The following is a 57,671-nucleotide window of genomic DNA, read 5'->3' as shown; positions in this document are numbered from 1 at the left end:
GCCTTCCTCCATTTGACAATACTTTATATAGTCTTTCACACCTTGAAGAAAATGGATATAGTTTCCTTCGTTCACCGAATAAATCTTACCGGTATCAGGAAATCTCATGTCGGGATGCGATAGGTAAAAGGTACCGATGGCCGGGTTTAAGGTAAATCCGTTTACACCGTCCCCTGTGGTATAAACCAGCATAGTGGAAGTTCCATAAACAATATATCCCGCAGCGACCTGGTTCTTGCCCGGTTGTAGAAAATCTTCAAGCTGTACAGGGGTGCCTACAGGTGTTATCCTTCTGTAGATTGAAAATATTGTTCCTACGGAAACATTGACATCGATATTGGATGAGCCATCCAGAGGATCGATCAATACGACATATTTGTTTTGATGTTGTTCATCATTGCTATTGATACTGATGAAATCGTCTTCTTCTTCCGAGGCAATTCCACAGACAATCTCGCGATTTTTCAAGGTTTGTATAAATCTGTCATTCGCGAGGACATCCAACTTCTGTTGATCCTCTCCCTGGATATTGGTGTCACCAGCTGCACCAAGAATATCGATCAGACCTGCTTTATTCACTTCGTGGTTTACTACTTTTGCCGCAAGGCGAATTGCATTGATCAGTTTTGAAAGTTCCCCAGAAGAATATTGAAATGAAGATTGATTTTCAATTATGAACTCTCCTAATGTTTTATGTTTTTTACCTACCATGGTTGAATTGTGTGATTTAATTACAAATATCGGGTAATTTGTGAAACTATAACGGTTTCGAAATAATTTGATAATGTAAATTTATAACTTTGTGTTTTATTTGTAACAATAATGGACTATACGATTCGAGATGCCGTAGTGGAAGACATGCCTTATGTCCTTGATCTTATCAAGGAGTTGGCACGTTTTGAAAAAGAGGCCGATGCTGTTGAGGTCACCGTCGAAGATTTGGTACGCGATGGTTATGGGGAAAATGTAATGTTCCATTGTTTTGTTGCGGAATCAAGTGGCGAGATTGTTGGTATGGCCTTGGTTTACAATCGATATTCCACTTGGAAAGGCCCAATCATCCATTTAGAGGATTTGGTGGTTTCCGAAGCAATGCGGGGTAGTGGCTTGGGTACGGCCCTATTGGATGCGGTTGTTGCCTATGGGGCGAAAATTGGGGTTAAGCGTATAAATTGGGAAGTGTTGGATTGGAATGAACAGGCCATAGCATTTTATGAAAAAAAAGGGGCAAAGGTACTGCGGGATTGGGATGTAGTGCAATTGGATGAAAAAGGAATTCAGAATTATATAAATAAGATATGAGAATATTCAAATTTGGCGGGGCATCGGTGAAGGATGCCGACGGAGTACAGAACCTTGTAAAGGTTTTAAAGCAGGTAGGTCATGAGAATACGTTGTTGGTAGTTTCGGCCATGGGTAAGACCACCAATGCTATGGAGAAAGTGGTTAATTCTTATTTTGAGGATAAAAATGCGCTGAGCTCTGCCGTTCAAGAAGTTATTGAGTATCATAATACTATTTTGTTGGATTTGTTCCAAACCAATAAACATCCGGTCTTTGAAAAGGTAAAAGTACTGTTCGATGAAGTACAAGGGTTCTTGGTGTGGAATAAATCACCGAACTATAATTTTGTATATGATCAAGTAGTAGGTTACGGCGAATTGGTATCTACCACAATTTTAAGTGCCTATTTGAATAAAGAAGGAATTAAGAATTCTTGGCTCGATGTGCGCGACTTTATCAAGACCGATAACAATTATCGGGATGCCATCGTCAATTGGGAGAAAACACAGGAACGTATATCCCAAGGCGTGGATAAAAGCAAGTTTTATATTTCCCAAGGTTTTTTGGGAAGCGACGATAACAACTTTACCACTACTTTGGGACGTGAAGGATCGGATTATACAGCCGCTATTTTCGCCTATTGTCTCAATGCCAATTCGGTAACCATTTGGAAAGATGTACCAGGGGTCTTGAATGCGGATCCCCGTTATTTCAACGAAGCCCAGCTGTTGAATAAAATATCGTATAGAGAGGCTATTGAACTAGCCTTTTATGGAGCTTCGGTAATCCATCCCAAAACCTTACAACCCCTACAAAGAAAAGAAATTCCATTAATGGTAAAATCGTTTATAAATCCTGAGGGAGCAGGTACAACCGTTGGGAAAGGCACAACCTTGGAGCCCCAGGTTCCTTGTTATATTATGAAAAAGGACCAAGTTCTGATGCGGCTTTCATCCTTGGATTTTTCATTTATCGTAGAAAATAGTATTAGCGAACTGTTTAAAATGCTACATGACCATAAGATGAAAGTGGATCTAATACAAAACTCGGCCATAAGTTTTTCGGTTTGTGTGGATAACAAATTTGGGCGGTTGCAAGATTTATTGAATCTTTTGAAAAGTAGGTTCAATGTGGATTGTTATGAAGGTGTGTCACTTTATACCATCCGGCATTTCAATAACGACGCGATTACTTCTTTACAAAAAGGGAAGGAAATATTATTGGAGCAACGGGCCAATGAAACCGTACAATTGGTCGTTAAGTAGTGATTTTATGAGTTGTTCAAGACTGTTAAAATAAGGCTTCCAATAGGGATTTTACTATATTTATGCTTCCTAAATGAAATAGAGCATGGGTTTAGTGACCGCTAAAGAGGTAGCCAAGGCAATCAATCTACATAAATACGGTTTTTTGGGCACCTTTATGGGTTGGATACTCATGAAGATCACCCGCATTTCAGGCATCAATGAATTTTATACCAAGCATAGACATCTCGAGGGGATGGAATTTTTGGATGCCATTTTAAAACATTATCAAATTGATTTTGAGGTGCCGGAGGAGGATTTTAAAAGATTGCCCAAAGAGGGTGCCTACATCACCATATCCAATCACCCTTTAGGCGGTATTGACGGGGTTTTATTGTTAAAGTTGTTGGTTACCCACAGGTCCGATTTTAAGATTATCGCAAACTTCCTGCTCAATAGAATAGAACCCCTGTCCCCTTATATACTGCCGGTCAATCCTTTCGAAAACCATAAGGATGCAAAAAGTAGTATTTCGGGGTTCAAGAGTGCCATGTCGCATTTGGACGAAGGTCATCCCTTGGGTATTTTTCCTGCAGGGGAGGTCTCTACGTATAAAGACGGGCGATTAATAGTTGACAGACCTTGGGAAGAAGCCGCCCTTAAACTCATACGCAGGGCAAAGGTGCCTGTGGTTCCCATTTATTTTCATGCACGGAACAGTACTTTTTTTTATCGATTGTCCAAAATAAGTGATGTATTCAGGACGGCTAAATTACCATCGGAGGTCTACTCCCAAAGAAACCGCCCCATCAAGGTTAGGATCGGGCAACCGATATCCGTGGAAATGCAAAATGAACAAGAGACCTTGGAAGAATTTACCGAATTATTGCGTAAAAAGACCTATATACTTTCCAATGCCTACGAAAAAGAACGGTTGATCGATCAGTTACCGACTTCCTTAAAGATACCTAAAGCACCTAAAAAAATCGCCACGGCCGTTAGAACGGAAGTAATTCAAGGCGAGATTGAAAAACTTCGGGAGAAAGAGTGCAGATTATTACAAAGTAAAAATTACGAGGTCTTTTTGGCCAAGGCTAAGGACATGCCTTTTATCCTTAAGGAGATCGGTAGGCAACGCGAAGTTACTTTCAGGGCCATCGGGGAGGGCACCAACAACTCCATAGATTTGGATGAGTTTGATGAGTACTACCACCACTTGTTTCTTTGGGATGATAATGATAAGGAAATTGTTGGGGCATACCGTATGGGAATGGGATCCGAAATATTTAAAAAATATGGGATCGATGGGTTTTATCTGCAAGACTTATTTCGGTTTGAGCCAGAATTGTTTGGGATGATGAGGCAATCCATTGAAATGGGTAGGGCCTATATCATAAAAAAATACCAACAAAAACCTATGCCCTTATTTTTATTGTGGAAAGGGATTGTTCACACCACCTTAAGGCATCCGGAACATAAATACCTGATCGGAGGGGTGAGCATTAGCAATCAATTCTCGAATTTTTCCAAGTCCTTGATGATCGAGTTTATGAAAAGTAATTATTGGGATCCCTATGTGGCACAATATATTAGTCCGAAAAAGGAATTCAAGGTGAAGTTAAAGGATGCGGATAAAGATTTTATTTTCGATGAAACTGAAGCTGATCTCAACAAATTTGACCGTATGATCAATGAGGTAGAGCCCGGAAACCTGCGATTGCCCGTGCTGATTAAAAAATACATTAAGCAGAATGCTAAAGTTGTGGCTTTTAATGTAGATCCACTTTTTAATAATTCGGTAGATGGATTGATGTATATACGGATCGCAGACTTACCCGAAAGTACCGTAAAACCTGTCATGGAAGAGTTTCAGGCCGAATTGGAAAGAAAATTTGCTGAGAATCTTCAAAATGGTGATGATTAGTCGTGCAATTCGCGCAATATGAATTTTTGACAATATTCCTTGATATCGTTCCTTACCTTTAAGAAAACATCATGCTTTTCTTCGGCTGTACCTTCAAACTTTGAAGGATCAAGAAAATTATGATGGAATCTTTTGGCATTTTTCGAGGGAATGTAGGGACAGTTTTCATCGGCATGATCACAGACCGTGATAATAAAATCAAAATCCACATCGATATATTCATTAACGTGGTTTGAGCCGTGCTTTGAAATATCAATACCATCTTCAGCCATTATAGCCACTGCATTAGGGTTTAATCCATGGGTTTCTATTCCGGCACTATAGATGTTGGCCAGCCCATTTTGTAATTTTTCCAAATAGCCATGTGCCATTTGACTTCTACAGGAATTGCCTGTACACAATACCAAAATGTTCTTCATGTATTGATAGCTTCTCTTGTTCCTTATGGTAGAATACCGTCATTCCTTATAAGTGTTATATCCCAACTATTTTGCTTCTACGTTCAAATAGGAGATTATCCTTCCAAATACCATCTAGTTGGCCCACTCGTTCCCGAGTACCAATATAACGAAAACCAACCTTTTTATGCAAGGCAATACTACCCACATTTTCAGGAAAAACACCAGATTGCAAGGTCCAAAACCCATTTTTTTCACTTTGTGATATTAATTCTTTCATGAGTACTTTTCCCACACCTTTGCGGTTATACGCTTGGCCAACATAAACACTTACTTCAGCTACGCCCCCATAAACACATCTACCGGAAACAGGGGATAAAGCCGCCCAACCCAAAATGATGTTCTTATCGACCGCAACAATTCTACACCATTTAAGATGGGCCTTGTCCCAGACCTCAAAGGTAGGAACCTGCTTTTCAAAAGTTGCTAAACCTGTAGCTATACCTTCGGCATAGATAGAGGCAACGGCTTCCCAATCTTCCGATATCATTGGCCTGGTCATAATATGTAATGTATTACTCATTTTTAACAGCAGGTTATCTTAGCACGAAGGTTGTTCCACCTGGCTCGGGGTGTATCCAACAGTAATATAAAATGCAATATGGCCAATATTATAGCACCGGGAATTACATTGATACTGACAAAAGCAAACAACCCTTGGGCCGAAGAAGCGACAATTTCGCTGACAAACGTTAAACTGCTGCCGGTTATTTCGATTTTTAGTGCAAGAACAAGAACAATGGCAGAGAAATGGAACGCATTTGAAAAGAGATGAATGATGTATTCCCATTTTGGGAGGCCTCCCATAAAATTGCGACTTTCCTTTTCAGAATATGCATCGATTCCTAGTATTACCAAATCGAATACTACTAGGGAGATTCCGAATAGGAATAGGTCAGAATTCGATTCATTGATGAATAGGGACCAAATAATGAACGGAAACAATATAGCCCGTATCGTATGGGTCTTATGCTCGAAAATACTCTCTTTATGATTAAATAGTCCGTATTTGAATATGTGTAAATAGAACCCGTCATAGGCAGCCAAGATCATAAAGAAAATTAGACAGGCAGTAGCAAGATAAAAGATGATTTCCATAATAGGGTAATTAAATGGGCTAGCAACATCCATTTCCGGGTGAATAACATGCTTCTACTTGACTATTAGCCTCGACGGACACTCCGCAAGATTCCTTTGCCTTGCAATCGGTTGTTTGGACACCTAATTTCATGATTAACTTGTTTTCATCAAGTAGAAAATCGTTCACAAAGAGTTGTGCCGTATGGAAACTGGGATTACCATATTCGAATTTTACTTCGGCTTCTTTTCGCATAGGCTTAATGAGATCTACTTTATTTAGAATCCCCATGGCCTTGAAAGCGGTCATGAATTCCCTTTTGTCTTTCTCTGTCGGACTTTCCAAAAGTTGAATAACGGTCTCTTTCCAAAAGTCGGTATGAGCACCGCAATCAACGGAATCAATCGTAATGTTCTTAACTTCTGTAATATGGTAATTGGTGCCGACATAATAACCGTCTTTGTATTCAAAAAGGAGGCTTTTATTTTGATTTTGTTCCAATAGCGATAAGAATTCATTCGTTAGCATAATGATGGGTTTTTAACAACAATTAAATTTGGTTTTATCAAAGAAGGCATTCGATTCAGTTTGTATTTCCTTCCATTTCTTTAGGTTGATACAGTAACATATTCTTTTACCGCTGATGTCCCCTTTGATCAGGTCAATACTTTTCAGTTCCTTCAAGTGTTGCGAAATCGTCGGTTGTGCCAAGCCTATTTCGGCAACAATATCATTGCAGATACATGCTTTTTGATTACTGATATACTGAAGTATCGCTATCCTTGCCGGATGGGCGAGTACCTTGAATATCGTTGCCAGTTTATTCTGTTTTTTGTTAAAGATCTGTGTTTTGGTGATTCCCATAATGTATTTATATATTGCAATATTACGATAATAAATCGATTAAAAAAAGCCAGACCCTATTAATCTGGCTTCTGTTATTTAGAACCAAGGTTTTTTACCAACCTGGTATGTATTGTAAAACTCCTCATCGGATTTGGTCAAATATAATATACCCTCAACCAAGCCTACCAATGATACTACGGCAGTGGGAATCCCACATAAGAACCAACCAACTACGCCTATCACGGCCATGATAACACCTTCTTTGGTATAACCCAATATAAATTTATGCACCCCCAGCCAACCTAAGACAATGGCTAATATACCAGCTAGTAACTTTTTGTTTTCACCCCCAGCACCGCCAAATGCCTCTTTGGCACTTTCGGTGAACTCCTTCGCCGTATCCTTGGCATCTTCGGCGAAATCACTTGCCTTTTCCTTTGCATCTTCAGCAAATTCCTTGGTTGACTCTTTGGCGTCATCGAATTTTTCGCTTGCTTTTTCGCCTAGATCTTTGGCTTTTTTCTTGGCTTTGCCCATGGCATCTTCCGCCTTATCCCCTAAATCCTTATTTTCTTTTGACATTTTTGATTGTTTTTGGTGGTTAATACTTAGGTTAAATGTAACAAATATTTATACACAAAGGAAATATGCTTTAACATTCCTGATTAGGAAACCGATGACTTTTAAAGTAGCATTTTGTATGATTGAAAATCGTTTGTAACTCCTAGGGGAGGAATGCCTTATCGATGGGTTCCCAGAGTTCCAATTTATTCCCTTCCGGATCTAGGATCCATCCGAATTTACCGTATTCATATTCTTCGATTTCACCTACAACAGTAACTCCTTCCGCTTTTAAGGTTTTCAATAATTCCACCAAATTATCGACCCTGAAATTCATCATGAACTGTTTTTTACTGGGTTCAAAATATTTGGTGTCCTCATTCATCGGGCTCCATTGGGTAGAACACTTATTGCCCTTTTCGTCTTTCCACCAAAAGGTACATCCGTATTGATCGGTGTTAAGCCCCAAATGATTTTTATACCATGCTTTAATTTTATCGGGATTTTTGGTCTTAAAGAAAAAACCCCCCAAACCTGTCACTCTTTTGTCCATAATGGTCAAGTTTTTTTTATGTTTTTCTCATATAGGGTTATCCAATCGGCCACACTCATTTTAGTGCAAAGTTCGCCGATGAGGCCATAAGGTATGGTTTCCATCTTTTTGAACCGGACACAACTCTTGCCCATATCCAACTTTGTTTTTACATACTTGGGATATTCGCCAACGAACCAATCATACATTTCCTCACTTGCATAAATACCGGAATGGTACAAGGCAACAAAGTTCTTTTGAGAAGCCAAACTCATAAAAGGTAAAGGAAGTTCAGGAGTGCAATGGTATCCGTCAGGATATATGCTGTGTGGCACTACATAACCCAACATGCCATAGGTCATTTGTTCCTCGAAACCTTCAGGAAGGTTTTCTTTGATTATCTTTCTAAGTTTTTTGATAACTTCTTGTCTCTCAGAAGGAAGCTGTTCTATATATTCTTCAGGGGAATTTGCCTTGTATTGCATAATATCTAGTTTTTACGTTGAAGTATTAAAGCCGAAACTAATGAAATGACCAAACCAATGATCATTACAGTTAAGAACATAATCAAAGCCATAAATCCGCTACCATAATCTGGAATTTCGCCTTTATACCCCTGGGCTCTCATTACCTCGGTATATTCCTCAAAAAAGTCAGGGTTTATGACAGTAGTGTAAATAAAATCTGCAATGGCAATACCGAATGCAGTGAATGCGGATATCAGCAAGCCAATGAGCACGGCTTCCCTAAAAGTTAGTTTTCCATTATTTTCTTTATCCCTAAAATGTTTTATTCCAAAGAACACAAAAACCAATGAGGCAATCATAGTAATATACCCAAAAACTTCTTGGGTTGAAAAATCCATATCTTGCCCAAGATAGAGTCCGCCTAGAAAGAAAACCAAAGCCAATATGAGGCCATAGGTTCCAAACTTGATTATCGTGTTTTTCATGATTACGAGTTTTAAGAATTAGTAACCAAAGCTAACTAGGGGGAAGGTTTTGGAGTTCATACTAAAGTACTAAATTGTTAATAATTTGGTATTTACACCATTTTTTTAGATGATATGCATCTCTTTTGCAATTTGAATTGCTTGTGTTCTTCGTTTAGCGTTTAATTTAACCAAAAGATTAGATACATGTGTTTTGATGGTACTTTCCGATAGGAATAATTTATCACCTATTTCCTTGTTTGATAATCCCTTGGCGATTTCAGTTAATACCTCATATTCCCTGGAACTTAATTCGAGAGCTTCTATCTTTTGAAAGTTTATTTCACTTTCTGGAAAAGGTTCAGAATTAAGACTTTTTTTATTGATATAAATTCCAACAATAAAAAATACCACGGCGACAACGGCTATGATAATTTCTACATCCATATTTCCGGATACCAGCGAATACTTACTTAGCTGAAAAAGGAGTAAAAGGGCAAAAATCAATAAGCCAAAAACGAGGATTGTTTTTTTCACCTGAATGATTTTATTGTTTTATATGGGTCAGGCTTGCCTGTCGGTAGACAGGAGTAATTCGCGATTAGACTTTATAGCTATATAGAAATCTAATATTGCCCATTTCACAAACCTAAAGTTAGCAAAATCTTTTTTTAATCTTATCGACAATGGTTTGGGCAAGCTTTTCTTTGCTTTCCACGGTCCATCCTGCCACATGTGGGGTGAATAGCACGTTAGGGGCTTTAATAAGATACTGGAAGGCTTCGGGAAGGTTTTGGTCATCGAACATATTCTCAAAAGATGATTTTTCATACTCCAGGACATCCAATCCTGCTCCGAATATTTTGCCCGATTTTAAATTCTTGACCAAATCCTTTGTAATCACACATTTGCCCCTAGCGGTATTCATAAACCAAAAAGGTTTTTGAAAGGCATTGATAAACCCATCATTGATCATCCCAAGTGTTTCAGAGGTCTGAGGTACATGCAGACTAAGGATGTCGGTTTTTTGATGCAATTCCATAATACCTACTTGGCGGGCGTTTTCATCACCAACACCACCTATGATATCATAACAGATGGTTTCAACATCAAATCCCTTCAATTTTTTAGCGAAAGCCTTTCCCATATTACCATAACCGATAATTCCCACGGTTTTGCCATCGAGTTCAATGCCACGGTTACCCTCTCGATCCCATTTGCCATTCCTGACTTCATGGTCTGCCTTATTGAGTTTATTAAAGAGTGAAAGTACCATTCCCAAAGTATGCTCTCCAACGGCATTTCTATTGCCTTCTGGTGCTGCGGCCAGGAACACCCCTTTCATTTTGGCATAATCGATATCGATATTTTCCAGACCTGCCCCTACGCGCCCAATAAATTTAAGCTTAGTGGCCTTTTCTAGGAATATACTGTCTATCGTAAACCTACTACGGATAATAATGCCATCATAGGAATGTATTTTCTTTTCAATTTCTTTTTTGGAGGAGGTATAATCTTCATGGTTCTTGAACCCCAATTGTGAAAATTGCTCGATAAGCAAGGGGTGGTTGGTATCTAGGTGAAGTATTTTCATTTTTTCTTCCATATTTTCTGTAGCCATTCCCCGGCATTTTTAAGATCATTACTATATGCACATCCCTGAAAGTGCGAAAGTTGTTCGTTGATTATAAAAGTGATATCACTCCCTTCGCTTTTCGACTTTTCTACCCATTGTTTGGTCTTGCTTACTACGAAGAGTTCATCCTTTGCCCCGTGAATGACATAAAGGGGCAAATCTATTTTCTTGTTTATCGCATAAGAACTTGCCATGGGGATCGCAGCTGAGAACAATTTGGGATAGTTTTCGGCAAAGAACCAACTTCCGTTACCCCCGTTACTGTAGCCCATGATTGCTATTTTCTCTGGATCAACGTTCCAGTACTTTTGCGAATTGGTAACTATTGCCAGTATTTTATCGATATTGTTCCCGGTATTCCAAAGTTGATTTTCGCCTTCTGGTGATACTATTATGGCGTTAACGTCTTGAAGACCTGGGAGTACCAGGCAATCATGGAACTCTTTGTAGGTATCCCCGCCACCTGCCCAATGCAAAGCAATAATAAGGGATTTCTTTTCACTTGGGTTTTCGGGGAATTCAACCCGCATCTTCCATCGTTTTCCGTAATCATTCATTAACGAAATGTTTCGAACACCCGCCTTGTTCGATATTTTCGAAAAAGAAATTTCGGATTTTTTTAGCGCTTTTTGGGCATTCAAATGAAAGGAATAACCCGCTAAGCCAAAAAAAAGTATGATCAGTCCTATCTTACTCATATTTTGGGGTACTGGTTTTTAGTCATTTCATGCTGTACTTTCCCTGTATGTGCAGTGGAGCATTTTTCAAAGAGCAGCACTTGGACTTCTTCCCCGTTTTTAGTCATCGGATTATGTTCCACACCTTTAGGGACCACAATGATTTCACCTTCCTTGACCAAGACGGTCTTATCCCTGAACTGCATGTATAGCGTACCCTTGAGCACTTGAAAAAGTTCGTCCTCATTTTCATGGGAATGCCAAACAAACTCCCCTTTGACCTTGGCCAGGAGTACTTGCATACCGTCTACCACGGCAATCTGATGTGGGTGCCAGTGGGACTTGAATTCGGCATATTTTTCTTTAAGGTTGATGGCCTTCATTCCAATGAGTCTAAATACAATTCAGTTTAAGCGCCACTAAATAGTGGAATACCAATCAAATCCCCAAGACTATTTTGGCAATGGAGAAGTAAATCAAGATACCAAAAATATCGTTACTCGTGGTAATAAAAGGTCCAGTGGCAATGGCTGGGTCAATGCCTCTTTTATCCAAAAATAGCGGTATAAATGTGCCTATGAGTCCGGCCACTACAATCACTACGATCAGGGATATTGAAATCGCCAAAGCCGTTAAAAAATCACCTTTATAGGCCCAAGTGAACAACAGCAGGACTGCTGCTAAAATTACACCGTTCAATGCGGCCAAAAGCATTTCCTTTATCAAACGGTTGCCTACGCCTCCTTTTAAATCGTCATTGGCAAGCCCTTGAACGATTATTGCACTCGATTGTACACCTACATTACCTGCCATGGCGGCAATAAGTGGGGTGAAGAAAAACAGGATCGCATGCTTACTGATCATATCCTCAAAACCACCCATGATTGCAGCTGCCCCAACACCTCCGACAAGGCCTAAAAACAACCAGGGTAGACGAGCCCGGGTAAGATCCCATATGCTGTCATCGGCCTCAACATCCTGGGAGATACCAGCGGCGAGTTGGTAATCTTTCTCGGCTTCTTCACGGATGACATCCACGATGTCGTCAATCGTGATTCGACCTACCAATCGACCCATTTCATCGACTACGGGAATTGCCTCCAGATCATATTTAGACATGATTTTAGCCACTTCCTCCGGCTTCTCGTTTACGTTGACCGAATCTACCTTTGGAATATAAATATCACTGATATGGCTTTTTGTTGAGGTGGTCAATAAATCTTTAAGGGATAATCGCCCTTTTAATTTATCGTCGTCATCCACCACATATATAGAATGGACCCTAGTCACATTTTCGGCCTGGGCGCGCATTTCCTTAACGCATGTAAGTACATTCCAGCTTTCACGTACCTTAACCAATTCCTTGGCCATGAGTCCACCCGCCGAATTCTCATCATAACGTAAAAGTTCAACGATATCCTTGGCGTGTTCCCTATCCTCGATTTCGGAGATTACCTCTTGAATGATTTCTTTCGGAAGTTCCCCAACAATATCTGCCGCATCATCGGTATCCAGTTCATCGAGCTCTTCGGCAATTTCCTTGGCGGAGAGGTTCCTTAGTATTACTTCACGGATATCCTCATCAATTTCGGTGAGCACATCGGAGGTTTTGTCACTATCAAGAAGTTTGATAAGATAAGTGGCATGGTCCTCGTTTAGCTCATTGATGATTTCGGCAACATCGGCATAATGCACCTCTTCCAAGAGCTTTTCCAATTTGGAATTCTCTTGGCCCTCGATCAGTTGTCCGATCTTTTCTAAAAGCTCCTCAGTGAGTTTAAACGGTGTCATTCCCTATTTTCTTTGTCAACCCAATAAAATCGGCTACGGCCAATTGCTCGGGGCGTTGGTCAAAGATAGTATCTTCTTTGAGAATATCGGAAAGGTCAAAGAGTTTTAAACTATTTCTGAGCGTTTTTCTTCGCTGGTTAAAAGCGGTCTTCACTACTCTATGGAATAACTTTTCATCGCAGTCGAGTGTAAAGTTTTCTTTTCTTTTTAGCCGTAGCACGCCGGATTGTACTTTTGGAGGTGGGTCAAAAACTTCCGGTTTTACCGTAAAGAGATATTCAGCACTATAATAAGCTTGCGTGAGTACAGAAAGGATTCCATAGGTTTTGTTGCCTTCCTGGGCACAGATTCGCTCAGCGACCTCTTTCTGGAACATTCCCGAAAATTCAGGAATCCGATGACGGTACTCCAACATCCTAAAAACGATTTGGGTCGAAATGTTATACGGAAAGTTGCCGATAATCGCGAAGGGCTCGGAACCAAAAAGGGTAGTTAGGTCAAATTTAAGAAAATCGGCCTCAATAACTTTAAAGCTATTATTGTTCCCTAGAATTTCAGGATGTTCCAATGAAAAATTCTGGTTTAGGTAAGTGATGGATTCCGAATCCAAGTCCATCGCAACCAAGTCAATTTCATTTTGTAAAAGATATTTTGTCAAAACGCCGGTACCTGGACCTATTTCCAGAACATTGTGATATCCTTCGAAGGTGAGGGTATCCGAAATTTGTTTGGCTACGGCCTCATCTTTTAAAAAATGTTGGCCCAAATATTTTTTCGCCTTAACCGGTCCTTTGTCATTCTGATAATTCCTTTTCTTTCCGAATGATTTAGAGTGCTTTTTCTTCCTTTCCCCCATAATTTTAATGCTCGCTTACCACTTTCAATTCTGTTCGGAACGAAACAAATTTATTGGAAAACAATTTATGGGCTTCCTCTCTTAATGCAGATGCATGGTCGTCATAATACGATTGAAGGGTTTCTTTATCGATTGTGGTGAACTGTACCGCATAAGTGATGCCTCCCAATTCCTCTTCCAACATTACCTTGCAAATTTTGGCAGAAAGAAATTTACCGGTAGCCAATATATCGGGAATATGGACTTCCTTCATCCATGTAAGCCATTCGTCATGCACTGATTCATCTATATTCGTTGTAACGTTATATATGTACATTGGTCCCTCGCTTATCTCCCCAAAGAGGAGGAGTTAAATTCTTGTTTTATACTTTTATCGAAACCCATCTGCGTATTTTTCAATGATTATGGTTTAGGGTAGGTACTAATTGATACTATCACCACGGAGCATTCTAAAATTTTTACGTGCCTGGGGGAAATAGTAACTGTCTTGGTAATTGTAAATGATTTTTTCGTATTGCTCCTTTGCTTTTTGGGGTTCGTTCAGTACATTTCTATACAATTCCCCTAGAGCGAAATAGGCATCATCCGCTAAAATATCATTGGCATAGAATTCCGTTATTTTTTGGTAATTGAATATTGCTGCTTCATAATCCTTTATCAGAGTTAGTAGCTCCCCTTGTTTTAGGAGTGCTTCATCCTCTATCTTTTCTCCTTTATGGTTTTGAAGAATGTCATCAAGGACATCAATCGCATCCTGCGTCTTTTTTTGATAGGCAAGCAGGTCGGCCCTGGCATATTTTTTAAGGGCAGTTTGTGTGGAATCCTCCAAAGAATTGTCTGCGATGAGCAAGCTCAGTTGCATTGCATCATTGGCGATTAATTGTGAAGTAGAGCTGCGAAGCACTTTTAACTGGGTAAGTGCCCAATCAAAATCGCCTTTATAAAAGCTCGTTTGTGCCACTTTGAACCTGGCATTTTGACCAAGTACGTCATTTTTCAGACTTTTTTGTACTTGGGAAAAATAGATAAGTGCTTGATTGAACTTTTTATCGAAAACAAGAATATCGCCCAAAGCCAATTTTACATAGGCTTTTCCACGTGCATTTAAAGGTAGGTCTAAACATCTCTTAAGAATTTCGATGGCGGGTTCGGGCCTGTCCATTTTGAATGTCAAGAAATTGGCATAGGCAATTTGAAGTTGTAATGTTTGGCTTTTATAGCCATGGGTTTCAATCAAGGATTTAAACAGGGCATCTATTTCGGACACTGTTTTTTTATTTTCGTCCAGTAATTGGATGTCGATTAAATTCAATTGGGCGTTAAGCCGAGTTACCTCATCCAAGGATTTCTCGGAAATATATTCGAAAATAGACTTGGCAATTTCATTTTCGTTATCGTTCAATGCTAATTCCCCTAGGTTGACCAGGCGTTGAATAGTCCCACCTTCCATACGTTTGAAAATGGCCTTCTCTTGTCTAAAGGCACTATTGTATTCCTTTTGTTGTACGAACAACCAACTTAAAAGATCGTTCCAAAGCAAATCAGGATCTTGTTGTGCATGTTTTAGGAGTATTTTTTTCAGTTTGATGTTGTTTTCGTTTTCTGGATCGGAGGAAACAAAATCATCGAGGCTTCGAAGTACATTCGATTTTGAGGTTTTACCATTGATAAGGAGATTTAAATAGGAGTTGTACATCTTATCTATATCGCCTTGTTCACCGTAAATACGGGCCATTTGGTAATTATAGTCCAGCTTTGGGTTTAATTCCATTGCCTTTGAGTATGCTTTTAAGGCATAATCCAAAAGTGAATATTTTTGAAACCGAAGGGCTATGCTATAACCGAGGTTAGGATTGTCACCAATACGCATTAATGCTTGTTCGTAGTATTCCGAAGCTTTTTCAGGTGCATTTTGTAGCGCATGGTTATACCCCAATTCAATGAGCAATATGGGGTAGGTATTCCCTTGTTTGATTTTTTCAAGTAAGAATTCTTCGGCATCCTTATAGCGTTCCAACTGCTGGTAACAAGCGATCAACCCTTCGGAATAATCGGTCCGCCTTGGATTTTTATCCACCAACTTTTCATAGAAAACCACGGCTTTGTCAAAATCACCATCATTGAAATACTGTTTGGCCAAAAAATCATCCTGGGCCGAAACTATATGGGAGTAGCATAAAACAAAGAAAATCAAGAATACCCTCAAAAGAACAATTTTTCCAAAGATACGTAGAATGCAATAAGCCGATGTTAAGGTTTACAAAAAACCTATCTAACTTATGATATTAAAACCGCAGTAAGGGACCAATACATCGGGAATCTTTATACCCTTAGGGGTTTGGCAGTTTTCCAAGATGCCGGCCAAAACCCGTGGCAAGGCCAAGGAACTACCATTCAGGGTATGTGCCAATTGGGTCTTCCCGTTTTCGTCCCTGTACCTAAGCTTCAATCGATTGGCCTGAAAGGCTTCAAAATTGGAAACCGAACTGATTTCCAGCCAACGGTCTTGGGCGGTTGAGAAAACTTCAAAATCATAGGTTAGGGCCGCCGTAAAACCCAGATCGCCCCCACAGAGCCGTAAAATTCGGTAGGGCAATTGCAGCTCCCTTAAAATACTTTTTACATGTTCTACCATTCCATCCAAGGCTTTGTATGAATTGGCGGGATGCTCAACCCGTACGATTTCCACCTTATCAAATTGATGTAAACGGTTCAACCCGCGTACATGTGCTCCATAGCTCCCGGCTTCCCTTCTAAAGCAAGGGGTATAGCCCGTATACTGAATGGGAAATTCGTTTTCGTTCAGGATAACATCGCGAAAGATATTGGTCACCGGCACCTCTGCCGTCGGTATCAGGTATAGGTCATCTGCACCTATATGGTACATTTGCCCTTCTTTGTCCGGTAATTGTCCAGTACCATATCCAGAAGCCTCATTTACTAGCAGGGGTACTTGCATTTCAGTATAACCGGCTGCTGTATTTTTATCCAAGAAATAGGCGATTAATGCACGTTGTAACTTGGCACCCTTGCCTTTGTATACGGGAAAACCTGCGCCCGTGATCTTCACACCAAGTTCAAAATCGATGATGTCGTATTTTTTGGCGAGTTCCCAATGGGGTAGGGCATTGGTATCTAATGTAGGAATGTCACCTTCCCTAAAAACCTCTTCATTATCTTCCTCGGAGGTACCCGCTGGGACCAATGCATTGGGGATATTCGGTATTTGATAAAGCAAGTCCTGAAGTTCCCCAGCAACTGCACTGAGTTCGTCTCCCAAGCTTTTGGATTCTTCTTTTAACCCTCCGGTTTTTTCCTTTAATACATTCGCTTCTTGGGCTTTTCCACTTTTGAACAACATACCGATCTCTTTGGATAGTTTATTCGATTCTGCCAAGGTATTGTCTAACCGGGTTTGTAGGGTACGTCGCTTTTCGTCCAATAGCACTACTTTTTCCAATAAGGGAGCAGCATCTAAATTACGCTTTTGCAAGGCGGCGATGATGTTATCCTTTTCTTCTCTTACGACCTGTAACTGTAGCATGGGATTTTTATTAAGCGCCAAATTTAAGGTTAATTGATCAATGTATCAATTAGGGGTTTAACTATTTTGGCCTTTCCTTTTGGCCATAGTTCGAAGGCAAGATCCACTCATGATGTCCAAAATGGTCCCAATCCTCATTGGCAAGATCCACTTTTGGATCAATAAATGGTTTATAGGGTTTCCCGTTGATGCTTACCTTTGAATTCAAGGCATACACAGAAATATTTTCACCTTTGATTTCATGTTGCTTCTTCAGATATTGGGAAAATTGCCAAATAAAATCTGGGTAAGCGGCAATTTTTCTTTGTTGTTTTTCGGTCAAATGGTCTTTCAAACTCACCATATAGGCCCCACCATTATCTTTGTTTAGAACCTTGAACTTTATTTGTCCCTGGCGACTTCGTAACATCATACGCCAACTTAGTCGATGGCCTTCCTCGGTCCAAAGCACATCATCCTTGATCAAATGGTGTCGGAGGGGCAGGAATAGCTGTATCAAAAAATAGAGGGTACAACCCAGCAGCAACCATTTTCTATACGACGGAATGACAATCCTATTATCGCTATAAACCTTTTTATCTTTAAAGAAAATATTACGGATCGATTTTGGGTCAAAAAAGAAAACGGTGAATGCCAAGGCCAGGTACGGGAAAATACCAATTTGAAAAATCAACGAATTAGAAAGGTGAAAGATAATGCTGAATATGAAGGCGATTTTGCGTGATGGTTTCCAAAGTAGGGCAGGTATGATCAATGCATCGAATAGAATGCCTATTATGCCAATGGTCTTATGCGTCCAAAGTTGTTGCAAGATCGGTCCTATGACGGGTATGTCTTTTTTTTGTTGCATTAAGATCTCGATGGTACTGAAATCGAGCCAATCGCCATACAATTTCGCTATTGAAGCAAAAGTATAAACCAAAAACAACTGGGCTATGACAATCCATTTTACATAAGAAAACATAGTATTGGATCGAAGCGATGGATTTTGTCGTGCATCAATCGACAAGCCAGCGTTGGCCGGAAAAAAACACATCAAGAATGAAATGAGGGCCAAAAGATAATAATGGTTGTTGTACGAGGACTTTTGCATTAGATATACCGCAAGCCATAAAATGGTGAAGCTAATGATACTAAATCGGTATTTATAGCCAATGGCTATCAAGATGCCCAAGACACCCATTAGTATAAAATAGTAGTACATACCATTTCCGGGTAAGGGTTGCAGCCATTCAAAACCAATAAAGGTAAACGTGAATTTTGGGATTATCAAGGTTTCCCTGACCCACCCTGTGGCAATGGCCCCGAAACTTTCCAAGGCGATCAAAATCCCGAAGAATACCCTGAAAACAAGTAAAGGGGAGTTGTCAACTTTAGTAAGAAGCAAACGATTTAACATTATTTGTTGAGTATCGAGAGCGATGTCTCCTTATCTTTTTCCAATTGATTTTTCAATGCCGTAATCGATTCGAATTTATGCTCATCGCGAATTCGCGCCAATATATCGACCTGTAATCTTTGGTCGTATAGATCACTCTTAAAATCAAAAAAGTGGATTTCAATACTCTTTGCAGTACCGGAAACAGTAGGGTTATAACCAATATTCATCATACCGAATACCTTTTCGCCTTCTATCTTGGCCTGCACTATATAAACGCCGTTTTTAGGTACTAATTTGTAGGTTTCCTTTATAAATAGGTTCGCCGTGGCAAAACCGATCGTACGCCCCAAACCTTTGCCTTTCTTTACTTCACCTGTCAACATATAAGGGTAGCCCAGATAGGTGTTGGCAATTTCAACATTACCCTCTTGCAAGGCTTTGCGGATCTTGGTGGAACTTACCGATACTTCATCGACTTCTTGCGCCGGAATTTCGACTACTTCGAAATCGAAAACACTACCAAAAGCAATCAGATCATTGATATTGGCATCCCTGTTTCTGCCAAATCGATGGTCATAACCGATGATTATTTTTTTGGCCCGTAACGAATTCACCAAAATATCACGGACGAACCCCGTAGCCGATAAACGGGAAAACGCTTTGGTAAAAGGATGTATAATGAGGAAATCAAGTCCAAGATCCTCCAAAATCATCTTTTTTTCATCAATGGTGTTCAATAATTTGATCTCGGCGTCTTTTTGCAATACCATTCTTGGATGGGGAAAGAAAGTGAGTACGGTCGATTTTAAATTCTGGGACTTGGCATTTTCAATAAGTTTTCCAAGGATTTTTCTATGCCCGATATGAACCCCATCAAAAGTACCTATCGTAATAGCCGTGGGGTGTTCTTTGTCATATTTATCGATGCTTTGGACAGTTATCACGTAGAATAAAAAATAAAAAGACTTATATTTGATTTGATATAAAAAACCCTGAATGGTTTCAAAATTACGTCTAGTTTTTTCAATATCCATATTATTTCTTTCCTTTTACGGATATGCGCAACGTAACTATTGGAAGCAGGAATCTGGACGGATAGACCTTAACGCGTCAATATCAAATCGATTCGAGGTTCAAAAAGGAAGGGTTTATTCCTTTGATGAGGCTACATTCAAGAATGAAATCAGTCAAGGGCAAATAAGCGACAAATCCCCGATTACCGTACGTTTTCCTAATGATAAAGGAGAGTATATCGATTTTAGGGTAATTGAGACCCCCGTTTTTTCACAAAAACTGGCCGACAAATATCCCGATATAAAATCGTATTCCGGATACGGTTTGAAAAACAAAGATGATAAGATCCGTTTTAGTGTTTCCCATAAGGGAATACAGGCGATGATTGTCCATGGCAATAAAAAAGGCAATACGTACTTGCAAAAAACAGACGATGATAGTTATATCATCTATGCCCGTGATGGGGATAACAACATCGACAAAGCTTTTATTTGTGAAACCGAAAGCGTCATTGCCCAAGGAATGACTTCTTTGACCTCCAAACAGGTAGATGATAAGCAGTTACGAAAATTCAGATTGGCCGTTTCCGCCACAGGGGAATACACCACTTTTCATGGCGGTACGATCGCCGATGCCTTAGCGGCTATCAATGCCACGGTAACCCGGGTCAACCAAGTCTTCGAATCGGATCTAGGGGTTACCTTGGAAATCGTTCCCGATAATGATAAGATTGTTTATACGGATGGTGTGTCAGACCCCTACAATACCGATCTGAATTCGGAAGTGCAGGGCGTTATCACGGATAGTATAGGAGCCACAAACTATGATATAGGCCATTTGTTCCATAGGGTTGACAGTAGCGACAAAAATGGAGGAAATGCTGGTTTTATTGGAGCGGTATGCGCAGACAATAAAAAGGGCAGTGCCTATTCTTCCAAGGTAGTTCCGGAAGGTGATACCTATGATTTGGATTATGTGGCCCACGAAATGGGGCATCAATTTGGAGCAAACCACACGTGGTCTTTTGAATCTGAAGGCACCCAAGTTCAGGCGGAACCAGGAAGTGGAACCACCATCATGGGCTATGCGGGTATTACCGGGGTGAATAACGTCGCGATGAATGGCGATGATTATTTTCATTATTATAGTATATTTCAAATATCCGAGTATTTAACCACAGTGGATTGCGCTGAAATTGTAAATCTGACCAATTCCCCACCCGTAATCGTTCCCATCGGGGATTTTGTCATTCCAAAATCCACAGCTTTTGCCCTATCGGGAAATGCATCCGATGCCGATATGGACGATGTTTTAACCTATGCCTGGGAGCAAATAGATGATGGTATAGTCACCCAAGCTACATTTGGTCCTACAAATCCAAGTGGGGCCAACTTTAGGTCGCAAAAGCCTTCAACCGATTCAACCCGCTATTTCCCCAAGTTATCCAGTGTGTTAACGGGCAACTTAACGGAATCGAACCCTACTGTGGATTCTTCTTGGGAGACATTGTCAGATATAGAACGGGAAATGAATTTCGCATTAACGGTTAGGGATAATGCTCTAGGTGGTGGTCAGGTTGTATTCGACTTGATGAAGGTTTCCGTAGTAAGTAATGCAGGCCCTTTTAAAATGGTTTCACAGGCATCAACTCAAACGTATACGGCAGGCACGGTCCAAAATATTATTTGGAATGTTGCAGATACCGATAAGGCCCCAGTAAACGTGCAGGCGGTTGACATACTATTGTCTATCGATGGGGGATTAACCTTTCCTATTTCTTTGGCGGAGAATGTGCCTAATGATGGTAAACATAAGGTGGTGCTGCCCGGGACGCCAACAACGACGGCACGGATTATGATAAAAGCCAGGGATAACATTTTTTTTACTGTAAACGCCGTCAATTTTACCATAGAAGAGGCACAAATCGTTTTGAACTTTACGAATCTCGAATATGAGGTATGTCAACCCAATGATTTGATCACCACCTTTGATTATGAAACGTATTTGGGATTCAATGAGGAGGTAACTTTTAGCGTTCCAAATCCACCCTTAGGGCTGGATATCGCTTTTTCTCCGGTAACAGCAGTCAATGATACGACCGTTACTGTTACTTTTTCAAACACGGGTAGTGTGCCGGAAGCCTTGTATGCCATAGAGATTGAAGCCACTTCAGCCAGTATTACAAAAAATATCGTATTGGATTTAAGGGTGTACGATGATGTGTTTCCCGATGCAATACTCCTTGCTCCGGCAGATGGCGCGGTAGATATTTCGGCAAAGACATTTTTGGAATGGGAGGATACGGCTTCCTACACTTCGTACGAGGTCGAAATTGCGACAGATTCATTGTTTAATGATATTATTGAGGTCAATACCGTTTCCACCAATACCTATTCACCGTTGAATTTAAATTATGAAACGAGCTACTTTTGGAGGGTCAAGCCCATAAATGGCTGTGGTGAGGGTGAACCTTCGCAACCATTTGACTTCACTACGATTGAGTATAACTGTGATAGCAATGATGCGCTTGACCTACCTATTGAGATATCACCGATTGATACGCCAACAATTTCTTCAAAAATCGCTTTTTATGATGACATCCCTTTGGCAGATATCAATGTACATATAGAATTAGATCACACCTATTTGGCCGATTTGGTAGTTAAACTGATTTCACCGGCCGGGACCACAGTGGTATTATTATCAAGTTCGTGTGGGGATTTGCAAAATATTAATGCAACATTCGATGATGACGCCCAGAATTTTATTTGTAATGGGGATCCCGCTATCAGTGGAACAATAAAGCCAATAGGTTCTTTAAGTTCTTTTAATGGAGAATCCCTTTTTGGGGAGTGGACCTTAGAAATCAATGATAATGCAGCTTCGGACGGAGGGTCATTAAAGGCTTTTACGATGGAGGTCTGTATAGAAGGGGCATTTCGACCCGATGAAGATCAAGATGGTGTTTTCGATGATGGCGATGATCTATGTCTTGGAACCCCTATAGGTACCGAGGTAGATATTTCCGGATGTCCCGTATATCGATTTGCAAATGATAATTTTAACGTTTCCTTACAGAGTGAAGCGTGCCGCGATAGTAATGATGGGGCTATCAATATTTCAACGTTGGAAACGCTAAATTATGAAATAACCATAGGAGGTAATGGGGTAAACATCAATGATGATTTTACCAATACCTATACTTTAAGCAATTTAATGGCGGGTACCTACAACATTTGTATTGGTGGGACAGATGGGCAAGTGGATTATGAGGAATATTGTTTTGAAGTGGTCATTACCCAACCAGAGGCCCTGTTCGTAAGCTCCAAAACTTCCTATAATGATGAGATGACGATTGTGAGTCTACAAGGTTCGGATGCATATTTCATTGAATTGAACGGGGAAGTCATTCAGACCACGGCATCTGAAATTTCCCTTGACTTGAATAAAGGCAATAATACCCTTAAGGTATATACCAACCTACCTTGTCAAGGGGTATATGAAGAATCCATATTTTTAGGTGAAGAACCCATTATTTATCCAAATCCGTTCGTTTCTACAGTCACTGTTTATTTTAATACGAATGTAGAAAAAGTAAGGGTAGGGATTTTTACCACCGAGGGTAGATTGGTGCTAAACGAAACATTTGAAGTCTATGGGATGGAATTACCCTTAGATCTGTCCATTTTGTCTTCCGGCTTATATATTATTAAGTTTGAGAGTGAGCATATGAAAGGAACAACTAAAATCATAAAACAATGAGGATCATCTTAGTATTGTTATTTGGTGTTCTTTTGATTGGATGCAGTAAAAAGAGTGACCCCAAACCCCCTGTCGCAGCCACCTTGGTTTTCCCAAATAAAGACTCCGAATGCACCACAGGGCGGGATTTGAGCGAGACGACAAGTGAAATTGAGTTTAAGTGGATGGCCTCAGACCATACGGAGAGTTATGAACTTAGGGTCACTAATTTGAATACCGGTATTACCCAAACGATGAACACCAATGCCATTTCAGCCAAATTGCCCATTGCCAAAGGCGAACCCTTTTCCTGGTTGGTACGGTCAAAAAACACCAAAGTTTCGGATGTGGCCACTAGTAGCACTTGGCATTTCTATAATGCAGGTTACCTTACTACCCATGCTCCTTTTCCGGCCCAGTTGGTCAACCCCCAGAATGGAGCTTCACTTTTTAAGGATATAAACAATGAGGTTACTCTGGAGTGGTCTGCGGCCGACGTTGACAATGATATCATCGGATTTGAGTTGTATTTTTCTACCGAGAATCCGCCTTTGGACTTAATTGCTTTTACGACATCAACTAAAAGGAGTCAAGTGGTAGGCGTCAGCTCTAATACGACCTATTACTGGAGGGTGATTACAAAAGATGCGGAAGGCAATAGTTCCAATTCCGGTGTTTTTACCTTTAAGGCCCTTTAGTTTACGAGTTATTGAACTGGTTCATGGTTATCTTGATTCCGGAAAGAATAAAGGAATATATGAGTTGCGCGGATCTTTCCAATCGTTCTGGCAAGGCTGTTTTTTCCTCTTCGTTCCACTCCCCCAAAACATAATCTATCTGCCTTCCTTTACTAAAGTCGGCCCCTACGCCAAAACGAAATCGGTTATAGGTAATTGTGTTCAGGATTTCCTGAATATCCTTGAGTCCGTTATGGCCCCCATCGCTTCCTTTGGCTTTCAGACGTAAAGTGCCAAATTGTAGGTTGAGGTCATCGGTTACCACCAACACATTTTCAAATGGTATATTCTCCTTCTCCATCCAATACTTTAGGGCTTTTCCGCTTCTGTTCATATAGGTTGAAGGTTTAAGACAAAGCACACTTCGACCTTTTATACGAAAGGTACCCAAATCACCTAGTTTCGCCGTTTCGAAGGTGAATTCTTTTTCCTTTGCCAATTGATCTAGAATCTTGAATCCGATGTTGTGTCTGGTTTCGGCATATTCACTACCGATATTTCCGAGGCCTACAATTAAGTACTTTTTCATAAGATCTTTTTCTTTCAAAAATAGTTTTGTGTTACCAAAAAAGGCCTTTAAGAAGTGTAACATAATAAACGGTGTATTCTATAAAAATACAAAAGCATCCTAAAATTTTCAGGATGCTTTTGTCGTAAGGGTAAATCCCGTTTATTCTTTACTTTCCGCAGCAGCTTCTTCAGCCGGGGCTTCTGCTCCTTCAGCACCTTCTGCTTCTGCGCCTTCAACGCCTTCTTCTCCTTCTGCTTCTTCTTCTTCGACAACAATAGCTGCACGGGCAGTTTTAACCTGTACGACTACTGTGCTCTCAGGATGTAATATCGTAAAATCATCATTTAACAATGATTCAACATTAATATTATCACCGATTTTTAATTTGGAAATGTCCACATTAAAGAAATCGGGGAGGTGATCCGGTAAGGCCTTGATAGTAAGTGTTCTTTTTCTGAACAACAAACGACCACCATTTCTAACCCCAGGTGAGTTTCCTTCCAGGCGAACTGGTATTTCCATGGTCACTTCTTTGTCTTTGAAAAGTTGATAGAAATCTATATGTATGATTCTATCCGTTACAGGATGAAACTGAATGTCTTGCATAACAGCATCAATTTTGTCCCCATTTTCCAAATCAATCACAACAGTGTGCGCGTTTGGAGTGTAAACCAAGTTTTTGAATACTAATTCATCCGCTGAAAAGTGTAATGGTTTCTCCCCTCCGTAGACTACGCAAGGAACCTTTCCAGCATTACGTAGGGCCTTCGTTGCCTTTTTGCCCACGCTTTCTCTTTCTGATCCTTTAATTGTAATTGACTTCATTGTTATATTTAAGATTAATAATATATTCTATTGTTTACATCAAGAATTTTGAACTTATCGATGTATTGTGGTGTACCCTATGCATGACATCGGCAAACAAATCGGCACAACTTAGTACTTTGACCTTTTTGCTCTTGATCTCAATTGGAATTGAATCGGTTATGATCAATTCTTTCAATTGGGATTTTTCTATTTTCTCATAAGCATTGCCCGATAAAAGTCCGTGGGTAGTTATCGCCCTAACACTGATGGCACCTCTTTCCACCATCAAATCGGCTGCTTTGGCCAAAGTACCGGCGGTATCTACCATATCATCTACCAAAACAACGTTCTTCCCTTGTACGTCACCGATAAGTTCCATATGTGAAATAATATTGGCTTTTGCCCTTTGCTTATAGCAGATGACAACATCGCAACTTAAAGCCTTTGAATAGGCATAGGCCCTTTTTGAACCTCCCATATCAGGTGAGGCAATGGTCAAATCAGGAAGGTTTAATTTTTTCAAGTAAGGCAAGAACAGGGTCGAGGCGAATAAATGATCAACGGGTTTTTCAAAAAACCCTTGAATTTGGTCTGCATGCAGGTCCATAGTGATAATTCGTGTTGCTCCTGCCGCTTCCAGCATTTTGGCGATCAATTTAGCTGCGATGGGAACCCTTGGCTTATCTTTTCTGTCTTGTCGTGCCCATCCGAAATAAGGCATTACTGCAGTTATATGGCGAGCTGAGGCACGCTTGGCCGCATCTAGCATTAATAACATTTCCATAAGATTTTCAGAGCTCGGATTGGTTGAACCAATAATAAAAATACGTGCTCCTCGAACCGACTCTTCGAAGGAGGGTTGAAATTCCCCATCACTATATCTTGAAAAATGCACTTTGCCCAATTGGGTACCATAGGATTTTGCGATTTTTTTCGCAAGTTCGGTACTCTGGGTACAGGCAAAAATCTTCGGTTCAGGTACTTGATAAGGCATGTTTAATGTATTGTTTATCAAATTATTAAACTCCATTTGGACAAAGGAGGTGCAAATTTAGAAATTTATTTGGGTTGCTAAAGGATAAATCTTGTTATTTTTAGTTCCTGAAATGAAAATATTTTATAGTTTTGCAGTCCTATTTTACATCCTCGAGTGGCGGAACTGGTAGACCTGTCTGCCGACAGGCAGGCGCGCTAGTTGAAATATTGTAATAATGGTTTGGGTTTATGCTATTTCTAGTTTAGATTTCAATTACATTTATGTCAGGATGTCCGTCAATGTAAGTGAACGATTGAAAAGACATAATAATCGTAGAGAAAGAACTACCAGACCATATGCTCCTTATAAATTGATCTATAAGGAAGAGTGTGAAAATAGAATTGAAGCTCGCAAAAGGGAAAAGTATTGGAAATCTGGTATTGGAAAAGAAAAACTCAGAGAGCTAAGAAATGAAGAATAGGTATATTTATTGAATTTTGCTCGAGTGGCGGAACTGGTAGACGCGCTGGATTCAAAATCCAGTTCTTTCGGGAGTGTGGGTTCGATTCCCACCTCGAGTACAAAAAAAACCAAGACGAAAGTCTTGGTTTTTTTGTTAAAGACCTCATGGGAAACATCATTTTCAGGTAATAACTATTGTGCTGTTATTTTTGATGTGGACCCTATTATTGAAGCTCCTTCTTAAAAAAAGCAATTGTCCTTTCCCAGGCCAATTCTGCCGCCTCCCTGTCGTACCTAGGGGTAGTATCGTTATGAAAACCGTGGTTCGCCTTTTCATAGATATAGGCCTGGTATTGTTTTCCATGTTTCTTTAAGGCAGCCTCATACGCAGGCCACCCCTCGTTCACGCGCTTGTCCAGTTCCCCGAAATGAAGCAACAGGGGCGCATTTATCTTGTCGATATCTTCAGTGGGTTGGCCTCCATAAAATGGGACTGCGGCCCCTAGATCGGAAACTTTAACGGCCATCATATTGGAAATCCAACCTCCAAAACAAAAACCGACAACACCTACATGACCATTGCAGTCAGGATGTGATTTTAAATGGTCGAAGGCAGCGATGAAATCTTCCAGCATTTCATTCCTGTCGCGTTTGCGCTGAAGTTCACGGCCATCGTCGTCGTTGCCGGGATAGCCACCTAAGGGCGTAAGGGCATCGGGGGCCAAGGAGACGAATCCCGCCAAAGCGGCACGTCGACCAACGTCCTCAATATGTGGATTCAATCCACGATTTTCATGTACCACAACGATTCCGGGAAGTTTACCGGTGGCATCGGCAGGCTTGGAAAGCAATCCTTTTATAGAACCTCCGCCTTTGGGCGAATCGTAATGTATATACTCTGATACTAAACGTGGGTCATCCTGTTTTATCTGCTTTTTTTTTACATAGTCGGGAGAGATAAAGCTAAGTAGGGAAGGTAGGGTTAACCCACCAACGGCATAGGTCGATAGTTTATCCAAAAACAGCCTTCTGCTTACCCTATTATGGGCGTAATCGTCATATAGGTCGAACACCTCTTGTTTAATGTCTTCTTTTTTTAATTCTTTCATAATCGTCCGATTTTTATTTTAATACGTGTTTCATAAAATGTTCTTTGTAGGCCCTTCCTATGGGTAAGGCCGTCTTTTTGTCCAAGTAAACTCGATTACCGATAATTTTTTCAATTTTTAGGGTATTAATAATATAGGATTTATGAATCCTGATAAATCGATTAGGATCTAGAAAACCTTCCCAGAACCGAAGTGGTTCTTGAGATAAGTGTTTGTATAATCCGGTATATACTTCGGTATAATCAGCATCGGAATGTATGAAAATAATATCGGAAACATCGATTTTGATATGTTCATAACCCGATTTGATAAAGATAATTTCAGGGGATGTTTCCCTTGTTATCGAATTTTTGATCTGTAGTTGCTCCGATTTTGGTGGGGGTACTTTTGAAACGGCCTGTACAAAACGTTCAAAGGAAAAAGGTTTTAAAAGATAATCGATTACGTCGTATTCATAACTTTCCAAGGCATAGTCAGAAAATGCGGTCGTAAGAATAACTTTGGGGTTTAGACTCGTATTTTTTAAAAAATCAATACCGGAGATTTTTGGTAGATGAATATCCAAGAAAATAAGATCAATAGATTCGGTCTTTAAAAAAGCCATGGCCTGTAATGCATCGGCAAAAGTGCCTTTAAGATCCATATTCCCCATATCGGCAATATACTTTTTAAGTACCCGTTGTGCCGGTGGTTGATCTTCGATAATAATACAACGTATCATGCCTTGGCTGTTTTTAACTGAATTTTCAATGCTACCGAAAATAGTCCCTCATTATCGTCTATTGTTAATGTATGTGAGTTGGGGTATAAGAGCTGTAATCTTTTTTTAACGTTCTGAAGACCTATACCTTTCGCTAGACTTTCGGTGTTTCCCTTTGACCTAAACGAATTTTTACATTCGAATTCCATCATGCCATTGTCGTTTACCTTGATGGTGATATCGATAAAAATATTATCCGACTGGCTTGCTGTACTGTGCTTAAAGGCATTTTCGATAAAAACGGTCAGGATTAAAGGTGCGATTTGGTATTCAGCGGTAATATTTTTGGTTTTAAAACTAACCTTACCCCGTTCTTCTATTTGGAGTTCGTTCAACTTTGTAAAATTTTCAAGGTGTTCGATTTCTTTGGGAAGCGATACGAATTTTTCTTTGCAGTCATATAACATATAACGAAGTACCGAGGAAAGCTCCAGAATGATCGATGGCGTTTTTGGTGATTGGGCAATAGCATAAGAATAAAGATTGTTCAGGTTGTTGAACAAAAAATGGGGATTGATCTGCGATTTAAGGAATTGCAATTCACTTTCTTGAATGGAAGAACGCAATTCTTCGACTTCCAATTGTTTTTTTGAAGCATCCCAGGCAAATTTGAAACCTGCTAAAATGGTAATGATGGGCATTACATCCATAAGGCCGTAAATCACTCCTTGAAATCGAGACCCCTTGGTATCTGGATAGTATATTTTTTCGAGGACCATTTCTTCGATCAACATTATGGCGGTGACGACTACGATGGCCGAAATAATGAAACTTATATAGTGTTTTTTATAGAAGAAGCGAGGTAATAAACCATAATTGATAACAAAAGCGCCCAAGGCATAATTGATAAAGGCAAATATTTTAAACTGTTCTATATGGGGTTCTTCCCGGTCGAAGGTAAAGAACAAAAACAGTAAGACATGCAATAAGAATTGAAAAATGATTTCCTTGGAAGTAGCGTTTAATTTGTGCGGTAAGGTTGCCATACCTTAAAAATAAGGATTGTAGTTAAGTAATACTTCCAAAAACCGCCATCGACAGATTTGATAGGGTCAACGTCATTGCTCAAGTCTTGTGTCGTTCACTGTAAAACTGCTGTCGTTCACGGAATATAGGTTGACTATTACCTATAAAAATATAACTTTTAACCTATCAATTAAAAAATGAAGACCTATGAAACGCTACATACTCTATTCTCTTTTATTTGGATTTCAAATCTTGAATATTACGGGTATCGTTGCCCAGACCACCACCCTGATTACCGGTAAAGTGGTTGATGTCAATGAACGACCTATAGAGTTCGCAACGGTTTTGGTAGCCGATTCTGAAACCCAAAAACCTTTGAGTGGTACCACTACATTGGAAGATGGTAGTTTTGAGCTGGAGACGAAAGCCTCCAATTTCTATATTGAGGTTAGTTTTATCGGTTTCGAGACTAAGACTTTTGGTCAACCTGTGACCAAGGGTGAAACAATAACGTTGGGAACCATTACATTGTCGGAAGATGCCGAGAAATTACAAGAAGTAGTGGTTCGTGGAGAAATATCCCGAACCGAATTTAAGTTGGATAAACGGGTATTTAACGTGGGTAAGGATTTGAGCACTACTGGCGCAAGTGCCTTGGATGTATTGAACAATGTTCCCTCGGTCAATGTGGATATCGAAGGGCAAATAAGCCTCCGGGGCAGCCGAGGCGTCCAAATTTTGATTAATGGTAAACCATCGGTTATCGCTAGCGAAGAGGGTAATACCTTGGGAACTATTACGGCGGATATGATCGATAGGATTGAGGTAATCACAAATCCCTCTGCAAAATACGATGCCGAGGGTACATCGGGCATAATAAACATTGTCATTAAAAAAGACCAAAGAAAAGGTTTAAATGGTTCAGTATCGGTGAATACGGGAGCGCCAGATTCGCATAGTATTGGTATAAGTCTTAACCGAAGAAGTGAAAAATTCAACCTATTCAGTCAATTGGGCTATGGTATTCGGGAACTACCGGATGATAGGATAAATCGAAATGTGGATTTGGTGAACAATACTACTGTACTCTCGACCGGTACGGAGTATAGAAACGAGACGTACTACAATTTTGTGTTGGGTACCGATTACTACATTGATGAAAACAACGTTTTGACACTTTCCGGGAATTTTGCAATGGAGTTGGAAGATCAACCCTCAACAACCAGTTTCACTTCCTTGGATGCCTCCGATAACGTTGTCTCTGAGTGGCAACGTACAGAGGTAACTGAAGCCGAGAATCCTAAACTTCAATTTGAGTTGCAGTATAAAAAGGATTTTAACGGGGATGAGGACCATACCCTGGTATTTAGCTCTTTAGGAAATTTTTTCGGGAAGGATCAATCATCGGACTTTATCAATACAACGCTTAGTGGTACTGATAACGATGCCGAACAAAAAACCCGAACAGATTTTAAGGAATCAGTGTTTACCTTTAAATTGGATTACACCAGGCCATTTTCTGAAAAATGGAAGATAGAGACAGGTGCGCAATATGTATTAAATGATGTGAAGAACGACTACGAGGTCAGTGATTTTGAAAATGGAAGTTTCGTTGTGGACCCTGGTTTGACCAATATTTTCGATTTCGACCAAAATGTATTGGGCGTATATGGTACCGGCTCCTATGAGGGTTCAAAATGGGGCATTAAAGCTGGCCTGCGATTAGAACAAACCAATTTGAATACCTTATTGGAGAACACTGACCAGGCCAACGAACAGAACTATACCAACCTTTTTCCTAGTGTTCATTCCTCTTATAAATTCACGGACAAAATTTCGGTGCAGGCAGGCTATTCAAAGCGTGTCTATAGACCAAGAATGTGGGACCTTAACCCATTTTTCAATATCCGAAACAATTTTAGTATCCGACAGGGAAATCCCGATTTACAACCAGAGTTTACCGATTCGTATGAGATTACCAGTATCTATATTTTAGGTAAGGCATCCATAAATTTCGGGGCCTATTATCGCTATACGACCGATGTCATTGAACGGGTCTCTTTTTTTGCGAACAATGTGAACACAGTGAGACCTGAGAATATTGGAGAGAACAAGGTTACAGGTATTGAATTCAACGCCAAGTACGCCCCCTTTAAATGGATGACACTTAATGCGGATTTCAATTATAGCGAGTTTAAGCGGGAAGGTATTTTTGAAAGTACCGTCTTTGATTTTGATGGAGATCAATGGTCATCTAAAGTTATGGCAAAACTAAAGCTCCCAGCTGATTTTGAATTGGAGACCACGGGCAATTATAACTCGAGAGTGAGAACGGTGCAAGGGGTTCGTAGCGATAATCTTTTTATGGATCTTGGGTTACGAAAGAATATCCTAAAGGGTAAGGCGGTATTGAACTTAAGTGTACGGGACCTGTTCGCTTCAAGAATCAATGAAGATGAAATTGTCCAGAACGATTTCGAGGTCTACAGTCGTCGCCAACGCGGTCGTTTTATTGCCTTGGGCTTTAGCTATGGCTTTGGGAAGGGAGAAGCTATGCAATACTCAGGTCAGCGTAGAAGGTTCTAAAATTGCATCGGGAATAGAAGCATGCAATGAACTGAATTTCAAAAAGTAAAGTTGGTGCTTGATGAAAGTTTGGGCATTACAGGATTTCCTCTGATAAAACTATAGGCTTCAATGCATATTGAAGTCTTTTTTTTTTAGTTATAATGTGTTTTTGGTATTTAAGCGTATTTTTAATACAAATCAAAATACTATGGGTTCACGAAGGGATTTTCTTGAAAAATTATCGATTTCGGCAGTAAGCCTGCCTATTTTATATAGCCCTGCAAGTGTTTTTGCCGCTTGCGACACACCATATGAGGGCCGCATACTTAGAGTGGCCATAATGGGGTTGGGCAATTATGGTACCCGGGTAGCCAATGCGATGCAGGATTGCAAACGGGCCCAATTGGTCGGCGTGATCAGCGGTACCCCTTCAAAAATCACGAAATGGCAGGCTGAATATAACATTCCCGAAAAAAATTGCTACAATTATGAAGATTTTGATGCCATTAAGCATAATCCTGATATCGATGCGGTATATATCATTACACCAAACGGACTCCATTGCGAGCAGGCTATTCGTGTCGCAAAGGCCGGTAAGCATGTGATTTGTGAAAAACCTATGGCCATCAATGCTGAGGAAGGGGAACGCATGGTAATGGCTTGCAAAGCCGCGAATGTAAAATTGTTAGTGGGTTACCGTATGCATTTTGAACCTAAAACCGTAGAGGTCATACGAATGCGAAAGACTGGGGAATTTGGGCAGCCCAGGTTTTTTCAAGGACAAACGGGCTTTGTTATAGGGAATCCTGACCAATGGCGTTTAAACAAGGAATTATCGGGAGGTGGGGCCATGATAGATATTGGCATCTATGCCGTAAATGGGGCCCGGTATATGCTGGGGGAGGAACCTATTTGGGTCACTGCCCAGGAAACAAAAACAGATCCCGTGAAGTTCAAGGCAGGTATTGATGAAACCATAACCTTTCAAATGGGCTTTCCCAGTGGGGCAGTGGCATCATGTCTATCAACCTACGCCATGAGGCATTTAGATCGTTTCTTTATGACGGGGGATGATGGTTGGGTAGAAATGCAGCCTTCCATAGGTTATGGGCCTATCAAAGGGAGAACCCATAATGGGGAACTGAACCAACCGCATATTACCCATCAAACCTTACAAATGGATGGAATGGCCCAACTTATTTTTGAGGGTATTCAACCCTTGGTTCCCGTTGATGGGGAAGAGGGATTGAAGGATCTTAAAATCATGGATGCGATTTACATGGCCGCCAAAACGGGTGGGAAAGTTAGCTTGTAATTGAAAAAATTATTTATTCACACTGATTAAAACGGCCTCACAACTTTTAAGGTCTGAATTCAGGATGATGTTTTCCAAGGTCGTTCCATCGGTGATTTCAACGGAAACAGTATTCGGCGCATATTTTCCTAGGTTATGGGCATATACGAACAGGTCGTTTTTCTTTTTGGGATCCAATGTAATTTCGATGGATTTTTTATGATAGGTCAGCAAGTGTTTTGAAACCACTGTAAAGCCGTTAAGATAAATGGAGACAATATCACCATCTTGCCTACCATGGTCCCAAATGTGTATTTTAATTTTTTCTTTGGTAAAAGCCAATTCCTTAACATAGGTAATATTCCGACCATCGAATTCCATCCTTTTTGGTGCTGCAACAGGCAGTGCTGCTTCAACAGGTTGGGATGCTTCAACTTTTTTTTGTACCGCAGGGGTCTGTGTGGTATTTGCAAGTCTAGCCCGTTCCTTTCTGGCATCCGATTCCTTATTTCGGATAGAAAAATATGGGGTAGAAAATTTTGCGATATGGAATCTATCATCCGGGAACATCTCAATGCCTACTACCTGATAATTATCCCCAGAGCCGATGTTCTTGGCTAAAACGATATCCTTGGCCATTCCTGTATTTTTAAACGTACCCAATTCCTGCACCACCATATCATCCTTGGCAAGGAAAAAGCGTATCGATTTCGCCGTGCCGATATTTTGGGTGGTCCATTCCAGTTCTGCCGGTCCAGGTATGGTCCAAATCGAATGACTATTTGGAGAGGTGATGTTGATTGAAGATTTCAAGCTGCCAAGTTCTCCTCCCCCCCCTAAGTTTTTTAGACCCTCTGATGCATTGAGAGAATTAAAGGAATCGATAAAGTCATTATGGGTCAATGAAAAATCATAGCTATTGGCATGCCCCTGCATCCAATGAAACAGCATAAAAACACTAAGTATAAAAATTGTTCGCATAACAAAATACCAATACTATACGATTGGCAAGTTTTATGAATCAAAGTTTATGCCAATCCCTATAGTAACGAAAATTCGACGTAAATATTTGGTTGTCCGTTCAATTGTTACATGATATACTAGTGTAAACTATTTCTTTGTAGATTTAAGCAAGGTATTTTAATTAAGGATACCGGTAAAATGAACATTGAAATGCAAAAAGAAGATCTGGTTCAATGCCATAATAGAATAGCCCCATATATTCATAGAACGCCTGTTCTCACGTCTCGTTTAATAGATAAAATGGCGGGTGCGGAACTCTTTTTTAAGTGTGAGAACTTTCAAAGAATGGGCGCCTATAAAATGAGGGGAGCCACCAATGCGATTTTGCAACTTTCAGAAGGGCAAAGAAGTAAAGGGGTCGTTACCCATTCCTCTGGTAATTTTGCCCAGGCCCTTACCTTGGCGGCAAAAAGCCTCGGGGTTAAGGCATTCATTGTGATGCCAACCTCTGCCCCACGGGTAAAGAAAGATGCGGTTTTGGAATATGGAGGGAAAATCATTGAATGTGAACCCACATTGGAAGCGAGAAAGGCGGCCGCCTTAAAGATCGAAGCGGAAATGGGGACGACTTTTATCCACCCATCGAATAGTGTCAATGTCATTATCGGCCAAGGCACCGCTTGCATGGAACTATTGGAAGAACATCCTGATCTTGATTTTATAGTAGTTCCTGTCGGCGGAGGTGGGCTCATTGCCGGTACGGCGTTGGCAGCACATTATTTTGGGAATAAATGTAAGGTCATTGGTAGTGAACCGTTCGCTGTTGATGATGCCTATCGCTCGCTTCAAAGTGGAAAGATCGAGTTGAACAAAACAACGGATACCATTGCAGACGGACTCAAAACAAACTTGGGCGATAAGAATTTTCCATTGATACGTAAGTATGTGAACAGTATTATTCGTGTTACCGAGGAAGAGATTGTCGAAGCCATGCGCTTGATCTGGGAGCGTATGAAGATTATCATAGAACCATCAAGCGCCGTAGCCTTCGCGGCCGTATTGAATGAAAAAGATAAGTTCAAGAACAAAAAAGTGGGAATCATTATTTCCGGTGGCAACGTTGATTTAAAAAAACTTCCATTTTAAACGTTTTTTCACTTAAAACCGGTCATTTATCTGTTTTTTGGGTCAATAGGACTAATAAATACATGTTTTCGCATTCACGGAATGGGCTTTGTAATCCAATAGCTAATAACGCTAAATATTAGGATTATGAAAACAGCACTACTTATTAAGGAGATTTATTTGGAAGCATTTCGAAATTTGGGACATCTTATCCTAAAGCACTATTTAAGAATCTTTTCGTGGTTCAGTTTTATGTTGATCATTCTTGGGCTGTATGCATTGATTTTCAGGATACTCACTGGCTTTGCTTTTGATTAACGATTCTTTTGCAATCGGTTTTGTTCATCATATGGGCTTGGGAATTATTTTTGGCCCGTCCGAGTGTAAATTAATCGGTTGTACCGCAAATACTGGGTATTTCATCTCTATTTATACTTGCTTAAGCCAATAACCTGACAAAGTCTCCAGCTTTATATAACCTTTGTATTTAACTAATTTTTAAATGGATAACTTATGAAGATAATTTTACTTTTTAAAGAAATTTATTTGGAAGGATTCAGGAATATCGGAAACTTGATTCTAAGGAACTATTTCAAGGCCTTTGCCTGGTTCAGTTTCGTTCTATTTGTTGTGGCTCTGTATGCTTTTATTTTCAGGGTATCTACTGGCTTTGCTTTTGATTAGGGCAAAAAAGACGAAAATATATTGGAAATAATCCATATAATTGGAAATATTCCATATATTAGCTATCCCTTTTTAGGGTAGCAAATAAAACAATGAGCTGTCCCCTTTTTGGGATAGCAAATAAAACAATGAGCTGTCCCCTTTTTGGGATAGCAAATAAGAACCATCAGCTATCCGAAAAGGATAGCTATGAACAAAACCATTTTACATTTAGACCTCGATACTTTTTTTGTATCCGTAGAGCGTCTTATCAACACTGAGCTGCAGCACAAACCTTTGTTGGTAGGCGGCACAAGCGATAGGGGCGTGGTGGCGGCCTGTAGTTATGAGACCCGTGGTTTCGGGGTACATTCTGGCATGCCCATGAAAATGGCGCGGGAACTATGTCCGGAGGCTGTGGTTATCAGGGGCAATGCAGGTACTTACAGCAAGCATTCCGATATGGTCACCGAGATTATCAAGGAACAGGTACCCCTGTTCGAAAAATCGAGTATTGATGAGTTCTACGCCGACCTTACTGGCATGGATCGTTTTTTTGGCTGCTACCAATACGCTTCCGAACTTCGACAAAGAATCACTAAAGAAACGGGCTTACCCATTTCTTTTGGACTTTCGGTAAATAAAGTGGTCTCCAAAGTAGCCACCAATGAGGCCAAACCCAACAATCAGCTAAAAGTCGATTTTGGGTACGAGAAACTTTTTCTGGCTCCCTTGTCCATTAAAAAAATACCTATGGTGGGTGATAAGACCTATCAGACCCTCCGCAATCTGGGATTGCGAAAAGTAAAAACCGTTCAAGAAATGCCGATGGATTTGATGCAACGTGTATTGGGCAAGAACGGGGTGGTGATATGGAAACGTTCGAATGGGGTAGACCACACACCCGTAATCCCTTTTTGTGAGCGAAAATCGATTTCGAACGAACGTACTTTTGATAAGGATACCATAGACGTGGTAAAACTCCGGGGCATTCTTTTAGCGATGACCGAGAATCTGGCCTTTCAATTGCGTAGGGGCGAAAAACTGACGGCCTGCATCGCGGTAAAGATCCGCTACTCCGATTTTAATACTTATACCAAGCAAATGCGTATTCCGTATACGAGCGCCGACCATATCCTTATTCCCAAGGTCATGGAACTGTTCAAGGCATTATACAATAGAAGGTTGTTGGTACGCTTGGTAGGCATACGCTTTAGCCATTTGGTAAGTGGCAATTACCAAATCAACCTTTTTGATGATACCGAGGAGGCGTTGAACCTCTATGCGGCCATGGATCATATTCGCGAACGCTACGGGGATAAAAGCGTGGTCCGAGCCTCGGCTATGGGTGCTAGGACCATTGGTAGAATGCACAACCCGTTCAACGGGCAACCGCCGATTGTGCTTGCGCACCGGAAACAATAAATATCAAATTCCAAATGACAAATTCCAAAGATTATGAAGAAAAATACGGTTTACAATTTAGAGGATAGGACATATTTGTTTGCAAGGGAATGTCGATTTTTTGTAAGAACATTGCCTAAGACCTTAAGTAATATTGAAGATGGAAAGCAACTTATAAGAGCTTCTGGATCAGTAGGTGCAAATTATATTGAGGCTAATGAAAAGCTTGGTGATAAAGACTTTTTGATGAGGGCCAAGATTGCGAGAAAGGAAGCTAAAGAAGCACAATATTGGCTTAAACTTTTAAAAGATTTAAATGTTGATCATCAGCTAAAGATTGAAGAACTAATTGCGGAGGCCGATGAGTTAAGAAGAATTTTGTCATCCATAATTAATAAAAGGTCAATTTCAAAAAATTAAGCTTTAAACGCTATACAAATACGGCTTAGTACTTGGAATTTGGAATTTGGAATTTGGAGTTTGTCATTTGGAATTTGGTACTTATACCATGTACTTAAACTGCCATACATATTATAGCCTACGCTTCGGAACCTTTTCCGAACTCGAACTCTTGCAATTGGCCCAAGCGAACCATGTGACCCAATTGGCCCTGACCGATATCAACAATACCTCGGCCGGACTCAATTTTGTACGCAAGGCCAAGCAATTCAACATACGTCCTATTCTCGGTATCGATTTTAGGAACGGGGTCGAGCCCTGTTTTGTGGGGCTTGCCAAAAACAATGATGGCTATCAAGAATTGAATGCTTTTTTGTCCTGGCACCTGCATCAAGGGGAAAAGCTGCCCGCCATCGCCCCACATTTTGAAAATGCCTATATCATTTACCCTTTTGAGAAAGTATTGCTCAATGACCAAATCACCTTTTCCGATGATGAATACATCGGTATTTCGATTGCCGATTTGCGGCGATTGCCTTTTTCCAGGTTGGTGGAGTTAAAGCCCAAATTGGTGGTCTTACAACCCGTTACCTTTAGGAACAAACGCGATTATAATGCCCATCGGCTCTTACGTGCCATTGATAATAATGTATTGTTGAGCAAGCTTCCCCAAACGGAGGTGGCCTCTGATGACGAAAAAATGTTCCCCATCGAGAATTTGGCAGCGGCCTTTTCAGAATACCCTTTTATTTTAGAGAATACAGAAAAGTTGATGAACTCCTGCAGCATACATTTCGATTTTTCGGAGGGGCGCGAACCCCAGAACCAAAAGACCTATTTACAGACCAAGGAAAAAGATGAGGAACTGCTAGGGCACTTATGCCAAAAGGGCTTGCCGTACCGCTATCCTGAAGTAAACGAAACGATTTTAAACCGGTTGCACAAAGAGTTGACCCTGATCAAAAGAATGGGTTTTGTCTCCTACTTCCTGATCAATTGGGATATTGTTTCCCATGCCCAAAAGAAGGGCTTTTTCTATGTAGGCCGTGGTAGTGGCGCCAATAGTATCGTAGCCTATCTGTTGCGGATCACCGATGTAGATCCCATAGAGCTCGATTTGTATTTTGAGCGTTTTATCAACCTGTATCGGGTGAATCCGCCCGACTTCGATATCGATTTTTCATGGCGCGACCGTGAGGAAATGACCCAGTATATTTTTGATACGTTCCAGAATGCCGTGCTTTTGGGCACCTATGTAACGTTTAAGCATCGCGGGGTGGTACGTGAGCTGGGTAAGGTGTTCGGACTGCCCAAGAGCGAGATTGATCTATTGGCCGAAGGGCGGTACCAACCCTCAAAGTTGGATGAGGTTTCGCGCTTGGTCTTGAAGTATGGCGAGTTGATCAAGGGCATGCCCAATTATTTGAGTATCCACGCCAGTGGTATTTTGATCAGTGAAAAACCGGTACATTGGTTTTCGGCCACCCATTTACCGCCCAAGGGATTTGCCACGGTCATGTTCGATATGGTCATTGCCGAGGATGTGGGGCTCTATAAGTTCGATATTTTAGGACAGCGTGGCTTGGCAAAAATAAAGGAGACCTTGGAGATTTTGGAGGACAGCCGTCCCGAGGAAATCCCGAAGTTCGATATTCATGATATCAAAGCCTTTAAGAATGATCCCAATATCAATAATATGATAAAGTCCGCCCAATGCATGGGGTGTTTTTATGTGGAATCGCCGGCTATGCGTATGCTGCTTAAAAAATTGCAGGTAGACAATTATTTGGGGTTGGTGGCGGCAAGCTCGATCATACGCCCGGGGGTATCCAAAAGCGGTATGATGCGGGAATATATCCTGCGGCATCGTAATCCTGGGCGGGCTGAGGAAAAGGCGCATCCGGTGATGTTGGATATTATGCCCGAGACCTATGGTGTCATGGTCTATCAGGAAGATGTAATCAAAGTGGCCAACTGTTTCGCAGGGTTGGATCTGGGGGAAGCCGATGTGTTGCGTAGGGGCATGAGCGGCAAATTCCGTTCGCGCGAGGAGTTTCAGAAGGTAAAGGACAAGTTCATCGATAACTGCCGGGAAAAGGGCTATGATGAGAAGCTCGTTTCCGAGATTTGGGACCAGATTGCCAGTTTTGCCGGTTATGCCTTTGCCAAGGGGCATTCCGCTTCCTATGCCGTGGAAAGTTACCAAAGTCTGTTCTTAAGGGCCTATTATCCGTTAGAATATATGGTGGCCGTACTCAATAATGGGGGAGGCTTTTACCGGGCCGAGAGTTACATTCACGAGGCCCGTATGTTGGGGGCTACCATTCACGCGCCCTGTGTAAATAAAAGCCAACCCGCGAATTGTATTTATGGTACGCATTTGTACTTGGGCCTTATGTATTTAAAGGAGCTGGAAAGCCGGGTTATGGATCGCATCCTAAAAGAACGCATAGCGAACGGTGTCTTTACCTCCTTGGCCGATTTTCTGGATCGGGTGACCATCTCCATAGAGCAGGTGAGTATCCTTATCCGTATCGATGCTTTTCGGTTTACGAAAGTGAACCAGCATGAGTTGTTATGGCAGGCACATTTGTTCCTTTCCAAGGGGATGTTGGTAGACCATCCAAAGCTGTTTCCACCACGACATCAGAAGTTCAGCATTCCCAAAATGCATAACACCGATCTTGAAATGGTCTTTACCCAATTGGAACTCTTGGGCTTTTGCCTCTGCAGCCCCTTTGAATTATTGAAAGAGCCCCCTAGAAATGACCATGGTAGCAGGGATTTGGAAAGGTATCTGGGAAACCATATCGATATTTACGGGTATTTGGTCACGGTAAAGAATACGAGTACCCATACCGGAAAGCGGATGCATTTTGCCACCTTGTTGGACCAACAGGGTGCCGTGTTCGATACGGTATTGTTTCCGCCCGTGGCGGCCCAATACTTTTTTAGGGGTAGGGGCGTATACCGCTTTTATGGCAAGGTGGTGAGCGAGTTCGGTTTTTTGAGTATCGAGGTCATTAAAATGTTGAAGCAGGATTATGTACAGGATCCAAGATATTCTGATATGAAAACCGCGAACAAGGTGTTTAAGGAGAAAGAGGCCAAAAAGGTCAATGCGGATAAAGAGTAGGACGAAAGCCGTAAACCTATATCAATTCCTAACTTTTACCGTAATGATAACCATCATAAAAGGCAAAACACAGGGAGTAGAACAATAAAAGGGGATTTTATAGAGTTCAGTACTTACAAATCGGATATAAGGTTTATCATCCAAGATTAAAAAATGGGAACAAAAGCTATTTTAATCCTGTTACTCCTATCAATTCTATCTTGCTCAAAAGCGGATAGCGATAGCAAAGAACCGATTTCCTATCCCACTTTCGGTCCTGAAATAGACGTAACAATAGAAGGACTGACATTCGATGCGATGGAACCATTCCTATCGCCTGATGGCACCAATTTGTTTTTCAACAATATAAATGATGGAATCGATACCAAATTATTCTATGCGACTAAAGTAAACGATTCAACATTTACCTTGGCCGGGGAATTGACAGGGACGGGGCAAAGCGCTGAATTTCATTTGGATGCCGTCCCGGATATGGACTCCAATGGTAATTTCTACTGGACCTCTACCCGGGATTACCCAGCAGAATTGGACAATCTTTTTCACGGGGTTTTCAACGCCGGAAACGTCACTGGAATTTCCAGGGTACATGGGGATTTTAATTTGAACATCCCCGGTTGGTTGATTATGGATCACGGGATAAGTCTCGATGGACAGTTTTTATATTTCAACAATGCTCGTTTCGACGATCAAAATTGTACAGGTCCCTGTGAAACTCGATTGGGGGTGGCCCAAAAAGTAGATGCCACAATGTTTACGACCCTACCTACCTCTGAAACGATCATGGCAAACATCAACGATGCCGCTTATGTGTATTATGCCCCCTGTATCAGTAGCGATAACTTGGAACTTTACTACACGAGATACGCAAAAGGGCCCATTACCACAAACACAAGGCTTGAGATCTGTGTGGCAGTTAGAAACGATGCGGAAGACCCTTTTTCGATACCCCAGGTGTTGTTCTCGGAAACCATCTCCGATCTGATTGAGGCTCCGACGTTAAGCGTGGACAATCAGATTATCTATTACCACAGAAAAATTCCCGGTTCCCATAAGATTGTAATGCGCTATCGCATGGGATAATACGATGTATTCCCCTTATCGGTTTAGGCTATTCTTCAACCGGATACCCATTCAATTGTTGTTGCTCCTCCAGGTCAACAGCATGGTACATGGCCGCAAAGGCAGCGGAAATCCATATGATGGCGAATATGATACCAACGATAAAACAGATAAGCCCACCTATGACAATGGGAATGGCCAATAGGCCCATCCCGAAAATCTGCCATCCATGTCCTCTAGTCATTTCCCAGCTTTTTTCAACAGCAGCAACCGGGTCCATGTTTTTGTCCATGACCAAGTAAGAAACGAAGGCCAACCTACAGGCCAGAATGATTCCCGGTATAATGAGAAAGACAAATCCCAACCCCACAATGGCGAAAACAAGTAAATTGGCCAGGATGATATGTACGTAGTTCTTTTTAAAACCATCGAACATTTCCCTGATCTCAATTTTTTCATTACGTATGGCACGTAGGTATAACAAATCGCCTCCATATTTGACCACAGAATAAAATAACAACCAATACGCAGCGCCAAGAATTTGCAACAAGATCAATCCGGCAGTCAGGTCACCATCGGATTCCTGAAGTACGGAAACAGGTGAATTTAGAACCCCTACAATGACCATCACTAGGAATAAATATAAAAAGTGCTTCCACATTTGTTGCCATCCATAACCATAACTACCCGTTATGGTTGCTTTTGGTCTTCTTTCTTCTTTTACGATTTCCATGGGTATTGATTTTAAGTTGATATAAAAGTAAGAGTGTCTTTTTTATATTCCTTCCAACTTAAGTAGTGATTTTAAATTCACTACTAAGGTAGTGGTCGATTTAGGTACATTTTCATACTTTTAGGCTATAAGATTCCTATCCTTGCTTAGTTTAACCTTCATCGTGGTATTTATTTTTTGTACGGCCATCGCAGTGGCAAGCACATTATTGGCCCATCAGTTCATTACCACCTACAATACCGAGTTTCTCAGGAACTATTTTTATTACCTGGTTACTTTTTTCGCATTCGCGTTTTACGGGATTTGGGGTCCGATTATCATGCGGGTACTACTGTCATCCATAGCCTTGGAAAACGAAATAATAAAGGCCGTCGCCAATTTTTTACCTGTTTTAGGCGTGCCTTTTCTGATGATTTCTTGGATTATGTTGGTGAAAATGGGATTTTCACTGGTGGGGGTCAATGCAGGGAACAAAGCTATAGGAATATATTTCACTTTTTTGGTCGCCGTACTAACGGCCATTGTAGGGATTTACTTTTTTGTAGATACCACAGGATGGCTTTTTGGGGAGCAACTCAGAAACACCGAGATTGGGATTTTTATCGTTTTGGAACTGGGTTATATGATTTTATTCGCCACTATTGTATGGAAGTATTCAAAAAAACAAGATCGATCTCATCAAAAAATAATAAACCGTTTTGTGTTATTCATGCTTTTGGCCCTAGTAGTACGATTAGTGGTATTGCCTTTCGCTTTTTCCGGCCCATGGAGCCTTGCTGCGTTGATCTTGGTCTATTTTATGACCAATTTTGTTCCCTTATTTTTTTTGAAAGTCAATGCGGATATGGTATTTGTACCCTTACATGCCGAACATCCGAATGAAGGGAAAAAGGAATATATTTTTGAAAAATACCAGATTTCAAAACGTGAAAGAGAGATTGTTGAGCAGATTTGTTTGGGGAAGACCAACCAACAAATTGCCGATACGCTCTTCATTAGCCATCAGACGGTTAAGGACCATACGCATCGCATTTATACCAAGATCGGGATCAATAGCCGTATGAAGTTGGTACAGATGGTGAACGGATAGCTTAGGATCCATCAAACTGAATTATCTTCAACCACCACATGAACAGTACTGTACGTAGTTGGGGAACAAAATTTTTGGATAAGATGGATACTAGAATACATGTTTCCGCCATTTGGCAAGATGAAGCATGGGTGCTTACCCAGATTCAAGCGCGAATAAAAGAACCACCCGAATTAAGACAGACCATTAAAATAGATTATTTTTAACGTTCAGGACTTTAAGACTCTACAACCCATCGAATGATTCCCGAAACCACCTTGAAAAAACCTAGAATAGAAGTCGTGGATAGTTTAAGGGGTTTCGCTATTATGGCCATTATGCTACTGCACAGCATTGAGCATTTCAATTTTTATGTATTTCCGAAAAAATCCACCCAGCCCGATTGGCTCAACACCATGGATCAATGGGTTTGGGATACTTTTTTCTTTTTATTTGGCGGCAAGGGCTATGCTATTTTCGCCCTTTTGTTCGGATTTACCTTTAGTCTCATGTACGCCAAGCAACAGACCAAGAACATCGATTTTGGTTCCCGTTTTTTATGGCGCATGCTCCTATTGGTTTGTTTTGCCCTGTTCAATGGCATGTTCTTTCCTGGGGAGGTTTTGATGCTATATGCCTTGGTAGGTATCGTCTTGTTTTTGGTTCGTAAATTCAATACTAAGGCCTTACTGATCACAATCGTATTGCTGTTGTCACAACCTTTGGAATGGGCCAGTTATTTACGTTCCGTTTTCGACCCGAATTATGTGCCTCCTGTATTGGAAATGGGTTATATATGGAAGGCGTTGAAAGAAGGTCAAATGGGCGATTCGTTTTTTGGTTTGGTTAAAGCAAACACCCTGTACGGTCATAAGATGTCGCTAATGTGGGCCTATGATGTGGGTAGGTTGTTACAAACCGCCGGGTTGTTTGTATTCGGCTATTGGTTGGGCAAAAATCAACTTTTTGTCGATAGTGAAAAGAGCAATAAATTCTGGAAGCGGGCCCTGATCGTGGGTGCTACGGTTTTTATTCCATTTTTTCTGTTGGAAAAGAACTTCAAAGCACTTGTCGATGCCAAAATATATGCCCATACGCTCTTGAAAGTGGTCGATATGTATGGCAACCTAGCCTTTACGACAGTGTTGGTGGCTTCTTTTATACTTCTCTATAAAATCCAATATTTTAGAGATATTCTGAAGGGTCTCCGTTATTGCGGGCGTATGAGTTTGACCGCTTATGTACTGCAATCGATGGTCGGGGGTTTTGTGTTTTTTGGTTATGGGCTGGGCATCGGGACCAAGGTTCGGCATACCATGAGTTTGGCCGTGGGCATTCTCCTCTTCGTGCTCCTGTTTTATTTTTGTAAATGGTGGATCAATAGATACGGCCAAGGTCCTTTGGAAAAATTATGGCATAAGCTCACTTGGATCGATCTTTCGGGCAAGAAAAAGAAAGCGATAGGGTAGTTCACTGGGAGGGCTCTTTTATCGAACTACTTCATCATAACTTTTCAAAGGAGAATATAAAGTTATTTTTAAATGCCCTTAATTGGCATTCAATCGTTCCCGCTCAATTTTATCGATTTCCCGTTGATTGTCCTCCAACCTAAAATTACCGAAGTTTACGGTAAGTCCCAATCGAACATATTGGGTCTCTTCCCTCGCAAAATAGGCATTGTCCTGATTCAGGTATTTAGATGAGATACGGTTGTTGGCTTTGTTCAACAAGTCATTTACCTGTAAACTGATCAATGCCCTATTGTTCCAAAGGGTTTTCCGTAGACCTAAGGTAAGGTTCGTTGTTTCTTCTTGCTTATAGGACCCTTCCAGAAATCCGGAGAGGTAGGTCAGCCCTACTTCCCCCTTAAAGGTACCATCCTTTGATAAGGTAAGATAGTTGGTCAGATCAAGATAGCCCCCATTCACCGTATTGGTGACTTCTTGATTGTCACTTTCCAAGGCGACAAAGGTCTCGTCTTCGTGAAAAATGGAAATATAACTATATAGGTACCACCAATCGGTTACCGATTTCCCATAATTGAAATCGAAGCCGTATGAAGTGCTGCCTAGGACATTTTGTGTAATATCGCGCAAAACCTGGTTGAAGTTGTCCTGAAAGGCCAATGTGGAGATGAAATTGCCATTGTCCCTATAATAAAAATCAAAAAAGAATTCATCCTGCAAGGTGTAGTTCAGGTTAAAGTTATGGCTAAAATTGGGAAGCAAGTTAGGGTTACCTTCTGAAAAATTATTTTCATTGATATAGTACCGGAACGGATTCAGGTCCTCATATCTGGGCCGCGCCAGTTTTCGCGAATAATCGAAAGATAGACTATGATCGGTATGGGGTTTAAATAGTAGATGCAATGTGGGGAAAAGTTCAAAGTAGTTCAAATCATTTATTTCGGAAAGGGAGGTTGAAAACCCGGAACTTTGCGTCTGTTCAGCACGCAGACCGGTTTTAAGGCTGACCTTATTCCAATCTTTCGATAGACTCACATACCCAGCGTAAACCTTTTCATCATAAATATAGTCATCGGATAAATTGGCGATAAAAACACTTCCACTAGTTGTGTTGAAATATTCGATACCACTTTTAGACTCGATGAAGGAACCTTTTAACCCGGTTTCAAAATCAAGGCTCCCTAGTGTCGTTGAGATATCCAATTGGGTGGTATAGATTTCAATATCCTGATCGGCATCGGTAAAAAAACCGTAGGTTCTTATAAATTGCCCATTGTCATCCGAATAATCGGATCGTGCATTTTGGGTAGAATGGAAATCAAAGTTAGTGTAATGACCGTTTAACCGAAGATTGCCTCCAGCCTTAAAATCGTATGTGTAGGTAAAATCCGCGGAAAAATTGTTTTTGTCCTCAAAAAGGTCGCTTTGGGTGATAAAAGTAGAATCGAGCAGGCGTTGGGTATTTCGCATTTCGGTAAACTGTACATAGTCGAAATCCTTGTTTGGTGAAACTAATGCGGTGGTCGTAAAATCAAGTTTATTTCGTTCATCTAGGGTATAGTCCAAATTAAACTGTGCGGTATGGGCTTTTGCTTTCGATGTTTTATCAAAATCGGTCTGCCATCTTGAAAAAATACCGGTGTCATTGATGAAATTGGCCTCACTTTCTATGTTCTTATAGTCCTTTCGAGGACCATAGGTGTAGGAAGCTAAGAGGTTCAGTTTTTTGGTTTTGTAAAAATGGGAGGTCCCTAGGGTATATTTTGGAAATACCCCTTGGGTATAGGTACTATTAATATTGCCCTTGTAGCCCAATGAAATATTTTTATTGGTCACTATGTTGAGAACGGCCCCACCTTCGGCATCATACTTTGCCGGGGGATTGCCAATGACCTCGATCAATTTTATATGTCCGGCAGGATAATTCTCCAATAAATCATGCACTTCTTGGGAAGACAATTGCACCTTACGGTCATTGATATAAATGGTAGCCGATTGGTTGCGCACCTGTAATTCTTCACCTATGGCGATTACTCCTGGCGTTCGTTTGAGCACATCCCATGAACTGCCTTGTGAAACGACGGTATTCTCCACATTGAAAATCAGGCGGTCAGCTTTACGTTCGATTTTAGGTTTGGTGGAGGTAACCACCACTTCCTTCAAATTTTGAACTTGTTCGGCAATAATGAGTGTTCCCATAGCGACATCCTTGGAAACATCTATGCCGATTAATTTAGAAGATTTGCCAATATAACTAGCTTTGATAAGATAGATGTTGGGCTGTACATTCCGCATCACGAACCTACCATCCTCATCGGCCGAAACCCCTTTTACCTGGGTACTGTCCGCTACCTGTAATAAAAAAACCGTCGCAAAAGGAATGCTTTGGTTATCACCATCCTTTACTGCCCCGGAAACTGCAAAACTCTGTGCATTCAAGGGTATGCTACAGACAAACGACACGAACCAAAGAAAATAAAGGTATTTCACGTAGCATTTGGGTTAAACCTTAAATCTAGAAAATTATGTTGTATTTCTTTACAAATAATGTAAACTTTATTTTAGGTATTGGCATCTTATTGGCCTAAATAGGTGCTTCCGGTCCGAGATGCCAGTGGATGCAATGGACCATCAGAATATCCTGATTACCATTCTTGCTCTTCGAAAAACCTTGGGTTTCGACGTGTGGTTTTTTACCCTAAAAATCAACACTCCCTATGTGACTTCAAAACAATTAAGCGAATTAGGGGAAACCAATTGCGAAACTTTCTTTGCGCAAGCGCCCCAAATCAATCCTGATACTTCAAAAATCACCGGTGTAATATGTGGCCATCGTGTTGGGGTAATCAAAGACAAGCCCATGCAAACGATTCGATATGTAGATAAGTTGATCAACGAATTGGAAAAAGGAAAAGAAATGGATAAAATTTTAAGATAGTAGAGGGGACCGGATATTGGAAATAACCTTGTGAAAGTCTATAAAACCTTACTTCATAGGGTTAAGCTAAAAACAACCACGTGCGCTATCTAAAATTAATTACAGGCGTATTTCCAAAACGGAAATCCTTACATTTATATAAAAGCTCTGCGTAATCGAGGAAATGGTCAGTCGGCCATTTTCAAAAATGAAACCATCGTTAAAAACGTTGGGCATAATGCAATAAAATCAATGGGCCAGAGGATCGATTTAGAATTATGATATAACGTATAATCAGAAAAAATGGATACAAACACTATAAAAAAGAAGACTTTTGGGACTTTCTCGGGTGTGTTTACCCCTACGACCCTAACAATTCTAGGTGTAATTATGTATATACGCCAGCCATGGGTTGTTGGCAACGCCGGGGTAGTAGGAGCTTTGGCCATTGTTTTGCTATCAGTTGCCATTACTTTTACCACCGCACTCAGCTTGTCCTCTATCACAACAAACGTCCGGATCGGCAGTGGGGGTGCCTTTAGTTTGATTTCGCAATCCCTTGGATTGGAAATTGGAGGAGCCATAGGAATTCCTTTTTACTTCGCACAGGCCATTGCCGTTGCAATGTATATTTTTGGATTTCGAGAAGGGTTACAAACACTTACCCCGGGTATAAATCCATTTATCCTTGACATAGGAATTTTTATCTTGGTGATGACGATTGCCTTTATAAGTACCAGTTTCGCTTTTAAGATACAGTATGTAATATTGGGAATTATTGTTTTGTCATTAGTATCCATTTACGGCGCATTATTTGTTAATGATTTGAATTTTAACGTAGAATGGTTTGGAAAATACCCTGGCTCTATAGAAAACAATTTTAAAGGATCATCTTTTTGGATAGTCTTTGCCGTCTTTTTCCCTGCAGTAACAGGAGTTATGGCAGGGGCGAATATGTCTGGGGACTTAACCAATCCCCGAAAAAGCATCCCCGTAGGAACATTATCCTCGGTAGTGATTACCACGGTCATATATGTAAGTTTGATATTTGTTGCTGCGGTTATTGCCGATCCTACCGAATTGGCGGCCAACTACAATATCTTTATTGACAAAGCCTTGTACGGACCTATTGTTCTCGCTGGCTTATTGGGTGCGACGCTTTCATCGGCCCTGGGTTCGTTTGTTGGTGCTCCTAGAATCTTGTTGGCCTTAGGAGAAAAAAATATTCTGCCCAAAAGTAAGTTCCTCTCAAAGCTGTCTAAAAGGGGAGAACCGGTCAATGCCATGCTAATAACCGCCGTGATTGTCCTTTTTGGTATCTCATTACGTAATTTGAATACTATCGCCCCGATACTTACGATGTTTTTTATGATAACCTATGCCATGGTAAATATTGTCGCCTTGGTAGAACAAACCTTGGGCTTGCCGAGTTATAGACCCACCCTGAAAATACCAACGATTGTGCCTGCCATTGGTGCTTTAGGGTCCATTGCCATTATGTTCGTAATGAACGTTTTAGTTGCATTGTTTTCATTGGTTTTTATCGTGATTTTTTATCTATATCTGGTAAAAATGAACATCAAATCTGCTGCCGGAGACTCTAGAAGTGGTCTTTTCACTGCTTTGGCCGAGTGGGCGACCAAAAAAACCAATAATCTGAGACAAGAAAAAGAAGTAAGGTCGTGGCGACCTGATTTGCTAATGCCTATTACAATGCCAAAAGAACTCAGAAGCTCTTTTAAACTTATCCATTCAATTATATATCCTAAAGGTTCGATTAAAATATTGGCTTTGCGGAATGAAAATCAATTCGAACAGAATAACCTGGAAAACTTTCTTAAAAATGCAGTTAAAAAGTTTAAGGAAAGCGAATTATCGGTATCCTATACAACAATTGATAACACCGATTTCAATACAACGGTAAATGTAAGTATGCAATCGTTAAATGCTGCATTTTTTAAACCGAATATCATTTTTGCAAGCATTGATTCGACAACATCCAATTTAGCGTACTACGATAAACTTATAAAGGATTCTAAGAAGAATAATTTTGGACTGATTGTTTATATCCCATTTTCTACAGCTAGTCTGGCAATCGAAAAAAGTCTCAGTTTATGGATGACAAGTATTCCCGTAAATTGGAAGGAAACATTCAGTGTTAATAACAATGACCTATCTACACTTATTGCGCTGTTAATTTGCCGGAATTGGAAAGGGACTATTGATGTTCATATATTGAATAATGATGCGCAATTGACATTTTCCGATAAGGACATTGAAGATTTACATACTATGGTACGATTTCCCAAAAGCACTACAATTTCAATAAAAAAAGGTGATTTGCTGGAAAATGTAATTAAAGAGCGAAATTCGGATGTAAATATCTTTAATATAGAGGAAGGAATGACCGTTAAGGATATGGTCGAAATGGTGAATAAATCCCGAATTTCAGCCATTTATTGTGCCGATTCCGAATTTGAAAATGTTTTAGTATAAAGAAGAACAAAAGGTTGGTTATACGTATGAAGAACCTTTTCCGAGACAATAGATTAAAGTTCAATTGGCAATTAGGATTGACATTGATCATGTTGTTTGGAATACCAAGATTCCTTGTCGTTTTGGAGGCCAATCGGACAGGGAACTACAATTTCACTTCGCTTATTTTCATAATCATGTGGCTTACCCCTTTTTTGCTGTTAAAAAAGGAGGGTAGGAAAATGATCGGGATTACATGGACAAATAAAGTTCAGTGGTTGGTAATCTCATTCGTCTTAGGAATTTTGGCCTGTACGATCGTATTTTTTCTCGGATATTATCTTTATCAAGACACCATTGAAAACTGGTTTGTTTATATCTCCAATTCTTATGGGAATATTCCAATAAATGAACTCACGGGCAAGGATAGGCATATTTTCTTTGTATTGTTCGCCCTCATAGGAATGACTTTTAGCCCCATTGGGGAAGAATTGGTCTACAGGGGATTGATTCACCAAAGCTTTGTTCCGGGATTTGGGAATAATAAGGCGTCAATTTTCGATAGTTTAGCGTTTGCGACGGTTCACTTGGCCCATTTCGGCATCCTATTTACCGACGGGTATTGGAAGGTATTGGTTGTACCTGCGATTTTATGGATGACCTTGATGTTTTTGACTAGCAGACTGTTTTTTTATTGCAAAAATAAATCGGAATCGATTTATGGGGCCATTGCGGGCCATGCAGGATTCAATCTAGCAATGACCTATTTTATATTCTATCATATTATAAAATAATAGGTGTACTGGGCACCAAGCATTCGTAGACTCCTTATGCCCATGAGGAATGTCTAGTTTAACCTCCCCGACCAATGATGTTTTTCCATGGTTATAATGGGTCAAAAGTCCTCAATCTGATAGTGCCATAAAATCGAAGCCTTCGCCTTCTTATTTTAGGAAAGATCAAGTACCTTCAAGGGCTAAATAACTTAAAATGGGGAATCGAAGAAAATTTTTAAAAAATCTCGGGGCGGCATCAATTGCCACTACCTTGCCTTTAAGCCAGGTGTCGGCCCGATCTACTGTAATGGATAAGGATAGCATTACCGTGGGACTCATTGGTGTTAGGGGTATGGGTTGGGCAGACCTCATGTCTTTCCTTAAAAATGATGGAACCGCTTGTGTGGCTCTTTGTGATGTCGATACAGGGGTATTGGAAAAACGTGCTTCGGAGTTGGAAACCATAACGGGAAAACGGCCTAAAACCTTTTCCGATCATCGCGAATTCTTAAGGCTCAAAAATATGACTGCCGTTATCATCGGAACCCCTGACCATTGGCATTGCATTCAAATGATTGATGCCTGTGCGTCCGGGAAGGACGTCTATGTTGAAAAACCCATTGCCAATAGCATTCATGAAGCCGATTTAATGGTCAAAGCCGCACGAAAATATAATAGGGTCGTACAAGTAGGGCAGTGGCAACGGAGTGACCCCCATTGGCACTCCGCTTTTGACTATTTGCATACAGGGGCTTTGGGCAGAATAAGACAGGTGAAAGCCTGGGCCGATGTTAATTATGGTCGTGGATTTAATGTGGTCCCCGATACTGAAGCCCCTCAAGGCGTTGACTATGATCGCTGGTTGGGTCCAGCACCGAAAAGACCCTTTAACCAAAATCGATTTCATGGCACTTTCCGTTATTTCTGGGATTATGCGGGTGGACTCATGACCGATTGGGGGGTACATATGATCGACATGGTTTTGGAAGGAATGAAGGCCTCAGCCCCGAACTCAGTAATGGCCATTGGGGGAAAACTGGCGTTTCCCGATGATGCAAGCGAAACCCCTGATACCTTGACCACGGTTTACGATTTTGGAAATTTTAACCTCATTTGGGAACAATTCATGGCCATGGGCACTTCCCCTTATTTAGAAGAATCAGGGGAACCCGGGGTGGCCTTTATAGGGGAAAACGGTATCTTGGCCGTTAACCGGGCCAGTTGGAAAGTAATGCCATTACAGCACGATGGAAAATACCTTACCGAGGCGATTCCCCCACGAAAAAGTCATGCCAATGGATTGGATGCCCACACCAAGAACTTTTATGAGTGTATTAAAAGCCGAAAAGATCCCAACTGTACCATTGAAATTGGCCGGAATGCGGCACTCGTCGCCCATTTGGGGAATATCGCCTATAGAACCGGTGAAAAATTGGAATGGAATGATAGCGAAGGTAGTATTATGAATAGCCCTGAAGCGAATTCTTTTTTAAAACCGATTTATCGGGCCCCTTGGGAATTATGGCAAGGGTAAAATTTAGTTTCACACTTATGGCACATCAACTTAAGAATAAAAACCTGGAACTTCAAATCGACCTTCCGGATGAAAATTATAACGCTTCAAGATTTGACTGGACGGGGAAAATCACCCAGTTGAAGTTTCAAAATATACCCCTATCGATTGCTGAACGAACCGATATTGTAGATGACTTGGCTTTGGGAAAAGGGTTTTATAATGAGTTCGGTATCGATAATGCCCTAGGTTTTGAAGAAGCGGCTATTGGGGGATGGTTTCACAAAATAGGAGTAGGGCTATTACAAAAGGATACAGATGAATATCGCTTCAATAAAGCACATAGGATAAGACCCGCGAAATTTCAAATACAACACCCCGCTCCGAATATAATCATGATCAGTTGCATATCGGATACCATAAACGACTACGCCTATGTTTTAAAAAAAGAGATTGCCTTGTACGAAAGTGGGTTTTCCATAGCCTATCGGTTAGCGAATACAGGGGAAAAGGATATTCGTACGGATGAGTACGTCCATAACTTTATGGCCTTGAATAATGCATTGATGGGACCTGATTATAAGTTGAAATTTCCATTTCAATTAAGGCCCGAATATTTTAAGGAAACGGTGAATAGTGAACAGCAAGTTAGCTTAGGGTCCAATAGCGTTGGATTCAACGGTACACCCAACGAGCAATTCTTTTTCAGCAACCTATCAGGAGGTGAAAACGTAGAGGCATCCTGGGAATTGGTGAATCATAGACATAAGATAGGGATTAGCGAAACGGGGAGTTTTAAAACCAGTAAAGTGAATCTCTGGGGGTGGAAACATGTGATCAGTCCCGAGTTATTCTTTCAAATTGATGTTCCATCCGGTGGATCCAGGGAATGGTCCAGGACCTATAAGGTGTTTAATATAGATTAAGCATAATAGTGTTGAGGTTTAAGTAGTGCTAAGAAAACACCATGGTAGTAGAAAAAAGCGAATGGCTTTACCAAAATAATGAAACGGATACTGCGCGCTATATTTTAGGGGAAAGAAGCGAAAACATGGTGGCTTGTATAGGGGTCAATCCGAGTACGGCAAGGCCCAATGCATTGGACAATACATTACGGTCGGTAAAACGGATCTCGAAATTCAACGGCTTCGATGGCTGGGTGATGTATAACGTATACCCCCAAAGGGCTACGGACCCAAATCAGTTACACCGCCAAATTAATCAAAACTTACAATTGGAAAATGAAAATAATATAGCCCAATCCATTCGGGAATTGGGTATAGATACGATATGGGTGGCCTTTGGTGATTTAATAGAAGCTCGGGAATATTTGCCCGAATGTTTGATACGATTATATACCCAATTGAAACCTTTGAATCTGAAATGGAAAATAATTGGTGAACCCACCCAAAAAGGGCATCCGAAACATCCCCTTTATAAACCGACCCAGAGTCCGTTTATAGATTTCGATATGGGGAAATACATCATCGAAAGGTTGAAACCTATGACGTTCTAAGGTGTACTTTTGATTTTTAGCCTGTATTCCTTGAATGGGAATCGAAGTAGGCGTATTGTTTTTGAATCATTCCAAATTTCACACCCTTTTTCTTGAATATTCCGTAAATTACAACCCTAATAATGAGTGTTTATTATAGATGAAACAAACAGCCCCCTATGTGCCAAAGTTTAAAGTACGTATCGTTACGGCTGCCTCCCTTTTTGATGGGCACGATGCTGCCATCAATATCATGCGTCGTATCATCCAAGCCACCGGAGTCGAGGTCATCCACTTAGGGCATGATCGTAGCGTGGAAGAGGTGGTGAATACCGCCATTCAGGAAGACGTCAATGCCATTGCAATGACTTCGTATCAAGGCGGTCATACCGAGTACTTCAAGTATATGTATGATTTACTGCAGGAAAAGGGCGCAGGACATATCAAAATCTTCTGCGGTGGTGGCGGTGTAATTCTTCCAGAAGAGATTAAAGACCTAATGGACTACGGAATCACCAAGGTTTATTCACCCGATGATGGTCGCGCTATGGGCCTGCAAGGCATGATCAATGATTTGGTCAAAAAGGCCGATTTTCCCAATCCACCCTTAACCCTTCCTGGAGATACAGGCATTAAGCAGTTACTTCATAAAAAAAACGTTCAAACCATAGCCAGACTGATCAGCTTAGCCGAAAACAGACACGATGAGTTTGAAAAAGCTTTCTCCCGGTTCCGGGAAATAGGAAAAAAGGCGACTCCTGTGCTGGGTATCACAGGTACTGGGGGTGCCGGCAAATCGTCTTTGGTCGATGAGTTGGTGCGCCGTTTTTTGATCGATTTTCCAAAAAAGACACTTTCTATAATTTCGGTGGATCCATCCAAACGAAAAACAGGGGGTGCACTCCTTGGGGACCGGATCCGTATGAACGCCATCAACAACCCTAGGGTATACATGCGTAGCTTGGCGACCCGTCAAAGCAATTTGGCACTTTCAAAACATATACAGGAAGCGGTGGATGTTTTAAAGGCGGCCGAGTATAACCTTATCATCCTAGAAACATCAGGCATTGGGCAGTCCGATACCGAGATTATTGAACATAGCGATGTATCGCTCTACGTGATGACCCCTGAATTTGGGGCTGCTACCCAACTTGAAAAAATCGATATGCTCGATTTTGCCGACCTCGTGGCCATCAACAAATTCGACAAACGTGGTGCTCTTGATGCACTTCGTGATGTGAAGAAACAATACATGCGCAACCATAATCTGTGGGATACGCCTCAGGATGATCTACCTGTTTTTGGAACCATAGCTTCCCAATTCAATGACCCCGGTATGAATATCCTTTACAGGGCGGTAATGGATCAACTGGTGGAAAAGACCGAAACCAATTTGAAATCCAGCTTTGCCGTTTCAAAGGAAATGTCTGAAAAGATTTTTGTGATCCCGCCGGCCCGTATCCGTTACCTTTCGGAAATCACGGAGAGCAACCGCACATATGACCAAATGGTGAACGAGCAGGTACTCTTGGCACAAAAGTTATTTGGTATTTTTAAAACGATTGAATCCGTTACTGGAACAACCCCACAATTGGATAAACATGGGATAGTTTCTGAGTCCGTGAGTTCAAAATCGATTGATGATAAAGACTTTATAAGTAGGCTTGTTGCGGAATTCGATCGTATAAAAATGGACTTTGACCCCTACCATTGGGAAATGCTACTGCAATGGGATGAAAAGGTCAAAAGATATAAAGACCCCATGTACAGTTTTAAGGTAAGGGGCAAGGAAATAAAGATTGAAACACATACCAAATCGCTTTCACAGAACGATATTCCAAAAGTGGCCTTGCCAAAATACCAAGCATGGGGCGACCTCTTGCGATGGATGCTGCAAGAAAACGTTCCCGGTGAGTTTCCATATACATCAGGGCTGTATCCGTTTAAAAGAATGGGGGAAGATCCGGCCCGTATGTTTGCTGGTGAAGGAGGACCCGAACGTACCAATCGCCGTTTTCATTATGTGAGTTTGGGTTTGCCGGCCAAACGGCTTTCCACTGCTTTTGACAGTGTTACACTTTATGGAAACGATCCAGATCGGCGTCCTGATATTTATGGGAAGATCGGCAATGCAGGCGTTTCCATCTGTTGTCTTGATGATGCCAAGAAATTGTATTCTGGTTTCAACTTGGCACATGCCATGACCTCGGTAAGCATGACCATCAACGGCCCAGCACCCATGTTATTGGGTTTCTTTATGAATGCCGCAATCGACCAGCAATGTGAACTGCATATCAAGGAAAACGGTCTGGAAAAAGAAATCGAAGCAAAGATCGATAAACGCTATAAAGAAAAGGGCATTGAACGCCCATATTACAATGGTAAACTGCCTGAAGGCAATGATGGTCTTGGCCTGCTGCTGTTGGGTGTTACCGGCGATCAAGTGCTTCCACAGGAAACCTATAATAAAATAAAAGAAAAGACCCTCTCACAAGTTAGAGGTACGGTGCAGGCGGATATTTTAAAGGAAGATCAAGCGCAGAATACCTGTATCTTTTCAACCGAGTTCGCATTGCGGTTGATGGGCGACGTTCAAGAATATTTTATAAAAGAGAAGGTGCGTAATTTTTATTCGGTGTCCATTTCGGGTTACCATATTGCCGAGGCGGGTGCTAACCCTATATCACAATTGGCATTTACCCTTTCCAACGGGTTTACCTACGTGGAATACTTTTTGAGCCGCGGAATGGATATCGATCAATTTGGCCCCAACCTTTCCTTCTTTTTCAG

55 protein-coding genes and 1 tRNA gene (2 of these 56 running past the window's edge) are annotated in these 57,671 nt (G+C 40.9%); 26 read left to right on the top strand and 30 right to left on the bottom strand.

Annotated elements, in window-relative coordinates:
• On the bottom strand, positions 1-711 hold the 5' portion of the coding sequence (gene fbp, locus HPE63_RS06365) for a class 1 fructose-bisphosphatase (protein WP_188313420.1). It extends 300 nt beyond the left edge of the window; the window shows 711 of its 1,011 coding nt (coding positions 1-711); it begins with the start codon at positions 709-711; the stop codon falls past the left edge of the window.
• Between the two features lie 111 nt (positions 712-822).
• On the opposite strand from fbp, the gene HPE63_RS06360 reads away from it, so the two are divergent.
• From HPE63_RS06360 to HPE63_RS06350, 3 genes are all read left to right on the top strand, one after another.
• The gene (locus HPE63_RS06360; RefSeq protein ID WP_188313419.1) at positions 823-1,302 is read left to right on the top strand and encodes a GNAT family N-acetyltransferase; all 480 of its coding nucleotides are present in this window, start codon (positions 823-825) and stop codon (positions 1,300-1,302) included.
• Positions 1,299-2,549, top strand: coding sequence for an aspartate kinase (locus HPE63_RS06355; RefSeq protein WP_188313418.1), 1,251 nt, complete (start codon positions 1,299-1,301; stop codon positions 2,547-2,549). Before HPE63_RS06360 ends, HPE63_RS06355 begins: the two co-directional genes overlap by 4 nt.
• A gap of 85 nt (positions 2,550-2,634) precedes the next feature.
• Complete coding sequence (locus HPE63_RS06350; RefSeq protein ID WP_188313417.1) at positions 2,635-4,452, top strand: GNAT family N-acyltransferase; 1,818 nt, start codon at positions 2,635-2,637, stop codon at positions 4,450-4,452.
• Here HPE63_RS06350 and HPE63_RS06345 read toward each other — a convergent pair.
• From HPE63_RS06345 to HPE63_RS06250, 20 genes are all read right to left on the bottom strand, one after another.
• On the bottom strand, positions 4,449-4,871 hold the full coding sequence (locus tag HPE63_RS06345; RefSeq protein ID WP_188313416.1) for an arsenate reductase ArsC: 423 nt from the start codon (positions 4,869-4,871) through the stop codon (positions 4,449-4,451). The genes HPE63_RS06350 and HPE63_RS06345 overlap by 4 nt on opposite strands.
• A 55-nt stretch (positions 4,872-4,926) precedes the next feature.
• Entirely contained in the window at positions 4,927-5,433 is a 507-nt protein-coding gene (locus HPE63_RS06340; protein ID WP_223198072.1) for a GNAT family N-acetyltransferase, read from the bottom strand.
• Between the two features lie 2 nt (positions 5,434-5,435).
• Positions 5,436-6,008, bottom strand: a complete 573-nt coding sequence (locus HPE63_RS06335; protein ID WP_188313415.1) for a hypothetical protein — start codon at positions 6,006-6,008, stop codon at positions 5,436-5,438.
• 19 nt (positions 6,009-6,027) lie between these two features.
• Positions 6,028-6,516: a DUF6428 family protein gene (locus tag HPE63_RS06330; RefSeq protein WP_188313414.1), complete on the bottom strand. Its 489-nt coding sequence runs from the start codon at positions 6,514-6,516 to the stop codon at positions 6,028-6,030.
• A gap of 12 nt (positions 6,517-6,528) precedes the next feature.
• On the bottom strand, positions 6,529-6,852 hold the full coding sequence (locus HPE63_RS06325; protein WP_188313413.1) for an ArsR/SmtB family transcription factor: 324 nt from the start codon (positions 6,850-6,852) through the stop codon (positions 6,529-6,531).
• Between the two features lie 78 nt (positions 6,853-6,930).
• On the bottom strand, positions 6,931-7,416 hold the full coding sequence (locus HPE63_RS06320) for a TM2 domain-containing protein (RefSeq protein ID WP_188313412.1): 486 nt from the start codon (positions 7,414-7,416) through the stop codon (positions 6,931-6,933).
• Positions 7,417-7,558: 142 nt separating this feature from the next.
• Entirely contained in the window at positions 7,559-7,948 is a 390-nt protein-coding gene (locus HPE63_RS06315) for a VOC family protein (protein WP_188313411.1), read from the bottom strand.
• Between the two features lie 5 nt (positions 7,949-7,953).
• Complete coding sequence (locus HPE63_RS06310) at positions 7,954-8,412, bottom strand: DUF1801 domain-containing protein (RefSeq protein WP_188313410.1); 459 nt, start codon at positions 8,410-8,412, stop codon at positions 7,954-7,956.
• 5 nt (positions 8,413-8,417) lie between these two features.
• The gene (locus HPE63_RS06305; protein ID WP_188313409.1) at positions 8,418-8,879 is read right to left on the bottom strand and encodes a DUF4199 domain-containing protein; all 462 of its coding nucleotides are present in this window, start codon (positions 8,877-8,879) and stop codon (positions 8,418-8,420) included.
• Positions 8,880-8,984: 105 nt separating this feature from the next.
• The gene (locus tag HPE63_RS18595) at positions 8,985-9,395 is read right to left on the bottom strand and encodes a response regulator transcription factor (RefSeq protein ID WP_317172905.1); all 411 of its coding nucleotides are present in this window, start codon (positions 9,393-9,395) and stop codon (positions 8,985-8,987) included.
• A 118-nt stretch (positions 9,396-9,513) separates the two neighbouring features.
• Positions 9,514-10,452: a 2-hydroxyacid dehydrogenase gene (locus HPE63_RS06295; protein ID WP_188313750.1), complete on the bottom strand. Its 939-nt coding sequence runs from the start codon at positions 10,450-10,452 to the stop codon at positions 9,514-9,516.
• Complete coding sequence (locus HPE63_RS06290) at positions 10,449-11,192, bottom strand: prolyl oligopeptidase family serine peptidase (protein WP_188313408.1); 744 nt, start codon at positions 11,190-11,192, stop codon at positions 10,449-10,451. Before HPE63_RS06290 ends, HPE63_RS06295 begins: the two co-directional genes overlap by 4 nt.
• A complete protein-coding gene (locus HPE63_RS06285; protein WP_188313407.1) occupies positions 11,189-11,554 on the bottom strand; it encodes a cupin domain-containing protein in 366 nt (121 codons plus the stop codon). Before HPE63_RS06285 ends, HPE63_RS06290 begins: the two co-directional genes overlap by 4 nt.
• A gap of 55 nt (positions 11,555-11,609) precedes the next feature.
• Positions 11,610-12,962, bottom strand: coding sequence for a magnesium transporter (gene mgtE / locus HPE63_RS06280; RefSeq protein WP_188313406.1), 1,353 nt, complete (start codon positions 12,960-12,962; stop codon positions 11,610-11,612).
• A complete protein-coding gene (gene rsmA, locus HPE63_RS06275; protein ID WP_188313405.1) occupies positions 12,949-13,818 on the bottom strand; it encodes a 16S rRNA (adenine(1518)-N(6)/adenine(1519)-N(6))-dimethyltransferase RsmA in 870 nt (289 codons plus the stop codon). The genes mgtE and rsmA overlap by 14 nt, the downstream gene beginning before the upstream one ends.
• A 4-nt stretch (positions 13,819-13,822) precedes the next feature.
• Positions 13,823-14,134: a DUF4286 family protein gene (locus tag HPE63_RS06270; protein ID WP_188313404.1), complete on the bottom strand. Its 312-nt coding sequence runs from the start codon at positions 14,132-14,134 to the stop codon at positions 13,823-13,825.
• A 105-nt stretch (positions 14,135-14,239) separates the two neighbouring features.
• Entirely contained in the window at positions 14,240-16,024 is a 1,785-nt protein-coding gene (locus HPE63_RS06265) for a tetratricopeptide repeat protein (RefSeq protein ID WP_188313403.1), read from the bottom strand.
• Positions 16,025-16,090: 66 nt separating this feature from the next.
• Positions 16,091-17,362: a serine--tRNA ligase gene (gene serS / locus HPE63_RS06260; protein ID WP_188313402.1), complete on the bottom strand. Its 1,272-nt coding sequence runs from the start codon at positions 17,360-17,362 to the stop codon at positions 16,091-16,093.
• A gap of 61 nt (positions 17,363-17,423) precedes the next feature.
• Positions 17,424-18,761 (bottom strand): HTTM domain-containing protein, encoded by a 1,338-nt coding sequence (locus HPE63_RS06255; protein ID WP_188313401.1) that lies wholly within the window; start codon positions 18,759-18,761, stop codon positions 17,424-17,426.
• Complete coding sequence (locus tag HPE63_RS06250; RefSeq protein ID WP_188313749.1) at positions 18,761-19,687, bottom strand: bifunctional riboflavin kinase/FAD synthetase; 927 nt, start codon at positions 19,685-19,687, stop codon at positions 18,761-18,763. The genes HPE63_RS06255 and HPE63_RS06250 overlap by 1 nt, the downstream gene beginning before the upstream one ends.
• 52 nt (positions 19,688-19,739) lie before the next feature.
• On the opposite strand from HPE63_RS06250, the gene HPE63_RS06245 reads away from it, so the two are divergent.
• A complete protein-coding gene (locus HPE63_RS06245) occupies positions 19,740-23,519 on the top strand; it encodes a zinc-dependent metalloprotease (RefSeq protein ID WP_188313400.1) in 3,780 nt (1,259 codons plus the stop codon).
• Positions 23,516-24,196, top strand: coding sequence for a fibronectin type III domain-containing protein (locus HPE63_RS06240; protein ID WP_188313399.1), 681 nt, complete (start codon positions 23,516-23,518; stop codon positions 24,194-24,196). The genes HPE63_RS06245 and HPE63_RS06240 overlap by 4 nt, the downstream gene beginning before the upstream one ends.
• 1 nt (position 24,197) lies before the next feature.
• On the opposite strand, the gene pth is transcribed toward HPE63_RS06240, so the two are convergent.
• The 3 genes from pth to HPE63_RS06225 all read right to left on the bottom strand — a co-directional run bounded on the left by pth (position 24,198) and on the right by HPE63_RS06225 (position 26,547).
• The gene (gene pth, locus HPE63_RS06235) at positions 24,198-24,827 is read right to left on the bottom strand and encodes an aminoacyl-tRNA hydrolase (protein WP_188313398.1); all 630 of its coding nucleotides are present in this window, start codon (positions 24,825-24,827) and stop codon (positions 24,198-24,200) included.
• A gap of 78 nt (positions 24,828-24,905) precedes the next feature.
• Positions 24,906-25,571, bottom strand: a complete 666-nt coding sequence (locus HPE63_RS06230) for a 50S ribosomal protein L25/general stress protein Ctc (RefSeq protein WP_188313397.1) — start codon at positions 25,569-25,571, stop codon at positions 24,906-24,908.
• A 34-nt stretch (positions 25,572-25,605) separates the two neighbouring features.
• Positions 25,606-26,547 (bottom strand): ribose-phosphate pyrophosphokinase, encoded by a 942-nt coding sequence (locus HPE63_RS06225; protein ID WP_188313396.1) that lies wholly within the window; start codon positions 26,545-26,547, stop codon positions 25,606-25,608.
• Between the two features lie 217 nt (positions 26,548-26,764).
• Here HPE63_RS06225 and HPE63_RS06220 point away from each other — a divergent pair, with 217 nt between their 5' ends.
• Both HPE63_RS06220 and HPE63_RS06215 read left to right on the top strand, forming a co-directional pair.
• On the top strand, positions 26,765-27,010 hold the full coding sequence (locus tag HPE63_RS06220) for a GIY-YIG nuclease family protein (protein ID WP_188313395.1): 246 nt from the start codon (positions 26,765-26,767) through the stop codon (positions 27,008-27,010).
• An 18-nt stretch (positions 27,011-27,028) separates the two neighbouring features.
• Positions 27,029-27,110: transfer RNA gene (locus tag HPE63_RS06215), tRNA-Leu, on the top strand.
• 105 nt (positions 27,111-27,215) lie between these two features.
• Here the strand turns inward: HPE63_RS06215 and HPE63_RS06210 are convergent.
• From HPE63_RS06210 to HPE63_RS06200, 3 genes are read right to left on the bottom strand one after another with little or no spacing between them, the layout of a single operon-like run.
• Positions 27,216-28,100, bottom strand: coding sequence for a dienelactone hydrolase family protein (locus tag HPE63_RS06210; protein WP_188313394.1), 885 nt, complete (start codon positions 28,098-28,100; stop codon positions 27,216-27,218).
• 13 nt (positions 28,101-28,113) lie between these two features.
• The gene (locus HPE63_RS06205) at positions 28,114-28,821 is read right to left on the bottom strand and encodes a LytR/AlgR family response regulator transcription factor (RefSeq protein WP_188313393.1); all 708 of its coding nucleotides are present in this window, start codon (positions 28,819-28,821) and stop codon (positions 28,114-28,116) included.
• Entirely contained in the window at positions 28,818-29,846 is a 1,029-nt protein-coding gene (locus HPE63_RS06200; protein ID WP_188313392.1) for a sensor histidine kinase, read from the bottom strand. Before HPE63_RS06200 ends, HPE63_RS06205 begins: the two co-directional genes overlap by 4 nt.
• A gap of 187 nt (positions 29,847-30,033) precedes the next feature.
• Here HPE63_RS06200 and HPE63_RS06195 point away from each other — a divergent pair, with 187 nt between their 5' ends.
• Together HPE63_RS06195 and HPE63_RS06190 are read left to right on the top strand one after the other, a co-directional pair.
• Positions 30,034-32,412 carry an outer membrane beta-barrel family protein gene (locus HPE63_RS06195; RefSeq protein WP_188313391.1) on the top strand — a complete coding sequence of 793 codons (2,379 nt, stop codon included), beginning with the start codon at positions 30,034-30,036 and terminating at the stop codon, positions 32,410-32,412.
• 190 nt (positions 32,413-32,602) lie between these two features.
• Positions 32,603-33,709 carry a Gfo/Idh/MocA family protein gene (locus HPE63_RS06190; RefSeq protein ID WP_188313390.1) on the top strand — a complete coding sequence of 369 codons (1,107 nt, stop codon included), beginning with the start codon at positions 32,603-32,605 and terminating at the stop codon, positions 33,707-33,709.
• Positions 33,710-33,718: 9 nt separating this feature from the next.
• On the opposite strand, the gene HPE63_RS06185 is transcribed toward HPE63_RS06190, so the two are convergent.
• Entirely contained in the window at positions 33,719-34,669 is a 951-nt protein-coding gene (locus tag HPE63_RS06185) for a hypothetical protein (protein ID WP_188313389.1), read from the bottom strand.
• A gap of 192 nt (positions 34,670-34,861) precedes the next feature.
• Between HPE63_RS06185 and HPE63_RS06180 the strand changes: the two genes are divergently transcribed.
• From HPE63_RS06180 to HPE63_RS06150, 7 genes are all read left to right on the top strand, one after another.
• Positions 34,862-35,797, top strand: coding sequence for a pyridoxal-phosphate dependent enzyme (locus HPE63_RS06180; RefSeq protein WP_188313388.1), 936 nt, complete (start codon positions 34,862-34,864; stop codon positions 35,795-35,797).
• A gap of 126 nt (positions 35,798-35,923) precedes the next feature.
• Positions 35,924-36,094: a DUF6747 family protein gene (locus tag HPE63_RS06175; protein ID WP_188313387.1), complete on the top strand. Its 171-nt coding sequence runs from the start codon at positions 35,924-35,926 to the stop codon at positions 36,092-36,094.
• A 195-nt stretch (positions 36,095-36,289) separates the two neighbouring features.
• A complete protein-coding gene (locus tag HPE63_RS06170) occupies positions 36,290-36,460 on the top strand; it encodes a DUF6747 family protein (RefSeq protein ID WP_188313386.1) in 171 nt (56 codons plus the stop codon).
• A 189-nt stretch (positions 36,461-36,649) separates the two neighbouring features.
• The gene (gene dinB / locus HPE63_RS06165) at positions 36,650-37,864 is read left to right on the top strand and encodes a DNA polymerase IV (protein ID WP_188313385.1); all 1,215 of its coding nucleotides are present in this window, start codon (positions 36,650-36,652) and stop codon (positions 37,862-37,864) included.
• 33 nt (positions 37,865-37,897) lie between these two features.
• On the top strand, positions 37,898-38,263 hold the full coding sequence (locus HPE63_RS06160; RefSeq protein WP_188313384.1) for a four helix bundle protein: 366 nt from the start codon (positions 37,898-37,900) through the stop codon (positions 38,261-38,263).
• A gap of 88 nt (positions 38,264-38,351) precedes the next feature.
• Positions 38,352-41,378: a DNA polymerase III subunit alpha gene (locus HPE63_RS06155; RefSeq protein WP_188313383.1), complete on the top strand. Its 3,027-nt coding sequence runs from the start codon at positions 38,352-38,354 to the stop codon at positions 41,376-41,378.
• Between the two features lie 153 nt (positions 41,379-41,531).
• Positions 41,532-42,458 carry a PD40 domain-containing protein gene (locus tag HPE63_RS06150; RefSeq protein WP_188313382.1) on the top strand — a complete coding sequence of 309 codons (927 nt, stop codon included), beginning with the start codon at positions 41,532-41,534 and terminating at the stop codon, positions 42,456-42,458.
• Between the two features lie 28 nt (positions 42,459-42,486).
• Here HPE63_RS06150 and HPE63_RS06145 read toward each other — a convergent pair whose 3' ends face one another.
• Positions 42,487-43,170 carry a hypothetical protein gene (locus HPE63_RS06145; RefSeq protein ID WP_188313381.1) on the bottom strand — a complete coding sequence of 228 codons (684 nt, stop codon included), beginning with the start codon at positions 43,168-43,170 and terminating at the stop codon, positions 42,487-42,489.
• Between the two features lie 163 nt (positions 43,171-43,333).
• Here HPE63_RS06145 and HPE63_RS18590 point away from each other — a divergent pair, with 163 nt between their 5' ends.
• From HPE63_RS18590 to HPE63_RS06135, 3 genes are all read left to right on the top strand, one after another.
• Complete coding sequence (locus tag HPE63_RS18590) at positions 43,334-44,260, top strand: helix-turn-helix transcriptional regulator (RefSeq protein WP_188313380.1); 927 nt, start codon at positions 43,334-43,336, stop codon at positions 44,258-44,260.
• 83 nt (positions 44,261-44,343) lie between these two features.
• The gene (locus HPE63_RS18555) at positions 44,344-44,466 is read left to right on the top strand and encodes a hypothetical protein (protein WP_262890203.1); all 123 of its coding nucleotides are present in this window, start codon (positions 44,344-44,346) and stop codon (positions 44,464-44,466) included.
• A gap of 33 nt (positions 44,467-44,499) precedes the next feature.
• Positions 44,500-45,708 (top strand): DUF418 domain-containing protein, encoded by a 1,209-nt coding sequence (locus HPE63_RS06135; protein WP_188313379.1) that lies wholly within the window; start codon positions 44,500-44,502, stop codon positions 45,706-45,708.
• Between the two features lie 78 nt (positions 45,709-45,786).
• Here HPE63_RS06135 and HPE63_RS06130 read toward each other — a convergent pair whose 3' ends face one another.
• Positions 45,787-48,195 carry an outer membrane beta-barrel family protein gene (locus HPE63_RS06130; protein WP_188313378.1) on the bottom strand — a complete coding sequence of 803 codons (2,409 nt, stop codon included), beginning with the start codon at positions 48,193-48,195 and terminating at the stop codon, positions 45,787-45,789.
• Between the two features lie 118 nt (positions 48,196-48,313).
• Between HPE63_RS06130 and HPE63_RS06125 the strand changes: the two genes are divergently transcribed.
• The 7 genes from HPE63_RS06125 to HPE63_RS06095 form a co-directional block, all read left to right on the top strand.
• Entirely contained in the window at positions 48,314-48,643 is a 330-nt protein-coding gene (locus HPE63_RS06125) for a DUF2200 family protein (RefSeq protein WP_188313377.1), read from the top strand.
• Positions 48,644-48,925: 282 nt separating this feature from the next.
• The gene (locus tag HPE63_RS06120) at positions 48,926-51,118 is read left to right on the top strand and encodes an amino acid permease (RefSeq protein WP_188313376.1); all 2,193 of its coding nucleotides are present in this window, start codon (positions 48,926-48,928) and stop codon (positions 51,116-51,118) included.
• Positions 51,119-51,144: 26 nt separating this feature from the next.
• Positions 51,145-51,891 (top strand): CPBP family intramembrane glutamic endopeptidase, encoded by a 747-nt coding sequence (locus tag HPE63_RS06115; protein WP_188313375.1) that lies wholly within the window; start codon positions 51,145-51,147, stop codon positions 51,889-51,891.
• Positions 51,892-52,087: 196 nt separating this feature from the next.
• Positions 52,088-53,407, top strand: coding sequence for a Gfo/Idh/MocA family protein (locus tag HPE63_RS06110; protein WP_188313374.1), 1,320 nt, complete (start codon positions 52,088-52,090; stop codon positions 53,405-53,407).
• 17 nt (positions 53,408-53,424) lie between these two features.
• Positions 53,425-54,312, top strand: a complete 888-nt coding sequence (locus tag HPE63_RS06105) for a hypothetical protein (RefSeq protein ID WP_188313373.1) — start codon at positions 53,425-53,427, stop codon at positions 54,310-54,312.
• A gap of 41 nt (positions 54,313-54,353) precedes the next feature.
• On the top strand, positions 54,354-54,902 hold the full coding sequence (locus HPE63_RS06100; protein ID WP_188313372.1) for a DUF1643 domain-containing protein: 549 nt from the start codon (positions 54,354-54,356) through the stop codon (positions 54,900-54,902).
• Between the two features lie 139 nt (positions 54,903-55,041).
• Positions 55,042-57,671, top strand: partial view of a methylmalonyl-CoA mutase family protein gene (locus HPE63_RS06095; protein WP_188313371.1) — the 5' portion only. 808 nt of this gene lie beyond the right edge of the window; only the first 2,630 of its 3,438 coding nucleotides appear in the window; it begins with the start codon at positions 55,042-55,044; its stop codon lies off the right edge, out of view.

Source organism: Maribacter arenosus (genome assembly GCF_014610845.1).
In the GTDB taxonomy this organism is placed as follows: Bacteria; Bacteroidota; Bacteroidia; order Flavobacteriales; family Flavobacteriaceae; genus Maribacter_A; species Maribacter_A arenosus.
Note: the sequence above shows the minus strand (reverse complement) of the source record. Positions and strands in the feature narration are given on the sequence as shown.

Bases quoted from the DNA above. Each gene is read 5' to 3' on its own strand.
- HPE63_RS06200 (WP_188313392.1), bottom strand. From the start codon at position 29,846: ATGGCAACCTTACCGCACAAATTAAACGCTACTTCCAAGGAAATCATT.
- HPE63_RS06190 (WP_188313390.1), top strand. From the start codon at position 32,603: ATGGGTTCACGAAGGGATTTTCTTGAAAAATTATCGATTTCGGCAGTA.
- HPE63_RS06205 (WP_188313393.1), bottom strand. From the start codon at position 28,821: ATGATACGTTGTATTATTATCGAAGATCAACCACCGGCACAACGGGTA.
- HPE63_RS06245 (WP_188313400.1), top strand. From the start codon at position 19,740: ATGGTTTCAAAATTACGTCTAGTTTTTTCAATATCCATATTATTTCTT.
- HPE63_RS06110 (WP_188313374.1), top strand. From the start codon at position 52,088: ATGGGGAATCGAAGAAAATTTTTAAAAAATCTCGGGGCGGCATCAATT.
- HPE63_RS06195 (WP_188313391.1), top strand. From the start codon at position 30,034: ATGAAACGCTACATACTCTATTCTCTTTTATTTGGATTTCAAATCTTG.
- HPE63_RS06290 (WP_188313408.1), bottom strand. From the start codon at position 11,192: ATGAGTAAGATAGGACTGATCATACTTTTTTTTGGCTTAGCGGGTTAT.
- HPE63_RS06230 (WP_188313397.1), bottom strand. From the start codon at position 25,571: ATGAAGTCAATTACAATTAAAGGATCAGAAAGAGAAAGCGTGGGCAAA.
- HPE63_RS06160 (WP_188313384.1), top strand. From the start codon at position 37,898: ATGAAGAAAAATACGGTTTACAATTTAGAGGATAGGACATATTTGTTT.
- pth (WP_188313398.1), bottom strand. From the start codon at position 24,827: ATGTTACACTTCTTAAAGGCCTTTTTTGGTAACACAAAACTATTTTTG.
- HPE63_RS06100 (WP_188313372.1), top strand. From the start codon at position 54,354: ATGGTAGTAGAAAAAAGCGAATGGCTTTACCAAAATAATGAAACGGAT.
- dinB (WP_188313385.1), top strand. From the start codon at position 36,650: ATGAACAAAACCATTTTACATTTAGACCTCGATACTTTTTTTGTATCC.
- HPE63_RS06335 (WP_188313415.1), bottom strand. From the start codon at position 6,008: ATGGAAATCATCTTTTATCTTGCTACTGCCTGTCTAATTTTCTTTATG.
- mgtE (WP_188313406.1), bottom strand. From the start codon at position 12,962: ATGACACCGTTTAAACTCACTGAGGAGCTTTTAGAAAAGATCGGACAA.
- HPE63_RS06355 (WP_188313418.1), top strand. From the start codon at position 1,299: ATGAGAATATTCAAATTTGGCGGGGCATCGGTGAAGGATGCCGACGGA.
- HPE63_RS06360 (WP_188313419.1), top strand. From the start codon at position 823: ATGGACTATACGATTCGAGATGCCGTAGTGGAAGACATGCCTTATGTC.
- HPE63_RS06330 (WP_188313414.1), bottom strand. From the start codon at position 6,516: ATGCTAACGAATGAATTCTTATCGCTATTGGAACAAAATCAAAATAAA.
- HPE63_RS06135 (WP_188313379.1), top strand. From the start codon at position 44,500: ATGATTCCCGAAACCACCTTGAAAAAACCTAGAATAGAAGTCGTGGAT.
- HPE63_RS06155 (WP_188313383.1), top strand. From the start codon at position 38,352: ATGTACTTAAACTGCCATACATATTATAGCCTACGCTTCGGAACCTTT.
- HPE63_RS06345 (WP_188313416.1), bottom strand. From the start codon at position 4,871: ATGAAGAACATTTTGGTATTGTGTACAGGCAATTCCTGTAGAAGTCAA.
- HPE63_RS06105 (WP_188313373.1), top strand. From the start codon at position 53,425: ATGGCACATCAACTTAAGAATAAAAACCTGGAACTTCAAATCGACCTT.
- HPE63_RS06325 (WP_188313413.1), bottom strand. From the start codon at position 6,852: ATGGGAATCACCAAAACACAGATCTTTAACAAAAAACAGAATAAACTG.
- HPE63_RS06225 (WP_188313396.1), bottom strand. From the start codon at position 26,547: ATGCCTTATCAAGTACCTGAACCGAAGATTTTTGCCTGTACCCAGAGT.
- HPE63_RS06350 (WP_188313417.1), top strand. From the start codon at position 2,635: ATGGGTTTAGTGACCGCTAAAGAGGTAGCCAAGGCAATCAATCTACAT.
- HPE63_RS06150 (WP_188313382.1), top strand. From the start codon at position 41,532: ATGGGAACAAAAGCTATTTTAATCCTGTTACTCCTATCAATTCTATCT.
- HPE63_RS06285 (WP_188313407.1), bottom strand. From the start codon at position 11,554: ATGAAGGCCATCAACCTTAAAGAAAAATATGCCGAATTCAAGTCCCAC.
- HPE63_RS06310 (WP_188313410.1), bottom strand. From the start codon at position 8,412: ATGCAATACAAGGCAAATTCCCCTGAAGAATATATAGAACAGCTTCCT.
- HPE63_RS06180 (WP_188313388.1), top strand. From the start codon at position 34,862: ATGCAAAAAGAAGATCTGGTTCAATGCCATAATAGAATAGCCCCATAT.
- rsmA (WP_188313405.1), bottom strand. From the start codon at position 13,818: ATGGGGGAAAGGAAGAAAAAGCACTCTAAATCATTCGGAAAGAAAAGG.
- HPE63_RS06240 (WP_188313399.1), top strand. From the start codon at position 23,516: ATGAGGATCATCTTAGTATTGTTATTTGGTGTTCTTTTGATTGGATGC.
- HPE63_RS06255 (WP_188313401.1), bottom strand. From the start codon at position 18,761: ATGTTAAATCGTTTGCTTCTTACTAAAGTTGACAACTCCCCTTTACTT.
- HPE63_RS06185 (WP_188313389.1), bottom strand. From the start codon at position 34,669: ATGCGAACAATTTTTATACTTAGTGTTTTTATGCTGTTTCATTGGATG.
- HPE63_RS06220 (WP_188313395.1), top strand. From the start codon at position 26,765: ATGGTTTGGGTTTATGCTATTTCTAGTTTAGATTTCAATTACATTTAT.
- HPE63_RS06125 (WP_188313377.1), top strand. From the start codon at position 48,314: ATGCCAGTGGATGCAATGGACCATCAGAATATCCTGATTACCATTCTT.
- HPE63_RS06170 (WP_188313386.1), top strand. From the start codon at position 36,290: ATGAAGATAATTTTACTTTTTAAAGAAATTTATTTGGAAGGATTCAGG.
- serS (WP_188313402.1), bottom strand. From the start codon at position 17,362: ATGCTACAGTTACAGGTCGTAAGAGAAGAAAAGGATAACATCATCGCC.
- HPE63_RS06210 (WP_188313394.1), bottom strand. From the start codon at position 28,100: ATGAAAGAATTAAAAAAAGAAGACATTAAACAAGAGGTGTTCGACCTA.
- HPE63_RS06315 (WP_188313411.1), bottom strand. From the start codon at position 7,948: ATGGACAAAAGAGTGACAGGTTTGGGGGGTTTTTTCTTTAAGACCAAA.
- HPE63_RS06320 (WP_188313412.1), bottom strand. From the start codon at position 7,416: ATGTCAAAAGAAAATAAGGATTTAGGGGATAAGGCGGAAGATGCCATG.
- HPE63_RS06270 (WP_188313404.1), bottom strand. From the start codon at position 14,134: ATGTACATATATAACGTTACAACGAATATAGATGAATCAGTGCATGAC.
- HPE63_RS06295 (WP_188313750.1), bottom strand. From the start codon at position 10,452: ATGAAAATACTTCACCTAGATACCAACCACCCCTTGCTTATCGAGCAA.
- HPE63_RS06340 (WP_223198072.1), bottom strand. From the start codon at position 5,433: ATGAGTAATACATTACATATTATGACCAGGCCAATGATATCGGAAGAT.
- HPE63_RS06120 (WP_188313376.1), top strand. From the start codon at position 48,926: ATGGATACAAACACTATAAAAAAGAAGACTTTTGGGACTTTCTCGGGT.
- HPE63_RS06305 (WP_188313409.1), bottom strand. From the start codon at position 8,879: ATGAAAAACACGATAATCAAGTTTGGAACCTATGGCCTCATATTGGCT.
- HPE63_RS06145 (WP_188313381.1), bottom strand. From the start codon at position 43,170: ATGGAAATCGTAAAAGAAGAAAGAAGACCAAAAGCAACCATAACGGGT.
- HPE63_RS06175 (WP_188313387.1), top strand. From the start codon at position 35,924: ATGAAAACAGCACTACTTATTAAGGAGATTTATTTGGAAGCATTTCGA.
- HPE63_RS18555 (WP_262890203.1), top strand. From the start codon at position 44,344: ATGGATACTAGAATACATGTTTCCGCCATTTGGCAAGATGAAGCATGG.
- HPE63_RS06115 (WP_188313375.1), top strand. From the start codon at position 51,145: ATGAAGAACCTTTTCCGAGACAATAGATTAAAGTTCAATTGGCAATTA.